The 55,899-nt window shown below is 61.0% G+C and carries 52 protein-coding genes and 8 pseudogenes (1 of these 60 only partly in view); 24 read left to right on the forward strand and 36 right to left on the reverse strand.

Going from position 1 to position 55,899, the window contains the following annotated elements; translation table 11 throughout:
• Window positions 1-208 precede the first annotated feature (208 nt).
• Window positions 209-535, reverse strand: a complete 327-nt coding sequence (locus AUL33_RS20100; RefSeq protein ID WP_244492367.1) for a tautomerase — start codon at window positions 533-535, stop codon at window positions 209-211.
• 53 nt (window positions 536-588) lie between these two features.
• On the opposite strand from AUL33_RS20100, the gene AUL33_RS20105 reads away from it, so the two are divergent.
• Window positions 589-1,038: a hypothetical protein gene (locus AUL33_RS20105; protein ID WP_062212696.1), complete on the forward strand. Its 450-nt coding sequence runs from the start codon at window positions 589-591 to the stop codon at window positions 1,036-1,038.
• A 230-nt stretch (window positions 1,039-1,268) separates the two neighbouring features.
• Here the strand turns inward: AUL33_RS20105 and AUL33_RS22340 are convergent, their stop codons facing one another.
• From AUL33_RS22340 to AUL33_RS20120, 4 genes are all read right to left on the reverse strand, one after another.
• Complete coding sequence (locus tag AUL33_RS22340; RefSeq protein WP_156419514.1) at window positions 1,269-2,228, reverse strand: hypothetical protein; 960 nt, start codon at window positions 2,226-2,228, stop codon at window positions 1,269-1,271.
• 199 nt (window positions 2,229-2,427) lie between these two features.
• Complete coding sequence (locus AUL33_RS20110; protein ID WP_156419515.1) at window positions 2,428-2,778, reverse strand: hypothetical protein; 351 nt, start codon at window positions 2,776-2,778, stop codon at window positions 2,428-2,430.
• A gap of 135 nt (window positions 2,779-2,913) precedes the next feature.
• The gene (locus tag AUL33_RS20115; protein WP_062212701.1) at window positions 2,914-3,159 is read right to left on the reverse strand and encodes a hypothetical protein; all 246 of its coding nucleotides are present in this window, start codon (window positions 3,157-3,159) and stop codon (window positions 2,914-2,916) included.
• A gap of 72 nt (window positions 3,160-3,231) precedes the next feature.
• Window positions 3,232-3,657, reverse strand: coding sequence for a hypothetical protein (locus AUL33_RS20120; RefSeq protein ID WP_156419516.1), 426 nt, complete (start codon window positions 3,655-3,657; stop codon window positions 3,232-3,234).
• Between the two features lie 674 nt (window positions 3,658-4,331).
• Here AUL33_RS20120 and AUL33_RS20125 point away from each other — a divergent pair.
• A pseudogene (locus AUL33_RS20125) lies at window positions 4,332-5,234 on the forward strand (LysR substrate-binding domain-containing protein).
• A gap of 127 nt (window positions 5,235-5,361) precedes the next feature.
• Here AUL33_RS20125 and AUL33_RS20130 read toward each other — a convergent pair.
• From AUL33_RS20130 to AUL33_RS20160, 7 genes and pseudogenes are all read right to left on the reverse strand, one after another.
• Window positions 5,362-5,679 (reverse strand): annotated as a pseudogene (locus AUL33_RS20130) (tyrosine-type recombinase/integrase); the annotation flags it as partial.
• Window positions 5,673-8,807, reverse strand: a complete 3,135-nt coding sequence (locus AUL33_RS20135) for an AAA family ATPase (RefSeq protein WP_062212707.1) — start codon at window positions 8,805-8,807, stop codon at window positions 5,673-5,675. The pseudogene AUL33_RS20130 and the gene AUL33_RS20135, both read right to left, overlap by 7 nt.
• Window positions 8,804-9,499: an ABC-three component system middle component 1 gene (locus AUL33_RS20140; RefSeq protein WP_062212711.1), complete on the reverse strand. Its 696-nt coding sequence runs from the start codon at window positions 9,497-9,499 to the stop codon at window positions 8,804-8,806. The genes AUL33_RS20135 and AUL33_RS20140 overlap by 4 nt, the downstream gene beginning before the upstream one ends.
• Window positions 9,496-11,994, reverse strand: a complete 2,499-nt coding sequence (locus tag AUL33_RS20145; protein ID WP_192843234.1) for an ABC-three component system protein — start codon at window positions 11,992-11,994, stop codon at window positions 9,496-9,498. Before AUL33_RS20145 ends, AUL33_RS20140 begins: the two co-directional genes overlap by 4 nt.
• A gap of 406 nt (window positions 11,995-12,400) precedes the next feature.
• Window positions 12,401-13,390, reverse strand: a complete 990-nt coding sequence (locus AUL33_RS20150; RefSeq protein WP_156419535.1) for a 3'-5' exonuclease — start codon at window positions 13,388-13,390, stop codon at window positions 12,401-12,403.
• Window positions 13,391-13,461: 71 nt separating this feature from the next.
• Window positions 13,462-13,848 carry a type II toxin-antitoxin system VapC family toxin gene (locus tag AUL33_RS20155; protein WP_062212718.1) on the reverse strand — a complete coding sequence of 129 codons (387 nt, stop codon included), beginning with the start codon at window positions 13,846-13,848 and terminating at the stop codon, window positions 13,462-13,464.
• Between the two features lie 3 nt (window positions 13,849-13,851).
• Window positions 13,852-14,100: an AbrB/MazE/SpoVT family DNA-binding domain-containing protein gene (locus tag AUL33_RS20160; RefSeq protein ID WP_062212721.1), complete on the reverse strand. Its 249-nt coding sequence runs from the start codon at window positions 14,098-14,100 to the stop codon at window positions 13,852-13,854.
• A gap of 265 nt (window positions 14,101-14,365) precedes the next feature.
• Between AUL33_RS20160 and AUL33_RS20165 the strand changes: the two genes are divergently transcribed.
• On the forward strand, window positions 14,366-14,980 hold the full coding sequence (locus tag AUL33_RS20165; protein WP_062212724.1) for a recombinase family protein: 615 nt from the start codon (window positions 14,366-14,368) through the stop codon (window positions 14,978-14,980).
• Window positions 14,981-15,047: 67 nt separating this feature from the next.
• On the opposite strand, the gene AUL33_RS20170 is transcribed toward AUL33_RS20165, so the two are convergent.
• The 3 genes from AUL33_RS20170 to AUL33_RS20180 form a co-directional block, all read right to left on the reverse strand.
• On the reverse strand, window positions 15,048-15,425 hold the full coding sequence (locus AUL33_RS20170) for a response regulator (protein ID WP_062212727.1): 378 nt from the start codon (window positions 15,423-15,425) through the stop codon (window positions 15,048-15,050).
• A complete protein-coding gene (locus tag AUL33_RS20175) occupies window positions 15,422-16,606 on the reverse strand; it encodes a sensor histidine kinase (RefSeq protein WP_062212730.1) in 1,185 nt (394 codons plus the stop codon). Before AUL33_RS20175 ends, AUL33_RS20170 begins: the two co-directional genes overlap by 4 nt.
• A 384-nt stretch (window positions 16,607-16,990) precedes the next feature.
• Window positions 16,991-18,022: an IS110 family transposase gene (locus AUL33_RS20180; protein WP_062212733.1), complete on the reverse strand. Its 1,032-nt coding sequence runs from the start codon at window positions 18,020-18,022 to the stop codon at window positions 16,991-16,993.
• Window positions 18,023-18,363: 341 nt separating this feature from the next.
• Here AUL33_RS20180 and AUL33_RS20185 point away from each other — a divergent pair, with 341 nt between their 5' ends.
• The 3 genes from AUL33_RS20185 to AUL33_RS22345 all read left to right on the forward strand — a co-directional run bounded on the left by AUL33_RS20185 (window position 18,364) and on the right by AUL33_RS22345 (window position 19,734).
• A complete protein-coding gene (locus AUL33_RS20185; protein WP_374754455.1) occupies window positions 18,364-18,642 on the forward strand; it encodes a recombinase family protein in 279 nt (92 codons plus the stop codon).
• Between the two features lie 223 nt (window positions 18,643-18,865).
• A complete protein-coding gene (locus AUL33_RS20190; RefSeq protein WP_062212736.1) occupies window positions 18,866-19,072 on the forward strand; it encodes a hypothetical protein in 207 nt (68 codons plus the stop codon).
• A gap of 491 nt (window positions 19,073-19,563) precedes the next feature.
• Window positions 19,564-19,734: a transmembrane anchored protein gene (locus AUL33_RS22345; protein ID WP_156419517.1), complete on the forward strand. Its 171-nt coding sequence runs from the start codon at window positions 19,564-19,566 to the stop codon at window positions 19,732-19,734.
• A gap of 34 nt (window positions 19,735-19,768) precedes the next feature.
• Here the strand turns inward: AUL33_RS22345 and AUL33_RS20195 are convergent, their stop codons facing one another.
• Together AUL33_RS20195 and AUL33_RS20200 are read right to left on the reverse strand one after the other, a co-directional pair.
• Window positions 19,769-20,671 (reverse strand): thermonuclease family protein, encoded by a 903-nt coding sequence (locus tag AUL33_RS20195; RefSeq protein WP_244492369.1) that lies wholly within the window; start codon window positions 20,669-20,671, stop codon window positions 19,769-19,771.
• Between the two features lie 73 nt (window positions 20,672-20,744).
• Entirely contained in the window at window positions 20,745-21,038 is a 294-nt protein-coding gene (locus tag AUL33_RS20200) for an excalibur calcium-binding domain-containing protein (protein WP_082652777.1), read from the reverse strand.
• A 232-nt stretch (window positions 21,039-21,270) separates the two neighbouring features.
• On the opposite strand from AUL33_RS20200, the gene AUL33_RS20205 reads away from it, so the two are divergent.
• Window positions 21,271-21,666 carry a hypothetical protein gene (locus AUL33_RS20205; protein ID WP_062212739.1) on the forward strand — a complete coding sequence of 132 codons (396 nt, stop codon included), beginning with the start codon at window positions 21,271-21,273 and terminating at the stop codon, window positions 21,664-21,666.
• Window positions 21,667-21,792: 126 nt separating this feature from the next.
• On the forward strand, window positions 21,793-22,029 hold the full coding sequence (locus tag AUL33_RS20210; RefSeq protein ID WP_192843235.1) for a hypothetical protein: 237 nt from the start codon (window positions 21,793-21,795) through the stop codon (window positions 22,027-22,029).
• A 36-nt stretch (window positions 22,030-22,065) separates the two neighbouring features.
• Here AUL33_RS20210 and AUL33_RS20215 read toward each other — a convergent pair whose 3' ends face one another.
• The 4 genes from AUL33_RS20215 to AUL33_RS22645 form a co-directional block, all read right to left on the reverse strand.
• Window positions 22,066-22,770 carry an IS6 family transposase gene (locus tag AUL33_RS20215; protein ID WP_374754457.1) on the reverse strand — a complete coding sequence of 235 codons (705 nt, stop codon included), beginning with the start codon at window positions 22,768-22,770 and terminating at the stop codon, window positions 22,066-22,068.
• A gap of 198 nt (window positions 22,771-22,968) precedes the next feature.
• Entirely contained in the window at window positions 22,969-24,129 is a 1,161-nt protein-coding gene (locus tag AUL33_RS20220) for a calcium-binding protein (RefSeq protein WP_156419518.1), read from the reverse strand.
• 170 nt (window positions 24,130-24,299) lie between these two features.
• Window positions 24,300-25,519, reverse strand: a protein-coding gene (locus AUL33_RS21775) for an IS3 family transposase (RefSeq protein WP_374754458.1) whose coding sequence is annotated in 2 segments (ribosomal slippage) — window positions 24,300-25,186 and window positions 25,186-25,519 — 1,221 coding nt in all. Because the reading frame shifts where the segments join, the coding sequence is not laid out codon by codon here.
• Window positions 25,520-25,890: 371 nt separating this feature from the next.
• Complete coding sequence (locus tag AUL33_RS22645) at window positions 25,891-26,265, reverse strand: methyltransferase (protein ID WP_202815319.1); 375 nt, start codon at window positions 26,263-26,265, stop codon at window positions 25,891-25,893.
• Between the two features lie 163 nt (window positions 26,266-26,428).
• Here AUL33_RS22645 and AUL33_RS20240 point away from each other — a divergent pair, with 163 nt between their 5' ends.
• Together AUL33_RS20240 and AUL33_RS20245 are read left to right on the forward strand one after the other, a co-directional pair.
• Window positions 26,429-26,743, forward strand: coding sequence for a hypothetical protein (locus AUL33_RS20240; protein WP_192843245.1), 315 nt, complete (start codon window positions 26,429-26,431; stop codon window positions 26,741-26,743).
• Between the two features lie 22 nt (window positions 26,744-26,765).
• Window positions 26,766-27,086, forward strand: a complete 321-nt coding sequence (locus AUL33_RS20245) for a hypothetical protein (RefSeq protein ID WP_306302800.1) — start codon at window positions 26,766-26,768, stop codon at window positions 27,084-27,086.
• A gap of 157 nt (window positions 27,087-27,243) precedes the next feature.
• On the opposite strand, the gene AUL33_RS20250 is transcribed toward AUL33_RS20245, so the two are convergent.
• Window positions 27,244-27,690 carry a hypothetical protein gene (locus AUL33_RS20250; RefSeq protein ID WP_062212756.1) on the reverse strand — a complete coding sequence of 149 codons (447 nt, stop codon included), beginning with the start codon at window positions 27,688-27,690 and terminating at the stop codon, window positions 27,244-27,246.
• 292 nt (window positions 27,691-27,982) lie between these two features.
• Between AUL33_RS20250 and AUL33_RS20255 the strand changes: the two genes are divergently transcribed.
• Window positions 27,983-28,429: a MucR family transcriptional regulator gene (locus AUL33_RS20255; protein ID WP_062212759.1), complete on the forward strand. Its 447-nt coding sequence runs from the start codon at window positions 27,983-27,985 to the stop codon at window positions 28,427-28,429.
• A gap of 236 nt (window positions 28,430-28,665) precedes the next feature.
• On the opposite strand, the gene AUL33_RS21780 is transcribed toward AUL33_RS20255, so the two are convergent.
• Together AUL33_RS21780 and AUL33_RS22350 are read right to left on the reverse strand one after the other, a co-directional pair.
• Window positions 28,666-29,874 carry a DNA phosphorothioation-associated DGQHR protein 1 gene (locus AUL33_RS21780; protein WP_082652778.1) on the reverse strand — a complete coding sequence of 403 codons (1,209 nt, stop codon included), beginning with the start codon at window positions 29,872-29,874 and terminating at the stop codon, window positions 28,666-28,668.
• Window positions 29,871-30,413, reverse strand: coding sequence for a hypothetical protein (locus AUL33_RS22350; protein WP_156419520.1), 543 nt, complete (start codon window positions 30,411-30,413; stop codon window positions 29,871-29,873). The genes AUL33_RS21780 and AUL33_RS22350 overlap by 4 nt, the downstream gene beginning before the upstream one ends.
• Before the next feature lie 362 nt (window positions 30,414-30,775).
• Between AUL33_RS22350 and dndC the strand changes: the two genes are divergently transcribed.
• Genes dndC through AUL33_RS21785 form a run of 5 tightly spaced genes read left to right on the forward strand, consistent with a single transcriptional unit; the run spans window position 30,776 to window position 35,982 of the window.
• Complete coding sequence (gene dndC / locus AUL33_RS20260; RefSeq protein ID WP_082652779.1) at window positions 30,776-31,915, forward strand: DNA phosphorothioation system sulfurtransferase DndC; 1,140 nt, start codon at window positions 30,776-30,778, stop codon at window positions 31,913-31,915.
• The gene (locus AUL33_RS20265) at window positions 31,908-32,123 is read left to right on the forward strand and encodes a DNA modification system-associated small protein (protein WP_062212761.1); all 216 of its coding nucleotides are present in this window, start codon (window positions 31,908-31,910) and stop codon (window positions 32,121-32,123) included. The genes dndC and AUL33_RS20265 overlap by 8 nt, the downstream gene beginning before the upstream one ends.
• 27 nt (window positions 32,124-32,150) lie before the next feature.
• Complete coding sequence (dndD, locus tag AUL33_RS20270; RefSeq protein WP_062212764.1) at window positions 32,151-34,220, forward strand: DNA sulfur modification protein DndD; 2,070 nt, start codon at window positions 32,151-32,153, stop codon at window positions 34,218-34,220.
• The gene (locus tag AUL33_RS20275; protein WP_062212767.1) at window positions 34,217-35,740 is read left to right on the forward strand and encodes a DNA translocase FtsK; all 1,524 of its coding nucleotides are present in this window, start codon (window positions 34,217-34,219) and stop codon (window positions 35,738-35,740) included. The genes dndD and AUL33_RS20275 overlap by 4 nt, the downstream gene beginning before the upstream one ends.
• The gene (locus AUL33_RS21785) at window positions 35,737-35,982 is read left to right on the forward strand and encodes a sulfurtransferase TusA family protein (protein ID WP_082652780.1); all 246 of its coding nucleotides are present in this window, start codon (window positions 35,737-35,739) and stop codon (window positions 35,980-35,982) included. Before AUL33_RS20275 ends, AUL33_RS21785 begins: the two co-directional genes overlap by 4 nt.
• 23 nt (window positions 35,983-36,005) lie before the next feature.
• Here AUL33_RS21785 and AUL33_RS20280 read toward each other — a convergent pair whose 3' ends face one another.
• The 3 genes from AUL33_RS20280 to AUL33_RS20290 all read right to left on the reverse strand — a co-directional run bounded on the left by AUL33_RS20280 (window position 36,006) and on the right by AUL33_RS20290 (window position 38,495).
• Window positions 36,006-36,338 (reverse strand): helix-turn-helix domain-containing protein, encoded by a 333-nt coding sequence (locus AUL33_RS20280; protein WP_374754456.1) that lies wholly within the window; start codon window positions 36,336-36,338, stop codon window positions 36,006-36,008.
• Complete coding sequence (locus AUL33_RS21790) at window positions 36,301-36,696, reverse strand: type II toxin-antitoxin system RelE/ParE family toxin (RefSeq protein ID WP_192843236.1); 396 nt, start codon at window positions 36,694-36,696, stop codon at window positions 36,301-36,303. The genes AUL33_RS20280 and AUL33_RS21790 overlap by 38 nt, the downstream gene beginning before the upstream one ends.
• A 767-nt stretch (window positions 36,697-37,463) precedes the next feature.
• Window positions 37,464-38,495, reverse strand: a complete 1,032-nt coding sequence (locus AUL33_RS20290; protein ID WP_062212773.1) for an IS110 family transposase — start codon at window positions 38,493-38,495, stop codon at window positions 37,464-37,466.
• 138 nt (window positions 38,496-38,633) lie between these two features.
• On the opposite strand from AUL33_RS20290, the gene AUL33_RS20295 reads away from it, so the two are divergent.
• Together AUL33_RS20295 and AUL33_RS22965 are read left to right on the forward strand one after the other, a co-directional pair.
• Complete coding sequence (locus AUL33_RS20295; RefSeq protein WP_156419521.1) at window positions 38,634-38,792, forward strand: hypothetical protein; 159 nt, start codon at window positions 38,634-38,636, stop codon at window positions 38,790-38,792.
• Window positions 38,789-39,145 (forward strand): annotated as a pseudogene (locus tag AUL33_RS22965) (DDE-type integrase/transposase/recombinase); the annotation flags it as partial. The gene AUL33_RS20295 and the pseudogene AUL33_RS22965, both read left to right, overlap by 4 nt.
• 42 nt (window positions 39,146-39,187) lie before the next feature.
• Here the strand turns inward: AUL33_RS22965 and AUL33_RS20300 are convergent.
• Window positions 39,188-40,389: pseudogene (locus AUL33_RS20300) on the reverse strand (IS110 family transposase).
• A gap of 242 nt (window positions 40,390-40,631) precedes the next feature.
• Between AUL33_RS20300 and AUL33_RS22590 the strand changes: the two are divergent.
• Window positions 40,632-40,853, forward strand: a complete 222-nt coding sequence (locus AUL33_RS22590; RefSeq protein WP_192843237.1) for a DDE-type integrase/transposase/recombinase — start codon at window positions 40,632-40,634, stop codon at window positions 40,851-40,853.
• Window positions 40,854-40,874: 21 nt separating this feature from the next.
• Window positions 40,875-41,771, forward strand: a pseudogene (locus tag AUL33_RS20310) (IS110 family transposase).
• 286 nt (window positions 41,772-42,057) lie between these two features.
• Here AUL33_RS20310 and AUL33_RS20315 read toward each other — a convergent pair.
• The 5 genes from AUL33_RS20315 to AUL33_RS20335 form a co-directional block, all read right to left on the reverse strand.
• Window positions 42,058-44,085: an alpha-amylase family protein gene (locus tag AUL33_RS20315; protein ID WP_062212779.1), complete on the reverse strand. Its 2,028-nt coding sequence runs from the start codon at window positions 44,083-44,085 to the stop codon at window positions 42,058-42,060.
• Between the two features lie 38 nt (window positions 44,086-44,123).
• Window positions 44,124-45,242, reverse strand: a complete 1,119-nt coding sequence (locus AUL33_RS20320) for an ABC transporter ATP-binding protein (RefSeq protein WP_062212780.1) — start codon at window positions 45,240-45,242, stop codon at window positions 44,124-44,126.
• Between the two features lie 10 nt (window positions 45,243-45,252).
• Window positions 45,253-46,068 carry a carbohydrate ABC transporter permease gene (locus tag AUL33_RS20325; protein ID WP_202815320.1) on the reverse strand — a complete coding sequence of 272 codons (816 nt, stop codon included), beginning with the start codon at window positions 46,066-46,068 and terminating at the stop codon, window positions 45,253-45,255.
• Window positions 46,068-46,967 carry a carbohydrate ABC transporter permease gene (locus AUL33_RS20330; protein WP_062212782.1) on the reverse strand — a complete coding sequence of 300 codons (900 nt, stop codon included), beginning with the start codon at window positions 46,965-46,967 and terminating at the stop codon, window positions 46,068-46,070. The genes AUL33_RS20325 and AUL33_RS20330 overlap by 1 nt, the downstream gene beginning before the upstream one ends.
• A 92-nt stretch (window positions 46,968-47,059) precedes the next feature.
• The gene (locus AUL33_RS20335; protein WP_082652783.1) at window positions 47,060-48,367 is read right to left on the reverse strand and encodes an ABC transporter substrate-binding protein; all 1,308 of its coding nucleotides are present in this window, start codon (window positions 48,365-48,367) and stop codon (window positions 47,060-47,062) included.
• A gap of 297 nt (window positions 48,368-48,664) precedes the next feature.
• Here AUL33_RS20335 and AUL33_RS20340 point away from each other — a divergent pair, with 297 nt between their 5' ends.
• Entirely contained in the window at window positions 48,665-49,672 is a 1,008-nt protein-coding gene (locus tag AUL33_RS20340) for a LacI family DNA-binding transcriptional regulator (RefSeq protein WP_062212786.1), read from the forward strand.
• 217 nt (window positions 49,673-49,889) lie between these two features.
• Window positions 49,890-50,165, forward strand: coding sequence for a hypothetical protein (locus AUL33_RS20345; RefSeq protein ID WP_062212788.1), 276 nt, complete (start codon window positions 49,890-49,892; stop codon window positions 50,163-50,165).
• Window positions 50,166-50,239: 74 nt separating this feature from the next.
• Here AUL33_RS20345 and AUL33_RS20350 read toward each other — a convergent pair.
• From AUL33_RS20350 to AUL33_RS20355, 3 genes and pseudogenes are all read right to left on the reverse strand, one after another.
• A pseudogene (locus AUL33_RS20350) lies at window positions 50,240-51,734 on the reverse strand (ISL3 family transposase).
• A gap of 328 nt (window positions 51,735-52,062) precedes the next feature.
• On the reverse strand, window positions 52,063-52,542 hold the full coding sequence (locus AUL33_RS22360; protein ID WP_156419523.1) for a hypothetical protein: 480 nt from the start codon (window positions 52,540-52,542) through the stop codon (window positions 52,063-52,065).
• A gap of 531 nt (window positions 52,543-53,073) precedes the next feature.
• The gene (locus AUL33_RS20355) at window positions 53,074-54,264 is read right to left on the reverse strand and encodes a hypothetical protein (protein ID WP_156419524.1); all 1,191 of its coding nucleotides are present in this window, start codon (window positions 54,262-54,264) and stop codon (window positions 53,074-53,076) included.
• 222 nt (window positions 54,265-54,486) lie between these two features.
• Between AUL33_RS20355 and AUL33_RS21800 the strand changes: the two are divergent.
• Both AUL33_RS21800 and AUL33_RS20370 read left to right on the forward strand, forming a co-directional pair.
• A pseudogene (locus tag AUL33_RS21800) lies at window positions 54,487-55,230 on the forward strand (IS5 family transposase); the annotation flags it as partial.
• A 105-nt stretch (window positions 55,231-55,335) separates the two neighbouring features.
• A pseudogene (locus AUL33_RS20370) lies at window positions 55,336-55,899 on the forward strand (IS1182 family transposase); it runs 867 nt beyond the window's last position.

The raw sequence follows: 55,899 nt of genomic DNA on the forward strand, positions 1-55,899 counted from the left end.
GGGCGGACACCCACCCCCCGGGATAGCGAGTGCCGCTATGCTTTGTTCGTATGGTCCACAACGGTCCGGTTCGGGCCGGAAGCAGACGGACCGCTGCTGGACACAACGATCGGAAAGCTGCCCTTCCGAAAACGATCCCAAACGGACACTGCATCCCGTTTTGGGCGAACCCGAAAGCTGCCGTTTCGACCGGAGATCGGCCCTGCCGTCAGCCTTCCTTCGGCGTCCAGTCCGGACTGTAGCCACCGAGCGCTGGGTGATACATCTCGTCGCCGGAATGCTGGGTGAACTCGACGTTGAGGCGATCCTCGTGCAGGCCCAGCACTTCGACGCAGTGCGCGCAGAGCGCCCCGGCGACCTGCATCCGCAACTCGGCCGAGCGGCCACTGCGGATGTCCAGCATCATCATGGACACCGGCACCGGGTCGTCGCCGACCTCCGCGATCCGCCAGAGGCCGCCCTCGCCGAGGTCGCGGATCGCGACGCTGATCCGCCGGATGTCGACCGACATCATCTCGGCGTAGGTCCGGCTCATCAGCGCCGCGAGGCGCCGCTTGACGACGAGACAGGGGAGGTTACGAAGGCAGCATGAAGCGCTGTCCGAAATGCGAGCGGAGCCTTGCGCTCTACGCCTTCAATAAGGACAAGTCGCTTCCGAGCGGCTTGGCCTGCTGGTGTCGGGAATGCACCAAGGCAAAGAACAAGGCCTTCTACGAGGCCAAGCGTGAGGAGCGGTGCGAGAAGCAGCGCGCCTGGCACCACGCGAACCCCGAGAAGGCCAGGGCGAACATGCGGCGCCAGTATCAGCGCAACCGCACGACCCGGATCGCCGAAGCGGTGCGAGTGAAGCAGCAGATGGACCCGGAGAAGAGGTCCGCAGCGAGCCGTCGGCACTACGAACGGCACCGGCCCCAGATTCTCGAGCGCCAGCGCCGCTACGCCGGGCAGACCCGGCGCTCTTCCGCGCCAAGGCCGCGGCTCATCGTGAACTCGTCAAACGCGCCACGCCACCTTGGGTCGACCTCGAGGAGATCGTAGCGTTCTACGAGGAAGATCGACGCCTCACGCGCGCGACCGGCGTTGCTCGCGAGGTCGACCACTTCCACCCGCTCTCGCATTCGCTACTATGCGGGCTGCACGTCCCCTGGAATCTTGTCGTCACGACGAAGTCGGCGAACGCGTCGAAGGGGAACAAGCTGCTCGACGACAATCGATCCGCCTCCTAGTCGTCGTTGCCCGTCGCAAGCCTGCTGTGAAATGGTAGGCTTTTAGTCGAACAGCATCAGTTCCGGCAATCGAGGTGCATCAATCGGCAAGCCGGCGGTCGCGAAAAACTCACGTTCAATGATGCCCCGACGTTCTGGCGTCCAGCTCTCAACAACGCTTGGCTTCATGAAAAAGTTTTCTGCGCGATTTATAATCAAATATGATAGTTCGTATAATTGATCTCTTCCCGCATTAGCGAAAACTGGAGCAAGGTATTTTCTCGCAATAGTTCGATATTGATCAGGATAACTCGCTATGACAGCGGTTTGAGTTTCAGACAACGGTATTAGGTTAAGCGTCATGAGGTAGAGCGGATCTTTCTTAAGAACCCTATCCTTGACCGAAAACGTCGAGGATGCTGCGATCATCGGTGCACGATTTTCAATTACAAACACCGAATGCTGAATGGTTCTAAATTTTTGCCGTAGGTAGCTAAGATCGTAAAACTTCACTCGAAACTGATACGCCTCATAGCCTCGGACTAGGGCGCTCGTAGCCACCATCATGGCTTCGTTCATTTGATTCGCTGGCACACGGCCTTGCTTTACGCCGTCGTTGTATGCCTTCTGTGTCCTAATCCCGCCTTCCATTAAAGCGTGTAATTCCTTGATGATGGAACGATATGAAATAAGAAATAGCTGCTCACTATCCTTCAAGTCGATTGGACGAGTGTCGATTTGCTTAAATATTTCCGTATCATGCGAGTTGCATAATCCGCAGAAGGTAGACGCCTTATTTCGGCTTAGTCGAGTGAACTGCGCGTTAGGCTCTCTATCAACGAGCTTTCCACTCAAGCCATAAACATGATCCGCTTCCGATATAAGGTCCATAGCGCGCGCGTTTTGAACTGAATGCGCACGGATTGCCGGCTTATCGCAGCGCATCGTCGGCTCGAGGCATTTGTTGAACGACCACTTCTGGGATTTGTAAAAAGCCTGCAATGCCTCGTTACTGATACTCACTGCGTGCGCCCCGATCGGAAAATGCCGACAGGGTAAACATAGGCTCGGGGTCGCCCGGATATAAGCTCTTCACGACCTCTGATAGGCCACAAGACGTTCCGCGACGACAAGGCGGACGAGCAGAGCGTGCCGCTGGCCGCATAGCTTTCCGGAAATTCAGAAATCCAGACGGGCGGGCTCTTAAGGGCTTGCCCGTTTGTCATCCGGTTCCAAGGATCACGATCTCGTAGGTGCGTTTTGCGCCCCAAACGACTGCCATGAAATAGAACAAGAGCACAACGTAGTAGATCCAGGTCTCCGCATAGAAGCCCTTGTTCTCCTCGACGCGCTCCTCGATCCACTTGAAAGCCAGGATCGCGGCAAAGCCCCCTGCCAGGGCGAAGGAGCCCACTTGCTTCAAGTAGGCGCTGGTGATCTCTCCCGGCCAGGCTCCATAAAGGCCGAAGAGGGCAAGCGCAGCCGAGATCGGAATCCAGTAGCGCCTGGCTCGCTTTTCGACCTTCTTGATCTGCAAAAGGCTGACCGGTCGCTTCAGTTTAGCTAGGTTCATCGGGCGATCTCCATCTTTCAGCCCATGGCCTACCACCGAGGCTGGAAAGTCGGATCTCCGGTGCGGATCGCATTTAACGACCTCGTCGATTTCGCATCGTGTGGCAGAGGCGGGCTGAAGCCCGCCCCTTTGCGGTTACGAAAGGCCGAGGCGTCGAAGCTCGGCCGGGTCCGTGTTCTCGATCTCGGCAACTTCCAAGCGACCCAACTGAATGACAGCCTGACCGGCACGGAGTTCCTCGAGCTGCGGCTCGTCAGGTGCGATCGCTCGGCTTCCGACCCGATCCCAACTCGCAGGATCGAAGAGGTTCGAGCCAGTTGGGTCGAGCGTCCGAGCGGTTTTGGCCGCGCGTTTGTGCGCGAAGAGGAAGAGTTGTTCCATCGTGGTCTCCTTGGTTTGGCCCGCCCGAAATTGGGTGGGATGGTCTATTTAGACCTCGGCGGATCTTGACCCTCATCGGCGTTTTCGGAGCCGTTCGACCTCGAGCGGGAGCTTGATGCGACCTTCCGCGATCATGCGGATGTAGGCCCGCAGGTAGCCGCCTGGATTTCGGATGCGCCCGGCGCCCGATCGCTGGTCATCCTCCGCGGCCTGGACGACCAGGAACACCGCGACGAACCGGACGCTTGCCGAGTGACGCGTCAACACCTCGCGAAGCTGGTCAAGAACCGGAAGTCCGGCGGCGGCCTCTAGGCGGCGCATCGCGGCCTCGCCGGCCAGGGCGGACGCGGCGAGTGGGGCTACGTGCCAGCCGCGCCGCTCGGCGACCGCCTGCATCCACCGCCAATCGGCCAGCCACCCGGTCCACGCTTCGTCCGTCATCGCGTTCTCCTCCCGGCAGCCGGTCAGCGTCAGCCCAGCAGCCGAAACAGCGATCATCTGCAGAAACCGACGCCGATGCTGCACGGAACGTCCAGACCGAATGCCTCGATAGACACCGTAGCGGACCTAATAGGAGAAGCCATGCCGATCTCCGTCGACAGTCCGCTTTCTGCGATGATGGCTCCGAAACGGACTGTCGCCTTCCCACCCCGTCCTACTCGTTTCGAGACCGGCGACTTCGGGCCGAAAACGGCCTGTCAGCTCTCGGGGTAATCAAGCGAAAAGCTGCCATTCCGCTCTCGACCCTTCCACGTCGTCGCCAACCGGTCCTTCATCACCCCGGAAGCAGACGTGAGCTTGGTTCGATCCGAGCCGATCGTGTGGCTTCAGATAAAGTAGTAAGGGGGTCTCACAGCCGACGCTCCCACTCAGCTCGTCCCCTTGCGTGTCGGGATGGATGGTAGCCTGACTCGACATCCGCCCTCAGTGTGTCCGGGATGGTGTTCGCATCCCATCCCAGTTGGCTCCACCAAAGCTGGAGACGCATCAACCACCCTATGCGCGTCGGACCAGGTGAGGCAGCGGTCGTTTCATTGTCAGATACCAAAGCGTCGGAGGGTGAGATCGGCATCGAGCATCTCGCGTGCGGGAAAGTCCACCCGTTCTCCCGCCACAGCCCTTGCCGATCCAATCGAACGTGCCGCATGGTGCATAAGGAGATTTAATGCATCATGGTCCGTTCGCTTCCGCCGCTAACTGCGTTGCGCGCCTTCGAGGCGGCTGCCCGCCATCCGAGCTTCACCCGCGCAGCCGACGAACTCGGCATGACCCAGGCGGCTGTCAGCTACCAGATCAAAGTTCTGGAAGAGCGGATTGGAGCCTCCTTGTTCACGCGCACGGGCCGACAGGTCGAACTCACGCCGGCGGCGCACATGTTGGCGGGCGAGACATCGCTCGCCTTTGATCGGATCGCGGCGGCCTACGGAGAGGCGCGGGGTACAACAGCAAGCGTTTTATCCATCAGCTCGATCCCGACCTTCGCGAGCCTCTGGCTAGCGCGCCATCTTGGCGAGTTTCAGGTTGCGCACCCATCCATAGCCGTCCAGCTCGCCTGCTCGCGCGACCTCGTGGACTTCGCCCGCGAGCCTGTGGACGCTGCGTTGCGTGCAGGCGATGGCGATTGGCCCGGTCTGCGCACCCATATGCTGGTTCGCGGCGACTTCTCGCCGATGCTGAGTCCTGCACTCATAGAACGCATCGGACATCCCCTTCGGGAGCCGGCGGATCTCCTACACTACCCGCTTGTCGACCCAGGCTATCCATGGTGGGATTTGTGGTTCGAGAGCGTCGGCGTGCGCCGGGATAAGGCGGGGGTCACGAACCGTTCCAAGTTGCGCAGCCAAGACCTTGAGGCGATCGCTGCGGCCGCCGGCCATGGCGTCGCAATGCTGACGCCCTTCTTCTATCAGGACCAGGTCGCGAGCGGCGCACTAATCTAGCCTTTCGCGCATCTCTATCCGATCAATCGCGCCTACTATCTCGTCTACCCCGAGGCGCGTCACACCGTGCCGAAGATCCGCCGCTTTCGCGACTGGATCGTTTCGTGCTTCCCCGAACCGTCTCATTCAAAATAGGGGCCGCTTCAGTCCCTACACTCTCCGAAGCGGACAGGCAGCTTTCCACCCACATCGCTATCGGAACGGTCGCAAACGAGGCTCGTAAGCGGCCGTCCCGCGTTAACTGATGCGATCCGAGGGGATCTTAAACCTCGGTTCCCTCGGCAAGGGTTAGTGCATCCTCGACATCGACACTGAGGTAACGCACCGTGCTTTCGATCTTGATATGGCCAAGCAGGATCTGGACAGCACGCAGATTGCCGGTCGCACGGTAGATGATCGATGCCTTCGTCCGCCGCAGCGAATGCGTGCCGTAGTCCTCCTTCCGCAGACCGATCGCCGTCACCAACTCATCGACGAGGTGAGCATACTATCGGGTGCTGAGGTGGGTGGCCTGATCGATGCGACTCGGGAAGGCGTAATCATCGACCGTTCCGCCGCGTCGCTCCAGCCATCTCAGCCGCTGCTTACGATAGGCCGCTGTGCGTCCTGCCTCAAAATCCGTGCCGCGGCTTGGTTATGCTCTGGAGCGTTCCAAACCACGCCCTTATCAGACGGTGCCGTCAACAAGACTGTGGTGCAGGGAAGGCCGGCGGCATCGAATTTGCGCGCGATGAACTCGCTTTCGCCGCGGTCATGGCTCGACATAATCAGCTGATAGCCGTTTAGCTCGACCATATTGCGCATCACGTCGACAAAAGCGGCGGTGTGGATGATGTCGTTATGCTGTAGCGGATCGTCGAGCAGCAGCGCACGCCAGCGTGACCATTGATAGGCCGTGCTCGCCGCGCACAGAATGCTGAAACCGTTTGCGGCTAACTGGCCCTCGCTCAGGACGACCTGCGGAGGCAGATCCTTCTTCGTCTCGATAGCATTGTCGACCTTCTCGCGGTAGCGCAGCGCCATCCCGAAGCTGGTCGCATCGACCCTCGTATCGGCCTTGAACTGAATGCTCTCACCCGGCGTGCTAAGCATCGCCTCGTTGAAGTCGTCGATTACCGTATTGAGCGGATCGAGCACTCGCGCCGAAAAATCGTCGGCCTGCTTCTGAAGATCTTCTGAATAGCGCTTCACTGCATTGCGCGCCGCAGTCGTGAGTTTGACCGCCGCCCGCGCTGCCTCGACTTTCGTTTTCAGCGCTGCCAGATACGCCACCGGATCCTTGACGCCATCGTCGCCTCCGGTCGCCCGCATTGACGCGAGGATTTCGTCAATTTCGCCCTGCAGCAGCGCATCCTCATTGTCACGGGCAAGCACGAGCTGGCGTTCCGCGAGGGACCGTAACCCCGTCAGCAGCGCGTCGATGGCGGACAAGCCGCGATCATAGTCCACTTGGCTAGGAGTGTCGTTGAAGCCGGCGCGAGTCCAGCGCTGCTGCATCTGCCGCGCCGTCTGTTCAGAGGTCCCGCGCGTCACCTCGGCCGCAGCAAGCTCGCGCTGCGCATAGTCGAATGCCGCCTGTTCGCGCTGCACATCTGCTGTGGCGCTGCTCGCAGCCTCAGTCAGTCGTCCCAGACGATCCCGCGCGTCTTCGCCGCGCTCGCGCTCCGCTGTCAATCTGGCTTCGATCTCACCGATCGTAGCGTTCGATAGATTTCGCGCGGCGATACGATCGGCGCAGGCCTTGTCCTCCGCCTGATACTGCGCCAATCGTGTTCCGGACTGACTGTCGCGCGCGATGAGATCGTCGAGATCGGCTGCAGCGCTCGACCGCTGTTCGGTCGCTGCAGCCGCGTTCGCCGACAAAGGCTCAAGCGCAACCTCTGCGGCTGCAAGCGCTGTATCTGCATCGCGCGATCGGGCCGCGGCCAGCGCGGTGAGGTTGCTTTCGGGCGTCGCTGCGAGCGTCTGGGCGATGCTGGCGCGCGCATTCGTCACGGCATCAGCCGCTGCTCTCGCGGTCCGATCGAGTCCTTCAACCGCCGCGACGATCCCACGAAGGCGACGGATCTCATCGCTCAGCGCGGGGCGGGTGGCGCGCAAGGATTCCACCGCGTCATCGGCTTGCGCGAGGCGATGGTCGCTCCCCGACGCCGCGGCATCGGCGAGCACCTTCAGGGCGCCAGGTTTGAATTGCGTGCGGCACACCGGACAGTCGGTGTCGTCCTCATGGATGTGGGTGGCAAGCTGTGACAAGGCTGCGCTAATCGCCGACGCGTGACGGTCTGCCTCGGCGCGTTCGCGTTGCGCGTCGGCAATTTTGCCGTCGAGATCGGCCAACTGCATTTCAAGTGGCGTCAGTTCCACCGAAGCACGCGCAGCGGACTCGTGTCCCTGCGCCAACGCGGCCTCGGCGGCGCCGGACTGAGCTTCCAGGTGGAGACAATCCGCCATTGCCTCTTTAAGCGCTCGGGCCGATGCAGCAAGGCTCCGCAGCCGCGCAACATAGGCACTGGCTTCACCATGCTGACTGATCGCCGCGTCGGCTTCCGCCATCGTCGTGCGATGCGCCGCGATCGCGTTGGCAAGCGCCGTTCGATCCTGTTGCTCGTTCAACACCAGCGCGGCCAATTGGCCACGGCGGGCGAGATCGATTCGTGCCGCATCGAGCACTGCAATATTCCGGTCGATCGTGGCGATCGCGGCATTCTGCGCGGTCACTGCGTCATTGGCGGAACCCACGAGCGGCGATGCCCGATCGAGCCGCGCCTGCGCATCGCTGACAACGCCGCGCAGGCGGACGAGCGTTGGATGGTCAAGCCGTCCCTCCGCCTGGCTGACCGCGAACTGCGCGGGCATGTCGGAAAACGCCTCCATAGCCGTCCTGCGCTCACCGGCGGTCCGCAATGCCTCATCGATCCAGTCCCTGAACGCTGCGAGGCGTGCCGCGACACCGTCGCCAGTGACGGCAATTGGCTGACCTGCCGCAAGCCGTTGGAGGTCGCGCTCGAGTTGGCCGATCCGCGCAGCGACTTCATCGGCCGTCAACACGCCCGTGGCGCGCGCGGTGGCGCGGAGGCGCTCGAGCCGTGTCATCCATCCCTGCCAATCGGCGATCTCCCGATCGACCGTAGCAACGACGGCCTGTTCGGCGTCGAGTTTTCGCGTGAAGGCTGCGATGGTCGGTCGCCCGCGCAACCCTGCGCGGATCCGTTCGAGCCGGTCGATGCCGCTTGGTCCCTTGAGCGCCTGCCATTGGTCCTGCGGGTCGCGACTGGTGAACCGCTGCTGTGCCGCCTGGCCAAGGAAATGGGTAAGGGCGAGATAGGTCCCAAGATCGTTGATCGTGCGGCGATCGGGCCGCGCAAGCTGCGCGACAATGTCCGCCATGGAAGTCGCGCCGGCGGTGCTGCGTTCGATGGCGTCGCCGTCCGAGAAGGTCAAAGCGACGCTATGCGACCCGGGCTCGGCGCCCCGGCGCGTGAGATAGTCCTTCTCGACAAGCTTCTTGCGGCCCTTGTTAATATAGGGTTCGAACCGCCGGATCTTGTTAGTCAGTCCCCATTCGATTGCATCGAAGAAACTGCTTTTGCCGAGGCCGTTGGTCCCGGTGAGTAGAACAACGCCGGGTGCTGCCGGAATATCGATCGCGAAGTCGCCGAAGGTCCGGAAGTCTTTAATTGCAATGCGGGAGAGGAACACCTCGCTCATGCCTGTCCCCTCCGCTCCCAGGATTTAACCAACGCCGCCACAATATCATCCGGCGTCTTCTTCTCGTCGAGCGCGATCCGTTCCCATTCGTCCGCCGTCGTCCGCGGCAGCCCCGGTGCGGTCGCACTGGTCCCGCTCAGCGCGTCGAGCGCCACGTCCTCGAACTGACCTTCGGCATGGACCCACGGCCGGGCCAGGAAAGTGCGCTTAAGGAATTCAGCGAAGCTCTCGTCGTCATTCAGCGGATCTTCGGGTCGCAGCCATGCCAGCTTGCGCGCGACCCGGTCGTCGCGCTCGACCATCAACGCCATTGCGCGCCAGGCTTCTTGCCGCTCGCTCGCGCGGGGACCAAGCAGCATGAGCTGAAGATCCAGCGTCTCGTTGGTCCCAAGGAACGAGCGTGCGACGACGCACTGATTGCGGCAGCGCCGCAGCGTCTCAAGAACCGCTTCCATCGTAGCGACCTCGGGGAGGATGCCCAGCACTATGTTGAAGCGGTCGATCCGGATCGCATGACTCTCTGCCGGTAGATCGGTCGGACTGAGCGTCGTCGACTTGCTCGATCCGCCATTGAACGTCGCGCTCGCCAGCTCGAGGCGACCATCGACCTTGAGGTCGAGCGCCAGCGCCGCTCTGCGCAGCCGTTCGGCGAAGTCCGCCAATCCAGGTGATAGCGTCGCACGATCCATCATGCCGCGCCTTTCATGATCGTCTTCTCGAGCGCTTCGAAATGCCGCGCCTCGACTGCTGACAGCAAAGAGCGCAGCTCGGCCAGGCCGGCCGCCGCCGCGTCTATGAAATCGCGACTGATTGACATGATCACCGGACCAGAACCGTCAATATCGCTAAGCCCCGGCTGATCGGTGTCGATCTGCGCGAAAGGCCGCTCGGCGATTCGACTGACCTCAATAGCAGTTTTGACGACGAGGATGACGAATTGGGTGCGCCACATAAACGAGGCCGCGCACAATGACATCTCGTCACCATTAATCATATCGGCGGCGCAGCCATGACCGGCCCATTCGCTGTCTCCGTCACGCAGGCGCACCAGGTTACCCGGCTTGGCGACCTTCGGCGACGTCGCATCCCAGGCTGCGGCAATGGCGAGCGCGACCGCGGTACCGCGCAGGATCACCGGCCATTTGCTGGGACCGACTAGGATCTGTGCCGCGTCGCGATGGTCATCCTCATCGACCGCGCAAATCATCAGGCGCAGGAAGTGATTGAGCAGTGCCGGGTCATCGGTAAAGGACGCGTGCCAGACCGCCCATGTCGCGGCCATTGCGTCGCGAAGATCCTGCGCGATCTTCACGTTGATCGGGCGGCCGGGATCGGCGTTGCTCGCGAAGAACGGTTGGAGGTGCGTGTCCAGGCGCTCGAGCAGCCAAGCATCGAGCGAGCGGTGGATCCGGCGCGCAAGAATGTCGGGCGGCAGCGGGACCGGATCCTGGGCAGCACCACCGGGATTGCCGGCGACGATCGCTGGCATCGCCATCCCTTCGGCGTGCTGAGATTCCAGGCTGAGCTCGCGGACGAGCTGGCTCCACAGTCCGGGCGCGGCATGGAGCCGGCAATTGCCACTATGGCAGGCGACCCGCAGCACCGCGCCCGCGACGGCGCCCATTTGGCCGGGACCATCAGGCAAAATGATCTCGAAGGGCTTTTGCTCGCTCCACGATCGAATGAGCTGGTCGACCGGAACCGCGCCGGACCAGCGAATGTTCGTGCCTTCGCGCAGCAATTGCACCGATATGGGAAGCTGATTGGCTGCCAGCCGTTGCAGCCGCGGCGCGAGGATATCCGCACTGCGTGCCGCTTCCCTGAACAAGGACCGTGCTGGTGCCGACAATTTCGGGACGAGCGTCGCCTCGCCGTGGCGGGCAAGCCATTCCTTATGGGTCACGTCGAAACTCGTCAGGTGCGCGGCAAATGGCGCTCGCACTACATCGCGCTGGGGGCCGCGCCGAACGATCACCGCATCCGCCGCGACCGTCTCCCCGGCGCAATCAAGCCAGAACGGGGCATCGACCGGAGCTGGATTGGGGGCGTCGATCCGCGCAACGACACCGCAATGCAGATGCCGAAACGACCGCTGGGCGTCACCGGCGCACGCCTTGATGGTGAGATAGGCGGCGAGCCGATTGAGCGTTGCTGTAGAGACGTCGAACAGCTCGGCATGCTGGGTCTGGAATGTCAGCTGCACGCCGGGACGCAGTTGCTGGGCGACCGCGGCGATGAGACCGATATCGGTGAGGGGCTGCAGCAGCTCAGCATCATAGGCTGTCATGAAGTCGAAGCGGGCACCGTTGGCATCCTCGGCACGGGCGCGCACATCGATTGCGGCAAGGGCCGGCTTCAGCGCCGCGATGCCGGGATGTTCGGAGATAAGCCGGATCATCCCGGCGTGATCGAAATCGCGGGCTCCGGCGGCCACGAAATCAATGAGTCCGCCATCGCCCGCGCCGCTGACGAAAAACCGCGGCGTCGGCCGGCCTGCGAACTCCGCAACCGGAACGCCAGCATCGGTCCAATAGCTGGCGCTTTGTATCGCCGGTAGCGGCTCGCCGGGCTCAAGACCGAACCCCACAGCAAGAAACACCATGTGAAATTGTTCGTTCAGCTCCGCGCCTGGCGCCGGGGCATTGAGATCGGTGATGTCGAGCCGATAGCCGTCCGCCGTCCGCGCCAGCCCGGTGACCCGATGGCGCAGCCGTCGCTCAAGGCGCGGCGCCAGCCTGACGACAATGTCTTCAAACCCGAGCAGGACATCGTCGCGCACGGCGCGGCAGGTACCGGACTCCCAGTCCAAGATCGGCAAGTCAGCGATGGGATCGGTCGTGTAGTGCGCCGGCCAATCATAGATATGCGGATCGAGCCGCCGGCGATTGGTCGTCGACTGCAGGGGCAGTAGCGCATCAGCGGACTCGAACAGGACGACCTGCGACCCGGTGACTAGCGCGGCGGCAGCTGCAGCGGTTACACCGGCCGCACCGCCGCCAATGACCGCGATCCGCGGATTGGCGTGGAGATAGCCGAGTTCCTTGAGCGCGTGGACCAGCGACAGCGCCCGCACCTGCTGGGAGTAGAAGGTGATGCGCCGGTCGAAACTGCCGATCACGAAAAGGTTCGGCCGGTCGCGCACCCTCGCGCCGTCTACAATGTCTTGAGCAAGCAGAGCGTCAGCCAACGCAGCGCGCTCCCGCAGACATGCGCGCCTGCCGTACCGGCACCAAGACAGTAGCGTGAGTTCCCACACACATGGTCGACAATCCGCTCCCCCCATCCGGCCACGTCGCTGCGACAGCCGGCGCACTTGCTTATGGGGCGGAACCCAGGAGGTCGCAAGATTCTGATGAGTCTCGGAAAGTCATTGTAAGCCCGGTTTGGCTATGCGCGAGTCTGACAGCTATCAGTCCGCTATCGACCAATGCCAGTCGGTCCGACCGCAGTTCGGAGCTTCGTTCACGAACGGCAGGTTTCAGGATCGCGCGGGGTCAATTTGGACGGCGTAAATGGGCGCATAGCTGACTTCCCGCCGATCCACGTCGAGCGGGCTCAAGAGTGGCCCCAATCTACGCTAGGACGAGCTTCGGCTACGCCTTGAATCGCTCGCAAGCTGTCAGGCGCTCGACATGAGCATGCATACCGCCAGCATAGATCTCGTCTTCCAAGAAGCAGACCTCGTCGTCGTAGGCATCCTCCGTGACCTCACGCCACCAGCATTTTGGCTTGCCGCCAGTGCCGTCACTCCATCGGTACCCACGCTCCTTCAGGGCATCCTTGGTGTGGAAGGGCGAGCCGATGGCATGGATGCGCAAACGCGTTTGCTGCGAGGACGCCAGCAACTGCTGAAAGGCCGGCGGCGCCTGCGTCCGTGCCGGGTGCGCAAGAACCTCGAGGAGGGCATGGCAATCATCGACGGCGCGGTGGCCGTTGTGAAAGGCGCCGCACTGACCCACGAGATACCCCAGCTTCGTGCCTTCGAAGCCAAGGCCAACCCAGTCCACCTCCGAAACGGAGCAGGCCCACGGCTTCACATCGAAGCCCGGTGTGAGCTTTTCGCAGAAGGGCCGGTCGAACCGAGCGTTGTGCGCGATTAGGAGATCCGCGTCCTCGATGAAACGCTGGACGGCATCGAGGTCGAACCGCTGTCCGGCGACCATCTCGTCGGTGATGCCGGTGATACGAGTGATCTCGGCACTGATCGCGTGTGAGGGCTCCTGCAGGGCTGAGAAGACACCGACGATATCGCGCACGCCGGTCTGGTCGTAGGTGAAAGCGACCATGCCAAGCTCGATGACGTCGTGCGTGGCGTGGTCGAGACCTGTCGTCTCGGTGTCGAGGATGATGCCGAGCTGCGGCCAGGATCCCGGCTGGCGGTTCGCCTGCGGCCAAAGCTCCGGCATGACGGGGCGAGGCTCGAGCTTGCGTAGGACACGATACCGTCCGGTCGCCTCCAGGCGTTCAACCAGAGCGGCGTCCAGCTCCAAGGCTTTCCTTTGAGCCAGAGCACTCCCTACGATCCCTCGCGAAGGCCTGGGTCGTCGGGTCTCGGCAAGCACGCTTGGGGTGGGCGGGAGCATGCCGAAGAGATCCGCCAGAAAAGGCTGATCACCGGCCATAGGCTTGTCTTCCTCTATCCTCATAACCCGCCTCAGCGAATGACCTCGACCTTCACGCCCGCAGCCTTTGCAATATCCTTCCAGGCGCGATCGCTTGTAAGGGCAGGCGCCCCCAAGTTCTTGGCGAGTGCGAGGCAGAACCGATCACCCAGCGAAAGACCGAGGTCCTTCGACAGGGAGCGCAGACGGGCCGCCTCCTCGGCGACGTCCTGACCGACCGGAACGATCGCGATGTCGAGATCGGACAGATCCTGAACCGCCTCGTCTGCACCTAGGCCCCGATCGATCAGCTTGGATAGAACCTCGGTGTAGTTGACGACGGACATGCTGGCATCGCCGAGCCGGGCTTCGACCTTGTCGGATCCTTTCTCGGAAAAGAGCAGACAGAGAACGGCGGACGCATCGAGGACACAGGCCATCTACTACTCCTTCGTCGCTTCCTGACGCCGCTCGGCGATCAGCTCGTCAGCCACCGATCCCGATTCAGGTGCATAGTCACGCAGCTTCTCCTGTAGACGCCGCAACGCAGAGCGGGCGGGGCGGATGCGAACCTCTTCGCCATGCAGTTCGATCAGAACGGTATCGCCCTTCTGCAACCCCATCAATTTGCGAAACGCTGCCGGCAGAATGACCCGCCCGCCTTCGACGATCTTGCCCTTGGCTGCCGCCATGGTTCAAATTCTCCAATACGCCCTGCGCCTGCAAAGCGGAATGAGATACCTATGCCAAAAACCCGCGATGGTACATAGAGAACCAGTAAAGCAATCTGCCACCAAGTTCAGTAACGATGGTGGCCATGGCATTCTGTAGCCGGATGTCCTGCGCTCAAACGATCGGTTTCGCGCAGGGTCGGCTAAGCTTGCCCGTAAACTAGCTACCGCTGCTTTCGCGCATGCGCTATAAATTCGAGACGTTTCCGAGCAGGTTTGAGCCAGAATGTCCCGACTTTTTGCTTACGTACGCGTCTCCACGAACGGCCAAACCACCGACAACCAGATCGGCGAGATCCGGGCCGCCGGTTTCGAGGTCCAGGTCCGTCGCGTCGTTTCCGAAACCGTCTCGGGTTCGCTCGCAGCCAAAGAGCGCGAAGGCTTCCGCAAACTCCTCGATCGAATGGAAGAGGAGGACATCCTCGTGGTCACCAAGATGGACCGTCTCGGGCGCAACGCCATGGACGTTCGAGCCACCGTCGAGCTGCTCGCCGAGATGGGCGTCAAGGTTCACTGTCTGGCGCTGGGCGGCGTCGACCTGACGAGCTCGACGGGACGCATGACAATGAGCGTCATCAACGCGGTCGCCGAGTTCGAACGTGATCTCCTAATCGAGCGCACCCATGCCGGGCTCGTGCGGGCCAGAGAACAGGGCAAGGTGCTGGGTCGTCCAGCGAAGCTGTCCGCGGAGCAGAAGCGCGTCGTTCGCGAGCGCCTGGGGGAGGGGGCTTCGATCTCGGCGCTGGCGCGAGAGTTCGTGGTCAGCCGTCTGACGATCCAACGAGCACGCGACGGAGCAGAAGCCGCGGCGCCGCCTGGGGATCGCTTCGCTCGCAGCTAGAATGAGCAATTTTAGGTAGGCATCGACCCCGTTAAGACGCCCGGAGCTTTAAGAGCCCCCGTTGACGTCAGGCGGCCGAAGTCGACACGGCGGCCAGCGCCTTAAGGACCTCGCGCTGCGAGAACGGCTTCCCGACAAACCCGGCAGGCTGCCATTTCAGTGCGAGTGCTTGCATCTTCTCGTCGATGTTACCGCTGACGAAGAGCGATGGGATGTCCCACCGCTGACGCAAAACCTTCGCCGTCTCGACGCCGCTCGTGCCGCGGGCGAGATGGACGTCCATAATGGCGATGTCGATCTGGTCGGCCTGCCTCTCGCACATCGCGATCGCCTGATGCATGTCGACGGCGTTCCCAACGACACCGTAGCCGGCTTCGACCAGAATGTCCTCGAGATCCATAGCCAGCAGCATCTCGTCTTCAACGATGAGGACGGATAAGGTCATGCGGGCTCCTCGCAGGAGAACACGAGCGAGACCTTGAAGCCCTCCTCTGTCGCAGACCTATCGACGGCGGCTCCGAGCTGGCTCGCCATGGTGGCGACAAGCCTCGTCCCCAGGCCTCCGCCGGACTCCTCCTTGTTCAGCATGCCGACTCCTTCGTCGGCGACCATCAGTTCGAGCATGCCGTCGGTCCTCTTCAAGAGAGAAAGCACAATCGGGCCGGGACGATCCATTGGATACGCGTATTTTAGACAGTTGGTTACGAGTTCGTTGACGATGATCGCCAACGGGATCGCTCGCTCCGTCCTCATTGTTAGGTCGTCGACCTCGACCCGCATCCGATGACGCGTCTCCGGCGTCACCGCGAGGTCCTCCGCGAGCCCTTCAAGATAAGTCTTCATCTCGACCACAAGGGGGTTGTCCGACTTATACAGCCGCTCGTGCACCGAGGTGATCGCGCGGACACGGCTGATCGCCTGCTCGAAGGCAGCCTTCGTCACGGGGTCCTTGATCCGTCGACTTTGGAGGCTCAAGGCACTGACGACGAGCTGGAGGCTGTTCTTGACGCGGTGGTTGACCTCTGCGAGCAGCACGTCCTTTTCGTCCAGCAAAGACTCCTGAATGGAGAGGGCCACTGAAAGCTCCCGTTCGCGCTCCACCAACCGCCTTTGCGACATCACGAATCCGGTTGTCTCGACGCAAGGGCAGAAGATGCCGATGATGCGTCCGTCGGAATCACGCACGGGTGTGTAGGAGAACGAGAAGTGCGTCTCCTCCAGAAAACCTTTGCGGTCCAGCAGGAGTGCGATGTCGTCCATGAAAATGGACTCGCCCGACATGGCCTGGGCGACGATCGGCTCCAAATCCGCGCGGATCTCGTGCCAGACGTCAAAGAAGGGCATGCCGAGCGCTTCGGGGTGTTTCGAGGCAAGGATTTCGGCATAGCTATCGTTGTAAATGATGCGGTGATCGACGCCCCAGACGACAAACATGGGCTGGTGCGAGCCCATCATGATGCTGAGCAGCAGCTTCAGCGCCTCGGGCCATGTCTCCGTCGGCCCGAGAGAGGTCGAGGACCAGTCATGTCCACGAACGAGGGCGGCCATCTGCTGGCCGCTGACATCCACGCGCTTCATCCGCAACTCCATGGTCGCGGTCGACCGCGTGTGGATGTCGGATGCCATGCCGAGAGAGCCTTTGGCAAACTCGAAAACAGTTGGCGACCACTCCTTGGGTCCACTTCGTCCACGAAATAAGGGACGGACTGTTTGATGCCGACCAAGCTGGAACGGCTCCGTTGCATATGTGGAACGGCCCGGTTTGCAAGGTGATCGCCGCGTCAATCGCCGTCGGACGGTGCAGTCATATGTCCGGCCTGTGAGCGCGGTCCTGGACCGCTGGCCACGATGAGATCCGCAATGTTGATCGCCTGAATCAAACTGTCGCGCTCGTAGGCGCATTGCAACGGACGGTCTGATCAACATCGAGGTGTCGCCCCTCGGGCTCATCACGCTTTGGCACCTTGCCTGGCTCCTCCCGGCGCCGAAGTGCCGGGAAGCTCGTTGTTCCTACGCAGCGGCCATCACCATCGGTGCCCGGTAGGTCCCACCCTTGACCAGAAGGGTCCAGATCGTACGGACCATCTTGTTGGCCAGGGCCACAGCTGCGACCTTGTAGGGCTTGCGGGCGATCAGGGAGACGACCCAGACCGGCAGCTTCACGCCGCGTTTGGCTTGTTTCAGGATCGATGTCGCGCCGACCACCAGAAGCGAACGCAGCTGCGCGTTGCCGCGTTTCGTGATGCCGCCGAGGCGCTCCTTGCCGCCGCTCGAGTGGGCGCTCGGCGTGATCCCGATCCAGGCCGCCAGGTCACGCCCGGTTCGGAACGCCCCGGGATCCTGGATCGCGGCCCGGACGCTCGCCGCGATGATCGGGCCGACTCCGGGAATGCTCGTCAAGCGTCGAGCCGTCTCGTCCTCCTTCATGGCCTTGACGATCTTCGTATCCAACGCCGCGATGTGGGACGACAATCGTTCGATCTGCTCGGCCATCTCCAGAAGGGACGCACGCGCTGCGGATGGAAGGCGGGCGTCCGTCTCGTCGCGCAGGATGGCGATCAGCTTGTCGATGCTGGCCATGCCCGTTGCGGAAATGATGCCGAGCTCGGCCATGTGGGCCCGCATCGCGTTCGACGTCTGGGTTCGCTGACGCACGAACAGCTCTCGGGTCTTCAGGACCATGCAGGCGGCCTGCTCGTCCTGCGTCTTGATTGGCACGAAGCGCATGGTGGGTCGCGTCACCGCCTCGCAAATCGCCTCTGCATCGGCCGCATCGGTCTTGTTGCGCTTCACATGGGCTTTGACGTAGACCGCTGGCATCATCCGCACCGTATGGCCGAACTCGCCGATCGCGTTGGCCCAATGATGTGCGCTGGCACAGGCCTCGAGCCCGACGAGACAGGGCTGGAGACCGCGAAAGAAGTCCAGCACTTGAGACCGCCGCAGCGTCTTCCGAACGATGACGCGGCCATCCTGCGTGATGGCGTGGACCTGGAAGACCGACTTGGCCAAGTCCAGACCGATGGTGGTGATCGTCTCCATGGAGCGGGTCCTTCTGTCTCGTGGCGAGGGATCGCCACGATAGGCACCTTCGATGCCGCTTCGAAGGGCCGTTCCACACCATCAAATTGCCGAACAGGCCACAATGATCCCGTTCTGTTCCAATTTCAGGCGACGAACACCTGAAACAGCCGCCCGATGAAGGGCTCTGTTGCGAAGATTTTCCGGCTGCCGGAAAGTTAGAAAATCCGTCCACGCTGAGACCTGTCCGCATCCGATATGGTTAGTTGTCGTAACTTCAAACGGTCCACGAAGCCAAGTTTCGGTCGCGATTGGCTGTCGATAATGGGAGGCAGTAGGACAAATTTCTACACGTCAAAACTTTGCAACAGAGCCAGGTTCATTGCCTAGCGCTGGGCGGTGTTGTTCTTACAAGCTCGACGGGTCGAATGACGATGAGCGTCATCAACGCCGTGGCCGAGTTCGAGCGCGATCTCCTAATCAAGCGCACCCATGCCGGACTCTTGCGGGCTAATGAGCAAGGCAAGGTGCTGGGCCGCCCAGCTAAGCTGTCGGCAGAGCAGAAGCGCATCGTTCGCGAGAGGCTTGGGAGGGGGTCTCGATCTCGGCGCTGGCTCGCGAGTTCGCAGTCAGTCGATTGACGATCCAGCGGGCACGCGATGGAGCCCCAACCGCGATAGAACCCGACGGATAGAGCACTTATTGAGCATAAGTTGGAAAATACGAGCCGCCGTTCGAGCTAAACGATTTTGAAGCCCTAGACGGTGCATATGTCCAGCGCTTTTTGGTTGGCCGAAATGGAGGGTGTTCGGCCCTGGAACCGGAGCACGTTTTACCGCTTCGTCCCTCATCGAACGAAGGGAGATGACCCTGTCGAACATCACGGGACAGGACCCGGGGCAGGATCTGCCGGACCCCATTCTGCCGGGAAGCGGCGACAACGACGCGATCGGGCGCCCGGATGGCGGCCCAGGGATCGGCAACGATCTGCCGACCAAGCCCGCCGGCACTAATGCCGCCAACGAGCCCGACCCGACGACACCCATGCCCACCATTCCCGGCGTCGTTTAGGGGCGAACGTGATGTCGAACCCGACGAATGTCGGTGACAATCCGGATGACAAGATGCCAGCAGGGAACCCTGCATCCCGATCAGGTCGTGCCTGAGGGGGATGGGGAGGGCGCCGATGAACATCCGCCCCAGAACGAGCACGATGAGCTAATCGTTGAGGACGATTAGTCCCTTCCGATAGCGCTTCCCGCGCCGGCATGGCGGGCGGTTTATCGATGACGGGCAATCGTTGAACGGCAGGAAGCCAGTGCAGAAGTGGGGCGCCCGTGCGCACCGGGTCTTCAACGTGCTCGACGAGCTCAAGGACGATCATGCCGATGAGGATCCGACGGTACTGGCGGTGATGGGGCGCTGAGCGGAGGCCGCCATTTGCGATCTACTGCGGGTTACGTTCTACGAGTGTGGCCCATTCGCACTACGCACAACTGACGTTTGTGATGCCTATGGCATCGGCCGCGTGTCGCTGCCGCAACCACTCTAAAGGATCGGCCATGAAGTTCCTGACCACCGCCCTCTTCGTATCCGCTATCGCCTTGTCTCCGTTCGCTGTCGTGACGTCGGCGAAGGCCTGCACGAACTCTTCTGATCGCGCTTCCGATGGTTCGCGCTGCGGAGACCGCGCATCGGGCTGTCGTCCTGGCGGACGTGGCGGCATCTGCTGATTTTGCGATGATGGGTTGAGCGGGCAGCGGGAGATTACCTCTTCGCCGCCCGCCAGCCTGCGGCTTCGGCCTCTTTCGGCGAGCAGAACCAGCGCTCGCCGGCCTTCTTGTCGATCTTCGTCTTCGAATAGGCCTGCTGACCTGGCACATGGTAGATCCGGCCTGAGCCCGAAATGTTGCCTTTGATCGCGCACCCAGCTGGCTGGCCGTCGGCGACGCGCTCGGTCTGGAGCCGATCCCCGCGGCGCCACTTCGACGGCTCGACGAACGTGCCTTGCCACATGCCGCGCTTGGCTGACCGCGCGGCGGCCTCTTCCTGGTCGTAGCGGCCATCGGAATATTGGTCGTACTCGACCGCCCAACCGGCGCGGACCATCTCCGCGTTGATCACGACGTTACCGGGTGTCGAGCATTCGGCGACGATCCGACCGTAACGGTCGCGATCCTCTTCGAAGCACGTGACACGCCCGGATCTGCCAATGAGCTCGGCCAGGTGGTCGGCTGCTTGCGTCCCGCATAGGTAGCGCTTGCCCGCGGCGTCATCGCAAGTCTGCCCGCTCTCGGGCGCGTCGATGCCGTACAGCCTGATGCGCGCCTTCGTTCCCTCGACAGCGATGGTGTCGCCGTCCGTTACCGTGGTACGGCCTTCGATGCGCTCGGCCGCCGGTGCCGGCATGGCCGACCCCACAGAGACGATCACTAGCCCGACCAGCGAAAGGGTAATGATGAGGCCGAGGCGGCCTTTACGGCGCTCCTTGCGCCCCGGTCGGTTCAGGATCTCGAGCACTGCATGCTCCATCGCCTCTCGGTCGCTTTGAATTCGAGGGTGCGAGAGATCTACGGGGCGGCTCTCCACGATGTCGGCAAGCTCGGCGAGGAAGCGATCCTGTTTTATGGACGCACTTTGCTCGGGCGCGGGCGCAGAACGTTGCATCATGGCTCAAACTTCGAAGTGTCCAGGATCAAAGCGGTCACGGCCGCCCGCGGCAGTACCGGAATGCGAAGCGTGATCAGCATCCGATCTTGGCCTTGATCGCCTCGACCTGCGACACCGATGAGCAGACGTTCTCGCAGGGGATCCCGTCATTGTCGCCATCAGCCCGGCGGTAGCCGCCGCACCAGAGCTTCACAGCCTCCTCACAGCTCGACACCGCCTTGCACGTGCGGGCCTGCGCGACGCGGAAGCTCTCGAGCCGCTCCGTCACAGACTGAGGCGCAGCCTTCAGCAACGTGAACTCGGCCGCACCCGCATGGGTAGCTAGAACAACCAAGGCGACAACACCGCACCAGCGAACTGACTTCATCGACCCCACCTCCCCAGGTTGAATTCGCAGAATGATCACAGGCGCGAGGCGTGTCCATAGGACTCAAAGACGTTTCACAGATTGCGGTCAGCCGATGGGCCGTTATGAAATTGAAGCGACGGTTGGCTGATACAAACTTCAACCTGTGTCCCTCAACCTACGCACCTTGACACTCGACCCGAGCGTGTGGCCTGCTGCCACAGTCTTGCCTCATTTCACATCGGGATCTATCATGCGCAAAATCGCGATCGGCCTCGCGGCTGTACTCGCCCTTTCAGGCTGCGCCAAGCGCGCCGATAGCATTGCGGCTGCCTACGTTTCGCCGACGCCATACATGGGCCTGTCGTGCGCGCAACTCAGCGAGGAGGCTAAGGTCATCTCGTCTCGAGCCCAAGCTGCGTCTGGAGCACAAGACAGCAAGGCCGGAAAGGATGCAGCCGTGACGGCGGTCGGCCTCGTCGTGTTCTGGCCGGCGCTGTTCTTCGTGGGCGGCGACAGCGCGACCGCGGCCGAGGTCTCGCGTCTCAAGGGAGAGATGCAGGCGATCGAGGACGCGTCACGCCGCAAGGGGTGCAAGATCCAGTTCGCTCCGAAACCCGCACCGGCAAAGCCAGGCGCAAAGGCCTGACTTCGCGAGGGCCTGCGCGATCACGCAGGCCTTCCATTCACAGCGACGTCGTGCTCCTGCTTCCCAATATGCAACCTCTACTCGATTACCAAAGGCCAGACGGCGATCCGCAAGTTCACGCGGTCGATGCGCGACACGACCGACAATCTGCCGTCGATGCCCGGCGTCTTTCCCGACACGACGGCGGCGATCGTCCGCATGGTCGAGAGCGAACGCACGCTAACGATGGCGTGCTGGGGCATGCCGTCGCCTCAGTTCGCGTTGAAGGACCGCAAGACCGATCCTGGCGTGACGAACATCCGCGACGTGAAGTCGCCGCACTGGCGCCGCTGGCTGGGGCCGGAGCGGCTCTGTTGCGAATAGCCCATCGGGCCGCAATGATCCCGTTCTGTTCCAATTTCACGCGACGAACACCTGAAACAGCCGTCCGATGAAGCGGGCCTCAGATCCGCCGGCGAGGCTGTCGACCATTGAGCGGAATTGCCCCTTCCGGAACATCCGCATCGTCTCGAACTTTGGAATAGCGTTGTGAGCCGTCTTCTGGGAGTGAAAGCCCCGTACCGGGCGGACCCGCTGCCTCAGCTTGCCGTGGTCGGATTCGAGGCGGTTGTTCAGGTGTTTCACCTGCCGGTGCTGGCAGGTCGCGACGAGCCGCCCTTCTCGCCGCAGCGAGGCGATCGCCTCGTTGTAGGCCGGGTTCTTGTCCGTCGAAATCACCGATGGCCGGTTGTGCGGCGACCGGTTCAAAGCCTTGATGAGGAAGCGTTTGGCAGCCTTCGTCGTTCTCTTCGGCGACAGCTGGAAGTCGAGCGTTTCGCCTCGGTCACCGATCGCGCGGTAGAGGTACATCCACTCACCCCGGACCTTCACATAGGTCTCGTCGACGTACCAGCTGCCGCTGTTGCGATCCCTGCACCACTGGACGCGTCGGTCGAGCTCGGGGGCGTAGTGCTGAACCCAGCGGTAGATCGTGGTGTGATCCACCGATAGGCCGCGCTCGGCCATCATCTCCTCAAGGTCACGGTAGCTCAGGGCGTAGCGGCAGTACCAGCGCATGCACAGGAGGATGATGTCGGGAGCGAAGTGCCGGCCCTTGAACGCCAAACTCACGCTCAAGCCCACGCTGTCCGCCGCTTTGAGAGCGACGAGCTCTCACTGCGATCTGGATTTTGCAACGGAGCCCTCTTGGGTGTGTCGGTATCGCAGATCGACGGAAGCGACTTCGTGTTCGCCTGAACCCATTGCTCGATCTGACGGTATCGGGAGAGGGGGCGGCCCACCTCTCCCATTTGCATAACGACATCAGGCGATGGACATGCGCTTCATGTCGGCCACCTGGCGCTCGGTGTAGCCGCTCCACTGATGCGTCTGATAGGTCGCGGTGGAGATGTAGTCCTCGACTTGCAGCACTTCACCTGCGCTGCGATAGTGCTGATGCAGCTTGGCGGACTGGTTGCCGGTCACACTGAGCGACGTTCCATCCGCGAACATTAAGCGACCTTCAACGCCCTTCGCAATATCGAGCGTCAGTTTGTCCCCCGATCCCTTGAACGCGACCACGGCGTTGCCCTGCTCGTAGATGACCGTAGCGTCCGTGGCGCTGTAGCCTGCGACCTTCACCTCGAACTTAAAGTCGGCCTGGATCCGATCGTGGCCGTCGTCCTTGGCGAAGATCACCGTCGAGTCGGTTCCCGTTAGAACGATGCGATCGTCGCCCATTCCACCGGTCACGGTCGAGTAGGATCCGGTCTGGACCACGTCGTCGCCCTCGCCGGTGACGACGACACTGTACCCGGTCGTGCCACCGTTGCTGGAACGATCGCCGACCAGGATCGTGTCGTTACCCCGTCCGCCATCGATCGTCGAATTTCCCATCGTCACCACGAGATCGTCGCCGTCGCCGGCCATGACCGTGGCATAGTCGTCGACCCGGATGTCGTCGTTGCCGGTGCCGCCATCCACGTTCATGTAGGCGTTGCCGCGGATGCGATCGTTGCCGGCGCCTCCGCTAGCGGTGGAATTGCTGTATGTAGAGATCGCCTCATCACCGTCGCCGCCCTCAACCTCGGCATAGGCGTAGGTTCGGATTTGATCGTCGCCCGTTCCCCCCTTCACCTTGGCGTAGTCGTAAGTCTCGATCGTGTCGTCGCCTTCGTCACCGGTGACGGTGCCGTAGTAGTGGACAGAGACATGATCATTGCCGCGCCCCGCATGCACGTTGGCATAGTTCAGCGCGAACACGACGTCATCGCCGTCCCCGCCATCGATGTTGGCGTAATGACCGGCGACGATCACATCCCGACCTCGACCACCGCTAACGTTCGTATAATCGCCAGCCACAACCACATCATCACCATCACCGACATCGATCGTTGCGTGGTCCGCGGCGAACACAAGGTCCCGGCCTGAGCTACCGTTGATCGCGGCCCTGTTCAGAAGCCCAACGATAATGTTGGATGCCAAGTTCTTATGAGCAGCACCAAGGACTTCCAATACACCTGTAGGCGAAGATGGGGACAAGGGCGTGGGCGCACGGCTTGCGGGCGACAGCGACATGGCCTGCAGAAGCGTAAGCGCTAAGTTGTTGGCGGATGAGATCAAGTTCTGTTGTTGCCCCCGAATGATCGGACAGATCAGAGGGATTGTCGGGACGTGATGAACTCACGCGGTGAGAGATAGCCGAGCGCCTTGTGCGGGTGAACCGTATTGTAGTGCTCGAACCAGATCGGCAGCGTATCGATGACGGTTCGAGCGTCCGGAAGGGATGAGACGCGGACGTAGTCGCGCTTCATCGTGCGGACGAAGGCCTCGGCCATGCCGTTGGATTGCGGGCTCCGGACAGCCGTCGTTCTGGGCTCCAGCCCGATCTCCCGTGCCAAGCGCTTGGTTTTGCCGGCGATATAGCCCGAGCCGTTGTCGCTGAGCCATTCGATCGTCTGCGGCAAGCGGTTCACACGACCGAAGCGGGCCTCGACGGCGAGGAGCATGAGATCCTGGACATCATCGCCCTTGATGCCTTCGGTGGTGGCGACGAAGCCGATGCTCTCGCGGTCGCAGCAGTCCAGCGCGAAGGCCACGCGAACCTTCTCACCGTTGTCGCAACCGATCTCGAAGCCGTCCGAGCACCAGCGCAGGTTCGAGCGCTCGACGGCCACGCGCCCATCGTGACGTCGCCCATCGGGATTGCCGGCATGACGCTGAAGAAGAAGACCGTTCGCCTTCATCACGCGGTAGACGCGCTTATGATTGGGCGCCGGCTCTCCCGTTGTCCGTGCCTTGCGGCAGAGGATGGCGTGTATGCGCCTGTAGCCATAAGTCGGCATGTCGGCGATTACCGCCTTGATCGCGGCGACAAGCTCAGCGTCGGGCTGCGGCGGTCGGCCGAGCCGCCGATGCGAACGTCCCGCCATACGCTCGGCGATGTTGGATCGGGCGACGCCGAGCGCCGTGCATATGGCGCTCACCGCGAACCGTCCTTCGGCCACGACAGCGAGCGCAACAGCGCTTTTTTTGGGCCCGCCGCGACCTCGAGGGCCTCTTTCAGGATCTCGGTCTCCAGCGTCTTCTTGCCGAGAAGGCGATGCAGCTCGCGGATCTGCGCCTGGAGAGCACGATACTCCGAGGCCGCAACGACCTCCTCCTGCGCCCGCGTGGCGACCAGCGCGCCTTGCGAAGCCAGCTTGCGCCAGCGAAAAAGCTGGTTCGGCGCAACGCCATGACGACGCGCCACCAGGCTCACCGTCACGTCGGCCTCATAGGTCTCTTGGACGATCGACAGCTTCTCGGCCGTCGACCACGATCGACGACGCTCGGGACCCGGCAGAACCTCTGCCTTCGAATAGGAACCAGTCATAGACACAACACTACTCCTAACCCTTGCGGGAGTGGGAGATCGTGTCCGCGTCATTCGGGGGCTATTTCAAGTTCAACGGAGACTTCCCGAATTCAAGGATTGCAGAGAGGAGCCGCCGGTGAATGCCATTGGCAAAATGTTTTCATCATTACGTATCAATGCCACTCTCCCTAATCGTTCACTTATCACCTTCAAGGCGACCGTGCTTCTGGGCGGAAGAAGGGATCACGTTTCCTCTGGTAAATCTGTTTGAAATTTCTAAGGACAGTATTAAAATTTTGAGCGGGGCGCGCTGCTACGTTGAATTTTGTCAAAATTTTACACGCAAAAATTCGTGGAACGAGCTGTTCGCATGATACTGATAGTAAGACTTACTGACGAGAACATACGCGGCAGATGCGCTGCATGTCTTCGAACGCCTCCCGCCAATCGCTCGTCGACGAGAAGCTCTCGCCGGTGATAGTGACGAAGCGACCTCCGGGCGCGAGGCGCTGCAGGGCGCTGCGGATGTGATTGATGGTCGCGGCCTTGTAGCGGCCCTCAACCTTGGGCGAGGCCGAGAAGGGCGGGTTCATCACCGCGACCGAGGGCACGATCGAAGCGGGGAGCCGGTCGTGGATCGTCGCGGCGTTGAATTGCGTCACGGCGCGGGTCTCGAACACTTGGCGCAGGATCTGCACACGCAGCTCGGCATACTCGTTGAGCGCCAGCGAGGCGCCGGCAAGGCCGGCGAAGACCGCGAGCATCCCGGTGCCGGCAGAGGGCTCGAGAGACAGATCGCCGTCGTGAATGCCGGCGGCCTCAGCCGCCACAAAGGTAAGCGGCAGGGGCGTCGAGAACTGCTAAAGGGCTTGCCCGTCCTCGGAACGGCGTGTCTGTGTTCCGACGAGGCCGGCGAGGCGATAGAGCATGGCAAGGAAAGCCGAAGCCGATCCAGCCTGGCAGCGCATGCGCTTCTCGGCGTTCGACCAAGGAACGACGCCGGAGGTGACGGGCACCATCGAGCGCATCGGCGCCGATCTCACCCACGAGCCGCAGACCGGCCTGTCCTACTACACGGTGCGGGCCGCGATCGGCGCCGACGAGGCGGCGAGGCTCGGCGCCGTGAAGCTCGTTCCTGGCATGCCGGTCGGGGCCTTCGTCAAGACCGGCGATCGCACGGCCCTGTCCTACGTCATCAAACCGCTTTGCGATCAGTTCGAACGGGCGTTCCGCGAGGGGTAGATCTTCGGCATGGGACGGCGACGTGGTACCTCACGACGCCAGCGTGCTGCAGGCGTGCGAACCGGAGGGCTTGGCCATGGAGCAACGCGATCCCGAGATCGAGGTGTCCCCGCTGTCGGGCAACGTGACACGGGATGGGGTGACGGTGGAGCTCGCCATTTACCGGATGGCGGGTTCGAGCGAGGGCTGGACGCTCGAGGTCGTCGACGCCGCGAACACATCCACTGTCTGGGACGACCGCTTCGAGACGGACGACGAGGCCTATGCCGAGTTCCAGCGCTGCCTCGACGAGGAGGGGATCGAACTGCTGCTGGCCGGCGATGTCGCGCATTCCTTGCACTGATCGGTCCGCAAACGGTCTGACGATAGCGCCGGGCCGACCCGCGAGGCAGGAAGCTCGCTCCGGTCTCGTCGCCTTCGTGACGGCGTCATGATCTGCAGGGGACGGTCGCCGAAGGCGGCAACCGCTCGGCGAGGCACGTTCCCCACGCGACGGCGGTTCAGAACGGCAAGTCCCACTTCCAGCGGTCCTGGAGGGGAAGCTTTCGGCGAAGCGCGAGCCGACGTTCCCGCCAACCCGGAGCCGTCGGGGTCGAACGCGTCGTCGGCGCCTTCGCGATGGCGGTGACGGGCGAAGACAAAGGCATTACCATCTCATCCCGACGATCGCGAGGAGCGACCGTCGCAGCCTTTGAGACCTTCGGCGAGCCGGGTGCGTCGACATCCGACGCTGTGTCCAATTCCGATGCGGCCGACACGACGGAGCGATCGATCGCCTCGCCAGGTTCGACATCCAGGGAGGGCGCTCTCGGCTCGACGCGTGCCTCGAGGATCCGTCCCCGTAAGCCGCTCTGGGAAACGGTCTCGATCTCGCTGGCATGGGACGGCTCGGCGGTGGGGTTCGCCGACGCCTCCGCCCGTTCACCGGCCAGGGCGAGCTCGCGCATCTGTCGGCCTGCGGTGCCCGTCCAGATCGAGGGCGGGGTCGCGGTGGATGGCCGCGAGCGGCGCTTGTGCTCGACGACAAAGGCTTTCGGAGGGCGTTTCATGGAGGTCCGTCAGGAAGGGAATGGCATCGCAGGCTGCGGCACCGGAGCAATCTCGGGCCAACGCTGCCGTCACTGTGCCACCGCGCCCTTGCCCTCGCAACCGCGGTTGCAGTGCCTGACGCAATTGCCGGTTGGTTTCCCCGCATTCCTATGCGAACCCCTGGTCCGGTTTGGAATGGAGAGCCTTTGAATGACATCGCAGACAGCCGGAGCGGCAGAGATCCTGGAGCAGACGGCCGAGATCACGGCTGCCTATGTCAGCAACAATCACCTGCCGCGCGAGGAGATCGCCGGTTTCATAGCCGGCATCCATGCAACGCTTGCCACGCTCGGAACGCAGCCCGAGGCAGCACCCGCACCCGACGAGCCGCTCGTCCCGGCCGTGCCGATCCGCAAGTCGGTGACCCCGGACTACCTGATCTGCCTGGAGGACGGAAAGCCGTTCAAGTCGCTGAAGCGCCATCTGATGACGCATTACGAGCTGACGCCGGACGCCTATCGCCGGAAATGGGGTCTTCCGGCCGACTATCCGATGGTGGCCGCCAACTATGCCGCCCAGCGCTCGGAACTCGCGCGATCCTTCGGCCTCGGACGCACGAGGTCGCCCGTCGAGACCGACGCGATGGACGAAGGCTAGGCAGACGTTACGCAGTTCCAAGTTGGCCAGCACCATCCGGTTCCGTTCGGATGGTGCGCAACGGTTCGGTCTGGTTTGGTTCGTACGAAACCCGTTATTGCACCGTTGGGAGGGTAGTTTCGCACGGCATACTCAATTTGAACCTAGTCGTAGCGAAAAGGCGTAGCGATCGTAAGCTAGCGGTTCTGCAGTGAATTTGCAGGAAACTTGTCGCTATTCAATGCGATCATCCACCTTTAAAATATAGACTCTTCTATCGAGCGCCGAATCAAAGACCTACCTGATCCAGATGCATTCTTAAACTCAACACTGGAGAAGTTTATGGTGGAGGCAGGAGCTAGCCTGTCGGAAAAATATTCGACACTTACATTTTTTGCTACGAGAGCCTCCGGTATGATTTTGCGTAAAATATCAAAAAGTGCTTGAACACCAACAGTTTTTGTAATGAATGACGAGCCGCCCGCTCTTTCCCAAAATACGCTATCGCAAGCTTTTGTAAAGTTTAGAACTACCGCATAGAGCAGTGCATCATTGCCGGCTAGATACGTACCACGCATTGGCGTGCGGTCTTTGGGACCCTGGCGTAAAACTGAACGCGTGCCAGGCTCTGTTGTAAGCATCGAATTAGTATCCCGCTTGGGATTAGCAGAAATTAACCTGAGTATTCCCTCAACTATCGTTGCGGTTGAAATATGCCAGTCTCGGCTTGCGTTCAATTCGGTAAGAGCCTGATCTCGGCGAGGTGAAATTGATATGCGTCCTTTAAGCGGCGATTCCTCCTGAGTGTTAAGACGTCGAGTAAGAAAAACAGCTAGCTTATCTGGCGACCATTTCTCTTCAGGCTCCTCATCAATATTGTATCCAAACAGTTCGTATGTAAGACTCTTATCAACCTGTTTTTGTGTTGAATTGATTGTAGCAAAAAGCTGAGCTTGATACGGCTTACTAAGTTCCATAAATATTGAGCATATGAGTTGCATTTTCTTGCGGCTTGGATTTTGGATATTTCGAAAACCATCAAGACGATGCTGACCATCAATTATACCAGCAAGCTTCTCGGCCGTAGGGATGGTAAGCTCAAAGCATCCGTCTTCCAAGTGTTCAACTATCCATAAGGAATTTTGCTCTCCTTCATCTTCCTCAGGCAACTCTTCAGTCCGAATATGTCCGGTTTCAGCGTCGTAATTTGCAGCCAGGATGATAGAGTTGGGGAAGGCCGAGTCGGTTCGGCCAATATAATCCTCAATTTGTGGCTGCCGAGAACTAGAACGTGCCCTCTGGGTACCTTCAACCCTGTAGCCCGCTTTCTCATCTTCTCTTGCTCGGAGTCGGTCGCTGAACGCCACGTCCAACAAAACGTTCGCAGGGATGATAGCGACATAATATGTGCCTAGCGGCTGAACGACCTGCAAAGCTTTTGTTTTAAAAGGATACACAGTGGTCATAGTTGGAACCCGCTCGTATCGCCTTGTAAATCAGCGCCGGGGTCAACGCCTCCAGTTGGTGCATCTATAGATGGCTCGTCATAGAGGCCTGCGTTATCGGCGTTCGATATCCACCACACCCAAAGAGAAAAAATGCAGAATACAACAACAGAAAACCACGACAATTTTGACGAATGCGCTGCAAATCCATTCAGATAAACTGCAAATCCAAAAGTTACCATGAGAAATATGAACGATATTGCTTGAAGTCTGCGATTCACTGTTTGCTCGAACATCATCTGCATGACAGACGCACCGATTAGCGCAGGAAAAAATGTTGCCAATGAAGCATAAATCCCTGAAGCGTTTGATGAAGACCCAGTATAATAGTACTTTAGAAGCTCACTAATAATACCAATTCCACCGAGAATACAAACCGCGCCGGCGAAATAGCACCAATAAACAACCTCTAGCCTGGGTTTTTTTGTCCTACGTTTGATCTCGCCCCATACCAGTTTGAACCCATTCACAGGGCCAGCGCCCCCTCCGACCACGCTCAAGCCCCACCTCGCCTGTATGGATCCCACCGTATAAGTTGTGCACAGTCGCTAGCAAACGACCCTATTCGTCAAGGGTCACGGCGTGCGACATAGCACAAAGGTGTTTTGTGGTGCATTTTGGTGCTGCGGATCAACGATTGGAGGCTGTCATGGCGCGGCCCAAGGGAAAGAAGGGGTTAGTGCGGATGTCCGTCAGTTTGGACGTGCAGGCCCACTCCGAACTTTGTCGCATGGCGTCCGATTTAAATTTATCGGCGGCTTGGCTTGTCCGTCGTGCGGTTTCTGAATTCGTAAGTCGTCAGGAGAAGCTGGAACAAGCTGAGCTTCCACTCGGATTTCACTCTGAAAAAAGCCCGCATTGAATGCCCCACTCGCTAGCCATTTTCGATGAGGTTCCATCTATCGAGGAAACGTGGGCATCCATCGTTTCCTCGATCCGCGCCGAGTATCTATCAGAGACGCAGGCATACCCGTGGATCATCGGTTTCTCCGGGGGCAAAGACAGCACCGTCGTCACGCACGCGGTGTTCGAGGCTCTTCTCCAGATCTCGCCATCCCGGCGGACGCGTCCGGTTCATCTCGTCTCGAATGATACGATGGTCGAGTCTCCTCTCGTCATCGCGCATCTGGATGTCGTCACCCAACGGATCGCAGAAGCGGCTGATGGGCTGGGACTTCCCATCACTGTCGCGCGGACGAAGCCAGATCCCGATAAGACGTTCTGGGTGCTGCTCATCGGCAAAGGCTACCCAAGCCCCAACATGACCATGCGCTGGTGCACGGATCGGCTGAAGATTCAGCCGACCAGCGGCTACATCAAAGGCCAAGTCTCAGAGTCCGGCGCGGCGATCGTTCTCCTCGGCGTGCGTCGCGACGAAAGCCAGTCGCGTCAGAAATCAATCGATCGCTGGCGGAATGCTCGCGGTAGCAATCTGTCTCCGCATGAGCGCCTGCCGGGCGCTCTCATCTACCGGCCGATCGTCGATCTCGCGGTCGAGGACGTTTGGGAGATCCTTGGGACCTGCCACGCTCCTTGGGGCGGTGATCACACGGCCCTCATCAAGCTGTATCGCGACGCCGAAGGCGGCGAATGCCCTGTCGTGTTAAGCGTTGACGAGGCGCCTGGCTGTGGGACCGCGAACAGCCGTTTTGGCTGTTGGACCTGCACGGTGGTCGAAAAGGACAAGAGTCTGCAAGGGTTCGTGGATGCGGGCCAACACCATTACGTGCCTCTCCTTGGCTTCCGTGACTGGCTGCGTTCGATCCGAAACAAGCCGGAGATGCGTCAGATCGTTCGCCGGAACGGCAAGGTGTCGTTCAGTCCGGACGGAAAACACATTCCAGGCCCGTTCACAGTCCAGGCCCGGCGCGAAATCCTGGCACGCCTTCTCGACGTGCAAAGCCAATTTGGCGCTCCCCTCATCACCGACGATGAGGTTCATCGCATCCATCAGCATTGGTCGGAAGAACTTCAAACCCAAGGTGCGCTAGCGAATGTCTGACGCCACGCTCGAAGAGATCAATCTCAGTGACCTGCCGCTATGGGCGGATAAAGAGGCCACCGCGATCCTGGAAGGGATTGCAGCCGAGCACGGGGTGCCCGTGGACGTTCTGACTGAGCTGGTTGGATTGCAGCGCGCAAGACAGCACCAAGAGCGTGCTGCCGGCATCAATCAACGGATCGAGGAGATCCTGGGGCGAATGGACTGATGAGATCGCATCAAACGGGAGGCGTCGATGTGGATCTCTAAAATCGAGTTGGTCTGCTTCAAATCATATCAGCGCCAGGAGTTCGAGTTCCCACAACCCGAGGGTGGTCGGAACATCGTTCTTGTGGGGGGTCTGAACGGTTACGGAAAGACCTCCATTCTGGAGGCCATCTACCTGTGCCTGTATGGCAAGGATGCGATGGCCCACCTAGCGCGCGCCGGTTTAAAGACGGACGAGAAGAAGGGCTATCCGACCTTCCTCGAAAAGGCTTTCAACGGAGAGGCGCTAAGGGCGGGGCAGGACACCATGACGGTGCGCGTCGTTGTCCAGCGCACCAAAACCAAAGGCGCCGAAATCACGCGCAAATGGTACTTTCGGTCGAACGGCACGTGGACCGACGAGGAAACCACGTATCGGGAGATCGTTCGCGGCGTACCGGAAATGCCGCGATCGGACGGGCGAAATGGCTTCCACCTTTCCGAGGTGCTCGACGAATTTTTCGTACCGGCTCACATCGCTCCTTTCTTCTTCTTCGATGGTGAAGAGGTCAAAAAACTCGCCGATCAGAACCGGATCGAACAGGTTAAGCAGGGTTTGGAAGGCCTTCTCGGTGTTGTGCTCCTGCGCTCGCTCACAGAGCGCCTCCGCAGTTTTGAGCGCTCCAAGCGTGATGGCGTTGCCAACGTCGACGAGGACCGCCTTCAGAGCCTCTATACGCAGCTGACCGAGAATGAGCGTCAGGCTTCAGAACTGGCGCGTAAGGGCGTCGAGACGAAAGCGGACCGTGAGGCTCTAGAGGGCGAATTCCAATCGCTCTTGGAGCGTGTCACATCGCTTGGTGGTGGAGGTGGCGATACCGCGACCTACAAGGACCTGATCGAAGAGCGAGAGCAGGTGCGTAACCGCCTTCGGGAAACTCACCGCCGGATGGAAGAGGTTCTGGCTGGACGGCTACCGCTTCATCTCGTGTCCAAGGACGTGTTCACGACCTTCAAAACCCAGCTCGAGGAAGAGGTTCGCTACTTCCAGTGGGAAGGGGAGAAGCGTGCCTTGGAACCGCGTCAGCGCGAGTTTGAAAGCGCCTACGACAAACAGACCGAGCGCCCCATCAACCCACCGCTGACAGCGGAGCAGGAGGGGGTCGTAAAGTCGCGAATCCAGGCCGCGTGGGAAAGCCTATTTTCGCCGATACCGGACGACTGCGCGGATGAGATCATCTACGACTTCCTCTCGATCGAGCAGCGCACGCAAACGCTGGCAGCTCTCGCCGGCTCCTCGCTTGGAATGCAGGAAATCCAGGAAGTTCTACGGCAGCAAAGCGAGGCGGACGAGCGCATCAACGATCTCGGACGCAAAATCTCCCGCCTTGAAGGCATCGATCGCGACGGCACTCTCACCGCTCTACGGGCAGAGCTTAAGACGGTTCAGGACCGGCGAACCGAACTCGACGAAACCTGGCGAACCGATGAGCGGCGAACCGTCGCCTTAGAGGCCCAAATCAGTTCGCAGCGCGCCGAGTATGAGCGCGAGAGGAAGAAGCTCGACGACTCCTCGCCGTCGCGCGAGATCATCGATCGTTCCGAGCGCGTGCGCCGCGTCATTGATGCCGTGATCCCCGCCCTTTTCCCGCTGAAGGTGAAGGAACTGGCGAGCAGCATGACGCAGGTCTACAAACAGCTCGCGCACAAAGGTCAGGTCGCCAAGATCGAGATTGGTGATGATGGATCGACGACGATCCTCAGCAAATCCGGCAAGGCTCTGACGTTCGATCGGTCCGCTGGCGAAAATCAGATCTTTGCCACAGCCCTTATCGCAGGGTTGGCGAAGGTCTCAGGCGTTCGCGCGCCATTGGTGGTCGATACGCCGCTTGGCCGGTTGGACAGCCGGCATCGTCAGAACATTCTTGGCTACTGGACGAGCGATAAGAACCGTCAGGTCATCCTCCTCAGTCAGGACGAGGAGATCGATGCGGATTTTGAGAAGCGGCTGCGCAAGTCCGTCTCCAAGACGTACCTGCTGAACCACATCGATGTCGGCGATGGAGTTGGACGTACGACCGCCATCCCGGATGCCTACTTCGCGGAGCGCGGCGAATGAGCGCCCTCAGCCTCCAGCAGATCATGTCGTCGCGGTTTCGCACGTCGGCCGTAGCGGATGGGCACACCCGAGAGCTGATGGATCTCCTAGGCCTTTCCACGAAGGCCAACGTCGCACGCTTGTCGATCGGCCGCTCCTTGTCGCTTGGAGCCTTCGATAACGACAGCGTCGATGCAAAAGGTTTGGAGATCCCAGCTGCGTCCCTGTTCACGCAGGAGGACGTAACAATCTGGGTCGGACTGATCCTGACCCATGCCAGGGCGAACGGCATCACCATGGATGGAATGGATGCATTCCGTTCGGCACTTCGCCAGCACTGGCACCGGGGCGCTGGCCTCCTCATGGAGGATTGGCGAAGCAGCGGCGAGAATTTCGATAACTTCGTCAGCACCCTTGTGAAGCGTCGTGCGGACTTGCCGGACATCGGTACGCTGGCACAAGCGCAGAAGGCGACAGTCGGCAAAGCTGTCTCGGCCGAGGATCAATCTACGCAACTTGGTAAGGCGCTCGGCGAGATCGGCGTGGGTGCCGAGGTCAAAGGCGTGGTCCACGGTCCTCGCCTATCCCGGTACAAGGTCGCGCTTCGCGACGTGAATCAGCTCGATAAGCTCCGCAAGGGACTAGAGCGTTTGGCGTTGGCCATGAGCCTTCAGGACATGATGCCAGCGCTTGGTCACAGCGACGAGCCGAAGACTGTCACGATCGATATTCCCCGGCTCAGCAAATCCTGGACCACGGCTTCGAAAATCGAGTTCCTGGAAGCCCTGAATGCGGTTGGCGGTTCAGGGACGGAACTTATCGTCTGCCCTGGTATGACGGTCGTTGGTGAGCCCGTTCTGTTCGATCTGCGCTCGGCGCCTCACCTTCTGGTTGGCGGGGCTACCGGACAAGGCAAGAGCGTGTGTGTCCACGCGATCCTTAGCTCACTCATTGTGAAGCACACCCCGACGACCCTTCAGCTCGCACTGATGGATCCTAAACGGGTCGAGTTCTCCATCTACGCGAAGAGCCGCTTTCTCTGGCGCAATGAGATTGCCGTGGGCGCTGATGCGGCACGCGAAACCCTGCGAGCGCTCGTCGCGGAGATGGATGAACGATACGAGCGGATGAGCGAGTTGGGGGTCAACAGCATCGCGGATCTCGCGCTGAAGGGCGTGAAGCTTCCCTATATCGTCGCCTGCGTGGACGAGTTAGCCGACCTCATTATGCAGGATCGCGGCGTCGAAGCTGAAATTATCCGGCTGGCACAGATGGCCCGTGCGGCTGGCATTCACCTCATTTTGGCGACACAACGCCCCGACGCTAAGACGTTCAGTGGTTTGATCCGCAGCAATATCCCGGCTCGAATTGCTCTGACGGTTCAGAAGGCGTCGGAGTCGCAGATCATCCTGGACGAAAGCGGCGCAGAGGACCTGCTGGGGCGAGGAGACATGATCGTCAAGCTGGCGGGCTCACCGCTGGTCAGGGCGCATGGATATTACCTGACGTCGACCGACGTCGAGAACATCGTCGCTCGATGACCGGTAAAGCGTTCGACCATCTGCTCGACACCTCCGGCCTGAAATGTCCTTTGCCGGTCATCCGGGCTCGTAAACTCATTCGAACAATGCCGTCAGGAACCCGGCTGAAAATCATCTGCACCGATCCGCTTGCGGAGATCGATATTCCTCATCTCGCAGCGAGCGATGGGCATCAGCTCGCAGCGAAGGGACGTGACGGTGATCAGTTTTGGTATGTCCTTGAATTAGCTCATAACTCATAAGGCCGACATACGTTAGAGAGGGGTCAGAGGATAGCCTCGACCCCTCTCTTGTTTGCCAAGGTCAGGAGCTTCAAAGAGGGGCCGCTAGGCTTCTTCTCGCCTCGCTCCCATTTGCTGACGACCGACGCCGTGACATTGAGGACCTTCGCGAACAGCGCTTGGCTCATCGCCGCGCGTTCACGAATTTCCCGAATGCTGTCGGCATCGAGTGCGTCCACCGATGTGAGGCAGCTCACATCGAACCCTCGCATAGTTGCCTTATCGATGGCGCCTACCTTGTGCAGACCCTCCATCGCGGAGTGCAGAGAGCGTAGGGCATCACTCTGATACTCCCTCCGGCTCGTGCGGTTCTTCAATCTGTATCCATTCCTTCGTTTTTAAGAGGGCTTTGACCATTGATTGAGGGACAACAGCAAGGATTTTTGCGGCCTCGCGATACCCATCGAGCTCGGTCTTTGTCAGGTTCTCTTGGTCTCGTTTAGCGAAGAGATGAAGGAAGACAATTCGGTCTCCGTCCTTCGTCGCGATGATGGCTCGATGGGCGTTTGCACGACCGCCTTGCCCTTGAGAAACACGCTGTTTGATCAAAAAGGCGCCAAGATCGGCGTCGATCCGTCCCTCTCTGATCTCCCTAGCAGCTTCCCGCAATTCTAAATCTGTGACCTTCGCCTTGCGGGCGAGCCGGTCAAATGCCTTGGTCTTGTACACTTCCATCCTGGTTTCCTGGGCGAATTCGGAGTGCGGCTGCCATCGTTGGTCTCCTATGGTCGGCTGATGCATTGCACTGGCTAGATCAGCACCACGCTGATCCCAAACTCAAAATATGGTACTTAGTGCTATAGTTCAAGCCTGGAGCCGATGAATTTTCGCGGATTAAAGCTCTGCCTGTGGAGCGCCGCGAAAAGATCGAAGCCGGCGCGGCGAAGGTGCTGGAAGACATGCACCTAGCCGATATTCGCAAGGCTTCGCATCTGACACAGGCGCAGGCAGCCGAACGCAGCGGCTGAAACAGAGCGAGATTTCCAGGATCGAGCGGTCGTCAGAGACCGTACAGCTTCGAACACTCTGGCATTACGCGAGCATCTTAGGAGGCAGCGCGCGGGTCGTTCTGGATTTCCCAGATGGTATGAGCGCGTCTGTCGGACTTCACCGGGGCAAACTGGCGAAATCCAAGATCGCCGCGAAAGCTTGAGGCGTCGAAATGGCTCTGTTGCATATGTGGAACGGCCCGGTTTGCAAGGTACGCGTCGCGTCAATCGCCGTCGGACGGTGCAGTCATATGTCCGGCCTGTGAGCGCGGTCCTGGACCGCTGGCCACGATGAGATCCGCAACGTCGATCGCCTGAATCAAACTGTCGCGCTCGAAGGCGCATTGCAACAGACGGTCTGATCGACATCGAGGTGTCGCCCCTCGGGGTCATCACGCTTGGGCACCTTGCCTGGCTCCTCTCGGCGCCGAAGTGCCGAGAAGCTCTTTGTTCCTACGCAGCGGCCATCACCATCGGTGCCCGGTAGGTCCCGCCCTTGACCAGAAGGGCCCAGATCGTGCGAGCCATCTTGTTGGCCAGGGCCACAGCTGCGACCTTGTAAGGCTTGCGGGCCATCAGGGAGACGACCCAGGCCGGCAGCTTCACGCCGCGTTTGGCTTGTTTCAGGATCGATGTCGCGCCGACCACCAGAAGCGAGCGCAGCTGCGCGTTACCGCGCTTCGTGATGCCACCGAGGCGCTCCTTGCCGCCGCTCGAGTGAGCGCTCGGCGTGATCCCGATCCAAGCTGCCAAGTCACGCCCGGTTCGGAAAGCCGCCGGATCCTGGATCGCGGCTCGGACGGTCGCCGCGATGATCGGGCCGACACCGGGAATGCTCGTCAGGCGACGAGCCGTTTCGTCCTCCTTCACGGCCTTGACGATCTTCGTGTCCAACGCCGCGATGCGGGACGACAGTCGTTCGATCTGCTCGGCCATTTCCAGAAGCGCCGCTCTCGCCGCGACTGGAAGACGGGTGTCCGCCTCGTCGCGCAGGATGGCGATCAGCTTATCGATGCTGGCCATGCCCGTCGCGGCGATGATGCCAAGCTCAGCCATGTGGGCCCGCATCGCGTTCGATGTCTGGGTTCGCTGACGCACGAACAGCTCTCGGGTCTTCAGGACCATGCAGGCGGCCTGCTCGTCCGGCGTCTTGATCGGTACGAAGCGCATCGTGGGTCGCGTCACCGCCTCGCAGATCGCCTCTGCATCCGCTGCATCGGTCTTGTTGCGCTTCACATAGGCTTTGACGTAGGCCGCCGGCATCATCCGCACCGTATGGCCGAACTGGCCGATCGCGTTGGCCCAGTGATGTGCGCTGGCACAGGCCTCGAGTCCGACGAGACAGGGCGCGAGACCGCGAAAGAAGTCCAGCACCTGAGACCGCCGCAGCGCCCTGCGGATGATGACGCGGCCATCCTGCGTGATGGCATGAACCTGGAGGACCGACTTGGCCAAGTCCAGACCGATGGTGGTGATCGTTTCCATGGAGCAGGTCCTTCTGTCTCGTGGCGAGGGATCACCACGATAGGCACCTTCGATGCCGCCTCGAAGGGCCGTTCCACACCATCAAAGATGCGAAGGCAGTGAGAGCCAGTGGCTCTGAAGACGGCGGACAGCGAGGGCTTGAGCATGAGTTTGGCGTTCAAGAGCCGACACTTCGCCTCCGACATCATCCTGCTTTGCATGCGCTGGTACTGCCGCTATGCGCTGAGTTATCGCGACCTCGAGGAGATGATGGCCGAGCTCGGCCTCTCGGTCGATCACACCACGATCTACCGCTGAGTCCAGCACTATCCCCCGAGCTCGACCGACGCGTCCAGTGGTGCCGAGATCGCAACAGCGGCAGCTGGTACGTCGACGAAACCTACGTGAAGGTGCGTGGCGAATGGATGTATCTCTATCGCGCGATCGGTGACCGCGGTGAGACGCTCGACTTCCAGCTATCGCAGAAACGGACGACAAATGCGGCCAAACGCTTCCTCGTCAGGCCTTTGAGCCGGTCGCCTCCCAACCGGCCCTTGGTGATCCCGACGGACAAGAACCCGCCATACGACGAGGCGATCGCCTCGTTGCGGCGAGAGGGGTGGCTCGCGGCGACCTGCCAGCACCGGCAGGTCAAATACCTGACGGATGTGTTTGAACAGTCCCTTTCTTCAGGCTGGCCTCCTTCTCGACTCTTAGGATGGTTTCGGTTTGGGTCGCGCACGCCAGTTGGCGACAAAGCGGCGGTACGCCTCCTCGACCTGCCCCATCATCTGTCGTTCAGCCTCTCTCACAGCCTTGAGGCTGTAGACGGCAGCCGATCCCTTGGGTTGGCCTCGGCGTGACGCCTGTCCCGCCGCGAGCTCAAGAGATCGCATCTTCCACGCCAGAAGCGCGGGACGGACCCAGGTGTAGTCCTGTCCTTTTGTCAGCATGTGCCAGATTACGACTGCCAGCTTGCGTGCTGTCGCAACCGCTGCGACGGGCTTGCTCTTCTTGGCAGCGATCCGGTGGAAGAACGCACGCAGCGGGCCTGGAATGCGCATCAGGCACCATGCAGCCTCGACCAGCATCGATCGGGCATGGCCCCGGCCTGCTTGCTGATCCGCCCATGATAGGCGGAATGGTCGCCTGACTGGCGAACCTTGGGGTTCAACCCAAAGGTGCTCACAAGCTTCTGGGGCGAGGAGAAGCGCGTGATGTCGCCGATCGCCGCCATCACGCTCATAGCGACCATAACATCGATACCGGTGATCGTCATCAGCCGTCGCGCCTGAGGCTCCATCAAGGCCTGCTGAGCAAGAACCTTGTCCATGTCCGCAAGCTCGACGCCGAGGCGGTCGAGTTCTGCAGCGTGGCGCGTCACGCTCCGACGCTGATCCTCTTCGAGCGGCAAGGCTTCCAGCCAGGCGCGGCCACGCCGGGAGAACAGTTCGCCCTTGTAGGGGGCGATCAGCTGGGCGTGGAGGATCGACTGGATGCGGTTCTTCGCGCGCGTCATCTGCGCCACGATCTGACCGCGCTCCGCGGTCTCTCGCCGGCGCCGCTCCGTCGCATCGTCCGGCATCCAGACCTCCGGAAGGAAACCACTGGCGTGAAGCCTGGCCAGGACCCGGGCGTCGATCTTGTCGGTCTTCACCTTGGCGTAGGCGATGGCCCGGACCTGGCGAGGGTTGGCGATGACGACGCGCGCGACATACGGCCTGACAAGACGCACGATGGCACTGGTGTTGCCGGTCGCCTCCAGCACCACTTCGTCATCGGCTCGAAGCGTCTGTGCGAACTCAAGGAAGCGACTTCGTTCCAGATCCACCCGTCCGCCGTCCTCTAGGACGTCGGCTTCCAGAATGGCCATTTGCGCGAAGGACCGATGAACGTCGAGAGCGATGATCCTCATCTCCAGCTCCTCATCCACGTTGAACATGCATGAGAGCTGGCGGGCCACACGACACTTACGGATCCGCGCTCACGGCGCACCTAGGCCAGTCGAAGGAGCAGCCAGATAACAACACGAGCTCGCAGCTCAGAGGTACTTTCGGCCTGCCCACCTTCATGCTCCCGGCCTCCCCTTTCCCGGTTGCGATCAGCTTACGCCGGAGGCGACGCTGCGCAAGCGATGTCGGTGATGCCGCCGCCAGCATGCCCGATAACAACCGCCTCGAATATGACCACGGCAGGCTCAAGCAGCGGATCCGCCCCGTGCGTGGCTTCCAGTCGCAAAAGACAGCGCACAACGCCATTCGCGGCTTTGAGACGATGCGGTTGTTCTGGAAGGGCCAGTTCCGCTCGATGGTCGACAGCCTGGCCGGTGAATCGGAAGCTCGCTTCATCCGGCGGCTGTTTCAGGTGTTCGTCGTCTGAAAATGGAACTGATCGGGATCATTGTGGCCTGATCGGCCATTTGCAACGGAGCCTGCCAGCGCACATCATTGGGCCAACGCGATCGGCCAGTTCGGCCATACGGTGCGGATGATGCCGGCGGCCTACGTCAAAGCCTATGTGAAGCGCAACAAGACCGATGCGGCGGATGCAGAGGCGATCTGCGAGGCGGCGACGCGACCCACGATGCGCTTCGTCCCGATCAAGACGCCAGACGAGCAAGCCGCCTGCATGGTCCTGAAGACCCGAGAGCTGTTCGTGCATCAGCGAACCCAGGCATCGAACGCGATTCGGGCCCACATGGCCGAGCTCGGGATCATCACCGCAACGGGCATGGCCAGCATCGATAAGCTGACCGCCATCCTGCGCGACGAGGCGGACACCCGTCTTCCAGTCGCTGCGAGAGCAGCGCTTCTGGAAATGGCCGGAGATCGAAGGACAGTTGGCCCGCATCGAGGCGTTGGACACGAAGATCGTCAAGGCCGTGAAGGAAGACGAGACGGCTCGACGCCTGACGAGCATTCCCGGCGTAGGCCCGATCATCGCGGCGACCGTCCGAGCCGCGATCCAGGATCCGGCGGCCTTCCGAACCGAGCGTGATCTGGCGGCTTGGATCGGAATCACGCGAGCGCCCACTTGAGCGGCGGCAAGGAGCGCCTCGGTGGCATCACGAAGGGAGGCAAGACCCAGCTGCGCTCGCTTCTGGTGGTCGGTGCGACCTCGATCCTGAAACAGGCCAAACGCGGCGTGAGGCTGCCGGCCTGGGTTGTCTCCCTGATGGCCCGCAAGCCCTACAAGGTCGCAGCCGTGGCCTTGGCCAATAAGATGGCTCGCACGATCTGGGCTCTTCTGGTTAAGGGCGGAAGCTGCCGGGTACCGATGGTGACGGCCGCTGCGTAGGAACAAAGAGCTTCTCGGCACATCGGCGCCGGGAGGAGCCAGGCAAGGTGCCCAAGCGTGATGACCCCGAGGGACGACAACTCGATGTCGATCAGACCGTCCGTTGCAATGCGCCTTCGAGCGCGACAGTTTGATTCACGCGATCGACATTGCGGATCTCATCGTGACCAGCGGTGCAGGACCGCGCTCACAGGCCGGACATATGACTGCACCGTCCGACGGCGATTGACGCGGCAATTCCCTTGCAAACCAGCCCATTTCACGTACGCAACGAAGCCATCGATAGTCAAGGGTGCTTGTCGGGTCTGTAGCCAATCTCGACCATCGTCTGCCCGCAGAGTTCAGGCACGGTAAAGCGCACCTTGTCGCCCTCGACGGAAAATTCGAGCACCGACATCTCGGGAACGGACCGCACCGACACAACTGGGTAATCCATACGGACCTCCACCTCGATATTCTGGAGCGTCACGATATCTTGGATTGGTTGTATGTTGGCACCTCCAATGTTGCCGCGGAGAGCCGGTGCTGCGTGGAGGAGATGGACGATGTCGCGGTTCTGCGCCGGTTGCCGGCGGATCGTGACGCGGCCTGCCCGCGGAAGAGTGGTGCGTACGAGGCGCTCGCCCCCCAAGGCGAAGTCTATCGCATTCTCCGCGATCTCCAGCATCGCGACCGCCCCGGTCTCGTGGTAGGCGCTGAAGACAGGGTGGGCGAGATGGATGAAGTTGCCCTTTCGCGCTCCCGCGGCGTAGCCGTTGGGCTCCGGCTTACTCGGCGCGTTGACATGGCCGCTGAAATGACGCGCGGTGCGATCGAAATATGGGTCGAAGACCTCGCCGAGGCTTTCCCCGTCGCGTATGCGCATTCGCTCGGACGGCTTGTACATGAAGAGGGGGTCGTGGACGAACCCGGCGCGCAGGGGCGCCACTGGCAGGAGATAGTCCCCTCCCGCCATGCCGGACGTTCCCTGCCACTCGGCGCCGACGTCGAACAGAAAGCCGCGCGCGGGATCGATGCCGCTGTTGCCGGTAGACAGCACCTTGCCGCCTGCCGCCGCAAAGGCCTCTATTTTCGCCCGAAGATTTTCGTCGACGACGATGACATCGGGAAGGATAAGGAGGCGGTAACCGAACAGATCGCTCTCGCCGTCGACGACATCAAAGGCGAACTGGCCTTCGAGAAGAACGCGCACGCCGCCTTGCTCGGGGGAATCGAAGCGGCGGTCGAATTGCCCGGGAAGCCCGACGAGATCGGGGGTCGAACAGGCTTCCACCGACAGGAACGCGATGTCGGCCCGGTTGGTCGTGTCGATCGCCCAGGCTTCGCGCCCGGCCACCCAGCGATAGGCAGCGCCGATGATCGCCATGGTGGAGGTATCGATCGCGGCGGTCGGGTGCAGATGGTCGCCGACCGAACAGCGGGCGCCCTGCGCCAGCATCGCGGCGCATTCGTACACTAGCGCTTCGGGCTTCTTGTAGCCCCCTACCTCCCCCCAATGGTAGTGGAACTTGCCGGTCATTCCTAGAAACGGAATCCCCAGCGCATCGAAGTAGCGGGCGCTCAAGGGAAAATGCTCGTAGCCCCAGCCGGCCGTCGGCAGGGACTCCAACTCCATGTGACTGTAGACCTGGTAATGCCTGCGCATGCCCTTGCGCATGTGGCCAGAGTTGAAGAACACGGGCATGGACGGGTTGTGCCGGTACACCGCATCGCGGACGCGCTCGTAGAAGCGCTCGGCGGAGAGTTGCGTGAAACGGCGGACATCACCGGAATCGGTCCAGTCGAGGCCCATCTCGTCCATCGCGTCGCGGGCCGACACCGACACGGTCGGCAACTGGAACGCGATATCCATGAAGATGCCGTCGCCGTCGGGATAGTTGACCATCACCTCCTCGGTCTGGTCGCAAAGGTAGTCGAGATAGGGTGTCGAGAAGTCCAGAAAGGCCCAGCCCGCACCGTTGGGCGAGCTGTGTTGGCGCGGCTGCTCGCCCTCCGGCGTCACGGTGCGCCATTCGGGATGCCGGTGCGCTGCAAGCTCGTCCCAGGTGGCGGTCAGATAGATCGGCGCCTTGATCCCGACGCCATGCAGGGCGTCGATCTGGCTGCGCAGAAGGTCGAATTCTAGGCCGGGATGCATCTCCCCGACCTTCGTCGGGTGATAGGAATAGCCATGGTGACATTTCGAGAAGACGGTAACGGAATCGACGAAGGCGTCCTTGAAGGCGCTCGCAAAGCGGAGGGCGTCGAACCGCGAGCCGATACCCGGAATGAGGCCCGACGTGTGGAAGTCGAGATGAACTTGTCGGAAGCGCATGGCAGCTCCTTCTCGAAGAAATGAGATGGTGACGGGCGTCAGCGTTCGGGGAAACGGACGGTGGTGCCATCCGGCGCGAAGACGAAAAGCGTCTCCGGATCGAGGGTCAGCGTGACGGGGTCTCCCTGCTTCACGTCGATCTGTCGGGACCGATGGACCGCCAGATACCCGTCTTGCGACTCGGAATCGAATGAGCGCAGAACCCCAGCATCCACGTAGACCAGCGTCTCGCGGCCCAGGCTCTCGATCACAGCCACCGTTCCCCGGATCCGAGATCCCGTCGCGGCCGCCTCGCCCAGACCCTCGGGTCTTATACCCAGCGTCACCTCGTCGCCGACCGATACACCGGGCGCGGTCAGGCGGAGCGACTCCTCCATTCCGGCGATCGTCAGCGTCGCATATTCGCCGTCCAGTGCGAGGACGCGTGCGCGGATGAAGTTCATGCGCGGCGAGCCGATGAAGCCAGCGACGAAACGGTTCGCTGGGCGGTTGTAGAGTTCCAGCGGTGCGCCGACCTGCTCAATCCTCCCGGCGTTGAAGACAACAATCCGACTGGCCATGGTCATCGCCTCGGTCTGGTCGTGAGTCACGTAGACCATCGTGGCGGAGAGTTCCGCGTGGAGACGGCCGAGTTCTACCCGCATCTGCGAGCGCAGAGCCGCGTCCAGGTTCGACAGGGGCTCGTCGAAGAGAAACACCTCCGGCGAGCGGGTGATCGCCCGCCCGATCGCCACGCGTTGCTTTTGGCCGCCGGACAGCTGCTTGGGTTTCTTGTCGAGATGGTCTTCGATGCGCAGGATGCGGGCAGCCCGTTCCACCGCAGCCTTGACCTCAGCGCGCGTGGCGCCGGCGATCTTCAGTGCGAAGCCCATGTTCTCGCGTACGCTCATATGCGGGTAGAGCGCGTAGTTCTGGAAGACCATCGCCACGCCGCGCTCGGAAGGCTGCTCGCGCGTCACGTCGCGGCCGTTGATAAGGATGCGGCCGCCGGAAATCTCCTCCAATCCGGCGATCGAGCGCAGCAAGGTAGACTTGCCGCAGCCCGAGGGGCCGACCATGACGATGAACTCACCCGGATCCACCTCGAAGCTTACGCCCTTGATGGCACGGAACTCGCCGTAGTTCTTCGTGACGTCCACGATTTCGAGGCTGCGCATCCGGGACTTCCTATTTGCCGAGGCCGGCGAGCGAGCGAACGAAATAGCGCTGCGCCAGAATGAAGATCAGGAGGATCGGCGCGACGGCGATGGAAAGGCCGGCCATGATCGCCGGCCAGTCGGCCGTGAACGAGCCCTGCAGTTGCAGGATGCCGACGGGCAGCGTCTTCACGCCGGGGCTGGTCAGCATGAGCAGCGCCAAGAGGAACTCGTTCCAGATGAACACCGCCTGGAAGATGCACGCACTGGCCACGCTGGGTCCCGACAAGGGCAGGATGATGCGCACGAAGATCTGCAGCCGACTGCAACCGTCGAGCCGGGCCGCCTCTTCCAGTTCGCGGGGGAAATCGAGGAAAAAAGCGTAGAAGAGGATCGTTGTGAACGGGATGCCATAGGCTGCGTATGGCAGAACGATCGCGAGGCGTTGATTCAGGAGGCCGGCAGCCGAGATCATCTGAAAAAGGGGCACGAGCACAGCTTGAACCGGGACTGCGAAGGCCGCCACGATGAGGAGATAGACAAGGCGCGTCCAACGGCTGTCGGAACGTGCCAGGACATAGGCGGCGGCAGCGGAAGCGACCACGATCAACGCGACAGTGACGGAGGTGATGAGGAGCGAGTTCAAGAGGAAGTCGCCGACGCCCACCCGCCAGGCACGGCGGAAAGCCGACAGATCGAACTGGCCCGGTAAGCCGAGCGGGCTCGCGAAGATCTCGCGCCGCGTCTTGAGCGCCGCAAAGACCATCCAAGCCAGCGGCATGGTCACGAAGAGCGACCAGAAGACGACGAAGCCATATGCGGTCAAACGGGGAAGACGAGACATCATCAGGTTCTCCTCGACGCCTTGAGTTGAAGAACGCCAAGAAGTACAGCCAGGACGAGAAGCACGACAGAGAGGGCGTTGGCGTACCCCATATTGTTGAGCGTGAAGGCCTGTCGGTAAATGTAGGTGCCCATGACCTGCGTTGCGTCGGCAGGCCCGCCCTGCGTTGTCGCGTAGATCAGGTCGAACACCTTGATGCCGCCGATGGTGGTGATGAGAACAGACACCAGAAGGACGTTGCGGATCGCCGGGAGGGTGATGTGGCGGAAGGCCCTGACCCCGCGCGCGCCGTCGAGCGCGGCCGCCTCGTAAAGGTCCTTGGGAACCGCCTGGAGCCCAGCTAGGATCAGCACCATCATGAAGCCGGTATACTGCCACGCTGCGACGATCAGGAGCATCCAGATCGCAAGATCGGGATCGCCGAGCCAGCCGAGCGTGGGCGGCGACAGCCCCGTCGCCTTCACCAAAGCGTTCAAAGCACCAATATTGGGGTCGAGGATGATGAGCCAGATCACTGCGACGGCCACCGAGGACACGACCATCGGCGCGAAGATGACTGTTCGGAAGAACGTCGAGCCTTTAGGAAGGCCGCGGTCGAGGATCGCGGCCAGAACTGTGCCGAAGCCGACCTGCAGGACGATCGAGCCGACGACGATGATCAGGTTGTTGCGCAATGCCAGCCAGAAGATCGGGTCGGCGGCCGCTCGGGTATAGTTGGCAAAGGCGACGAACCGCCGTTCGGGCGAGGTGAGCGAGAACTCGTAGAACGAGCCGACTATGGCCAGAACGGCTGGAATGAATATGAAGATCGAGCATAGGACGAATGCCGGCCCCAAAAGGAACGCCGTACCCGCCGCGGAAGACATAGCCGGCCGCTTCGCCATCGTGATTTTCTTGGACATGGGTTTTCACCGATCAGCGTCGACAGTCTTTGGGGCGCGATCTTTGTAAGCGCCCCAAGGTCCCTGCCGGACACGGCGAGGATGGGGAGGAGCTACCTCGCCGCCTCGGCTTTGGTCTGAATGGCCGCGGCACGGATCTTGTCCATCGCCTGACTCGGCGTGATCGAGCCGGTGAGTATCTCAACGCCCGCGTTGAGATAGGCTTCGGCAACCGGCTGTTCTAGGATGACGTCGAGCGAATTCACCCCTTTGGAAACCTTGGAAACGTCGCCGATCATCCAGTTGAACTGCTCGGTGGCGCCAGGCACGGTGCCGATATTGTCCGGGTTCGAGGGGATCGCCTTGCGGAACTCGGCGAACTTGGCGGCGACCGGCCCGGAAACGAGAAAGCTCAGCCATTCCACGGCCGCGTCGGCATGCGGGGTCTTCACAGACACTTGGTAGCCTTGCGGCACGAGGAAGTTGGTGTTCGGATCGCCTCGGCCGCCGGCCACGGGAGGCATGCGGAAAAGTCCATAGCCGTTATAGCCTTCGGCATCGATGATCGGCATGCACCATGTTCCGCAGTAGATCATCGGCGAGATTTCGGATGAGAACATCGTGCGCGTGACCTCGGGGGACGTGGCGTTCGGCGCGTCCTGAAAACAACCGGCGCTCTTGAGGTCCAGAAGCTTCTGCCATGCCTCGACATAGCCGGGATCGGTGAACAGGGCGTCGTCGGCATGGGTGAGGGCATAGTCGCCCGCCGTCGTTTGCGAGCCGACGACCCGGTCGTTCAGCATGGAGATGTAGTGGATCACCTTCCAGCGCTCCGAATTGCCGAGCGGCAGGGGCACTACCTCGGGATCGGCCGCGCGCACGGCCCGGCACACTCCCGCCAACTCGTCGAAGGTCGCCGGAACCTTCAGCTGGTGCTTTTCGAAATAATTTATGTTGTAAAAAAAGTATTTCGAAACGGCTTCGATCGGAACCCCATAGCTACGCCCGTTCTTCTCGAAAGAGCTTCGCCAAGCATCAGAGATTTCCGACATGAAGCCGTTCGGCCGCGCGCCAAGATCGGTGATGTCGAGGACGAGCTTGTCAGCGATCAGGCGACTGGAGGCCTCGCCAGCCCAATTGAAGAAGATGTCCGGCGGCTCGGAGCCAACCAAGGCAATCTGGAGATTGGTCTTATAGGCTTCGTTCGGATAAAATTCGTTGACGATGGTGACGTGCGGGTGCGTCTTGGCGAATTCGCCCTTGGCATATTCGAAGAATTCCGGAGCGCCTTCTTCGGACAGGCTCCACATCCGGAGCGTCACAGCTTCTTGCGAGTCCGCCATGGAAGCCGTTGTCAAAAGCGCCGTCGTCCCGACTAATGTTGCAATGCTCACCGCCAGGGCTGCACGAAACCGAGCCATCAAAATCTCCTCCCAGAGACAGCGATCAGGTTAATCCAAACTCACCGGCTCCAACCAGAAGCCAAACTTTTTATCGAACCGTTTCGATCCATACTAATAAGAATCTGTATGCGTAAAATACGCACATCAATCGCAACGGTTCGATGGCATTGAGACCATGGACGTGGCTGTCGTCAAGAGCCTTGATGCCCGGTAGACGCTGCTGGAGGGGAGGCCCGCTTGGAAGCGACTAGGATTTGCGTCCCGCCTGGAAAAGCGGCAAGCCTTGAAGCTGCAGGCACGAGAAGCAATTTGAGCATGGCAACCATCCGAGACGTCGCGCGACTAGCTGGAGTGTCCATCTCCACCGTTTCGCTTGCTTTGCGCGACGCCTCTCGCGTCAGTCTGCAGACCCAAGAGCGGATTGCCGAGGCGATCCGAGACATCGGCTATGTTGCCAACCCGATCGCTCAAACGCTGAAGAGCGGGCGCAGTCGCCTTATCGGCATCATATTCGGCAACGTGACGAATCCGTTCTTCGGTGAGATCCTGCAGAAGGTGGAGCGTGCAGCTTTGGAGCGGGACCATCTGGTTATTGTCTCGGAGTCGCGGTTCGATCCCGAACGCGAACTCGCCATCCTGTCCCATCTTGTTGGTCAAAGGGTTTCCGGGTTGATCCTCGTGCCCCATGGACGGGGGGAGCGGTATCTTAACTATCTGCGCCGTCTCGACCGGCCGCTCGTCACCCTCGACCACCGGGTGGAGGGACTGCCCGCCGACTTCGTCGGTTCCGACAACCATCTCGCCAGCGCCATGTTGACAGAGCACATGATACGATACGGCCATCGGCGCATTGCCCATATCGCCGGACCCTCTGGTCTATGGACCGCCGACGAGCGCAAGAGAGGTTTTCTCGACACCATGGCAACGGCCGGGCTTGGCGTCGACGACGCAATGGTCGTTCACGGAGATTACGAGGCCGAGATGGGGTATGGTCTGGCGATGCGCCTTTTGACGAGCGCCAGCCGTCCCACTGCCATCCTAGCGGCCAACAATACAACGGCGCTCGGCGTTCTTCAGGCCATCGACGATTTAGGCTTGAGATGTCCGCAACACATCTCACTGACCTGCATTGACGATGTGCCTTGGTCGAAGATTATTAAGCCTCGCTTGACTATGGCCGTCCAATCAACAAGCGATATCGCTGATATCGCAAGCAGTTGGTTGTTCGATCGCATCGACCAGTCAGTCGCCACTGCCCCACCCCCGCGCGAACGGCTGCTCATGCCGAAGCTAGTGGTAGGCCAGTCATGCGCACCACCCTGACCGTCTTCTGCCGGATCCGCATGGTTTGAGGATCGGCACCGAGCCGGCGCTGAACCATCTCCAGGACATCTTTTTGCTCGCAGCGCGCGACCCGCAACTCTTTGCCTGTCGTGCAGTCTGCCTTCCGCGTGCGAGCCTCGCAGGCGTGCGTCCAGTTGCAGCTGAGCGTCATCCCCTTCCACCGTGGTAGAGCGATGACGAGAAGCTTTAGATCGTGATGGAAAGCCAGGCGGCCTCGCGCATGGTCTCAATGACGTCGCGCCGTCATGGGATCTCGCGCTCGCAGTTGGGGACACGGCTTCCCAGCTTTCGCGCCGAGCATCCGTCATTTCATCCGGAGCCAGCCTTCGTGCTGGCCCTGATCGACCCTGAGCCTATGTCCGAACCGGTCGCCGTCATTGACGATACGGCGATCGTGGTGGAGTTGCCGACGGGCGGACGGCTACGGTTTCTGGCCTCGACGCTGTCATTCGGCGGGCAAAATTGGGTCTGACGCACTTTCGATGCCCATCAAGGCGCTCCGATGAGTCGCGCTTCGAGCAAATCGAGCTTGGCGCGCCCGTACATCTAACGTTTGACGAGCTTCAGGCGGTTGACGTGGCCTTCGGTCTGGCCATTCGACCAGGGCTCAGTGACGGCGGCACGAACAGCCGCGAGATCCTTGCCGATACTGCGGGCGAACGAGGCGATCAGGCTGGAGCCAGCGTCCTGGAGCCAGGGGTCGAGATCGGCTTCGGCCATGCGCCGGATGATCGACTGGAAACGGTCGATCAGGGTCCTCGCTTCGGCAAGGGCTGGCGCGCCTGCCTCGATCGCGGCGACGGTAAGAGTCTCGGTCTTTGCCAGGAGGTCACGCTTCAACGTCATCAAGCGGGCGATGGTGAGAGCTGATGGCGGTCTGCGAAGCTGGGCGGTCGTCATGCGTTCGGAGCGGCGTCGGCGCGTCGCCCACTCCGAGACGACACGAGTCGATCCGCCAAAGCCAAGCGCCCGCAGGCGGCGCCAGAGTTCGGGCTTGTTGCGGCACCCCGCCTCCCACTGCGCGTCGAGGAACGGCAGATGCCGATCGAGCGAGCCTTGCCGGACCCGGAAGACGTCTGTGCGCTCGCCACGCACAATCAAGCGTACCAGCTTGCGGCTGCGACCCGTTCGGCGGACGATCTCCTTGATCGAGGTGCCACTGGCCGCCACTTCGACGACGATGGCATTCGTCTCTTCGCGGCGGAGGTAGCCTTCGTATTGCAGCCGCTCTGCCGATGTCAGGAGCATGGAGTCCACAATCGTTGCGCCGAGGGCGGCTCGTATCGGCTTCATCGCCTTCGACACAGCTTCGAGGAAGCTGCTGCTGGCGTTCTCCATGAGATGCCAGCGGTCGGCGATCTGGACCGCAGCGGGCAAGTCCGTGCAGCCGCTTCCTTGTAGCCGCCACCTCGGTCCCGGGAGACAACACGAATGCCGGAATGGGCGGCGAGCCACGCGGCGACGGTCGTAATCTCGCGGTCAGGCAGCAACTTGACGATCCGACGCCGCTCCAGGTCGCAGACGATCGTGCCGTAGCGGTGGTTGCGGCGGAACGCCCAATCATCGACGTCGACCACTGTCAGGGGCTCAGTACGGGAACGAGCGCGGCGCCGCACGACGCGCAGCAGGGTGTCGTTTCTCACCGGCAGCATGAGCCGGGCAGCGAAGATGGCACCGGGTCTTCCGCCGAGAGCAAGGCCAAGATGGTGGACGATCCCCTCCATCCGCCCGGTGCGACGGGCTCGCTCCGGCACGGTCGAACCGAAGCGCTCGGCAAAGATCCTCTGGCGGCAGTCCAGCCCGTCACAGCGGAAGCGACGCGCCATAAGATGAAGCTGGACGGCTCCACCGCCTAGGGCAGGTCTGCCACGCGCCGATGGTACCGGCTGTGCACGCGTTGCGAAAGACGATTGCAGGATGGGCACGCCGCCGATGTTCCTCGCAGCGATGCGTTGATGATCAGGACGCCGTCCACGAACTCCTGATGATCGATAGCGAGCCCCGCGGGAGCGACGGCTGAGAGCGGAAGGCGGCATGGCATCTCGACGATCTTCATCGGAAATCGCCAATCCCACAGCAAAATTGCACCGAAGATGAGTCAGACCCAGTTTTAAATGCCGTTTGACAGACAATCAAATCACCGTGAAACGGAAGCGGACCGACCCTATGCCGCCTATTGTTCGCATCTGGCTTCGGCTGCATTCACGCAGCAATCGCTCGTTCATGCTGAACCAGAAGGACATTGACCATATTACCGTTGATAGACTGATGACGAACTATGTCTTACTAGGCGGACGACGCCCGCTGCATTATTGTCCTCAACGGTATGATGATACCTCTTGGAAAGCTATCTTAATGCATTCACACATTCACTGACTACGCTTGTCCATCAAAAGACATGATTGAATATGATCATTGTTTGATGTACACTCGGCAAAAAATTGATCCTGCAGGTCACCCTCAATAATGCCTTTTGCCTCATCGTATAGAATTTCGGTGCGGCGTGAGATCTTTACCCCCCGAAGCGAAGGTAGAGGGCTTATGAAAGTGCCAATACATGACGCTACCTGTTTTATGCGAAGCTCAGGCTGGCAGCAAGTAGCTCGGTTAGCGTTGCCTGAAACCAACGGACCATCTATAAAATTCTTAAAATGATCCGACCTATTGCACATTTCGTTGTATTCTACCAAGTCGTTGAGTTGCCTAGCAATGGATCCCGCGACATTTGCAACCTTCGCAGTCTGTTCGGCAGACTGCTTAAGTTTCAAAAAGTCTTCGAACTGGGCTTGTGCTGAAACGGAGGATGATGCAAGGCAGGCTCCAATAAGGCCGGCAACAAAATATTTCATCGTTTTTCCGTGTATATGTGGCGAGAGTTTTTAGGGGGTAAAATCGAAACGCTGCAGCTGTTTGGCTTTGCATACAAAGCGATCCGATCTATTGCGAATGGAATCCGTCCAGCGCGAATAATTCTCCATAGGCGATGCCGTCGACGGCCGCCCGAAGCTCACCTGCGTCTAGACCAGTCAGCCCATGTCGCTCGGAAAGAAGACGCGTCAATGAGCCGAACATATGGTCTCGTAGGTCGCTGCGGAAAACGACCTCAATTAGGTCGGCAGGCGACTCGATTTCGATAAGAGAGATCTGACCGGGCTTGCGGAGCAATTCTTGAGATGGTCGCATAGCCGTACCAAAGCCGAAAAGTGCTGTGTTACCAAACTACCTCCGGCGTCGCGGGATCCCGTTGTTTCCATCGCCATAAGCGGCTCCGCCACCTCCAGCCGTAGTCGATGCCCATGTGCGCGATGCATTCCGTATCACCAGCAAGCGATCCTAGGACGATCATGCCACAAGTCTTCAGGGTCAGGTTATGGGACCAGTCATTCCCCGGCACTGCCATACCGGGTAAGTGGGCGGCAACGTGCGAGGATCTCCTCGATGGCCGTGTTGCGCAACGTCATGGAAGCCGCGACCTTGCGATCTATCTCAATGTAGGTCGTCATAGACTTCGAACGTTCAAGGCCCCAGCCCTCCCAATTCGAGATGGCGTCTTGTCGAACCTCCAGACCTCTTCGAGCCGTTGTAAGATAAGCCTGGAGCGCATCGAGATCGATGTCAGGTTTGGAGCTGAACGATTCTTGCATGTTCTTCATCAGAGAGGGATCATCGATCGCTTCGATGTCGGCGAGCACTGTTTCCAGCTCACCTTTGCCGATCAACGCAGCGAGTTCCTGATCGATTGTCATCAGCCTTTGCAGGAACGCATCACGACCGCCCGGACGCACTCGGCGGACGTGATCGATCGAGTCGGTGATAAAACGCAGCATACCATATAGCGTCGCTCCGGGTTCTAGACCCAGTTCGGGATAATCCTTTACCAATGCTTCGGCTTTCGGCCAAATCGAGCGAGCATACTCCGCCGAAAGACTCGTCTGCCGAGAGGAGGGTGTCGGGACCCGATCCCCATCGAGCGAAGACATCTGTTCGATGTTGCGCGGCGCCAAAGCTCTGTGGAAGGCGCTCGCAGTGATGTCCGTCAGACCTGCCATACGTTCGATCGTTGCAGGTGTCGTCTGGTCGGGCGAGACAGGACGGAACAGATCGCCACCAGCGACCGTGAAAGCCTGGGCGACCAACGCGGAACAGAATATCCCATGGTCGTCGATGCGATCGAGCATCTGCGTCGGGAAGACCGAGCGCACGGCTCGCGCGACGGAGTAGTCACGTCCTACCTCGTCCATCGCGATGCGCGCCGCTGTCTCGGCGATCAGGGCATCGGGATAGCGAAGAAGACGAATGTTCCCTATGTCGTAGGCAAAGCAGCGCGCCAGCGACAACGTGCTCACTCCAGAGCCTATGGCTTCCACGAACGTCGGTGGATGCGAGCATATCAGGGCATGGCTGAAGTTGCCCTTGGTAGCTGCCCTGATCATGCTCGAACTGATCAATCCCTTGCGGTCGTCGCTCTCGACGTTGGACGTCAGGAGTATGTCGCCGGGATGCAACGCGTCCACGCGAGGCAGAAAGACCATTCTTCCATCGAACTTCGGTCGCCCGGCGACTTCATTCACGATTGCCCCACTCCATACTCCGACCTTGCGCATCAATATGGTGGGCATCGAACCGAACGCCAACATGATGGGAACGCTCGTATGAGCGACGCTTCCTTTTTGGTCCAGTTGGCTTGGTCGATTACGGATTTTGCCCTTGATATAGGAAGAAGGCCGATTAGTGGCTATCCGCGCTTGAAGCCGGCTTTAAGTCGATGGCTTTTCCAAGCTGGAGGAGCGGGGATGCTGAGCGACCGGCAATGGTCTGATCTGGAACCTCTGATTGAGGCGTTCCGCCCGCATACCAAGGTGCCGAGCCCCCATCTGCGGCGGATAATTGAGGCAATCCTCTGGCGTCATCGGAACGGGCCCAAGCGGAGGTCCGTGCCGGGCGAGTTCGGCCCATGGTGGATGGCAGCGCAAACCCTCATCCACTGGGCGCGGCTTGGCGTCTGGGAGAAGCTGCTGGCGTTGGTTCAGGAGCGAGCCATCCGGCTTGGCATTGTGTTCATGGACGGGGCCAACATTCGTGCCCATCAGAAGGCGGCAGGCGCCAGCCGAAAGGGGATCTGCAAAAGAGGGACGGCCGTGAAACGCTTGGCCGATCTCGTGGCGGCTATGGCACCAAGGCCTGCGTGATGGCTGACGGCGCGGGGCGCGTCATCGCCTCCCGCCTCGCACCTGGGCAAGGCCCACGATCTGCCGCACGCCGTCCCCTTCCTCGATCGCCTACCGGACGTGCCGAAGTGGGCGGTGGCCGACCGCGGCTATACCAGCTCGGCGTTCCGCCGACATATCAGAGACAGGGGGTGCCCGGCCTGGCTTCGCCGCGAGGCCCCCTTCGCCTGTCCGGACTGGATCTACAACAACCGCAATTGGCTCGTGCGCCTATGGGCTCGGCTGAAGGAATGGCGGGCCGTCGCCACCCGCTACGAGAAGACCGCAACCAGTTTCCTCGGCGTCCTCAGCCTCGGCGCAGCCATCGAGCAGGCCCCAGAGCCGGGAGAAGTCACTGCAGACCGTCAGGAAACCATTGAGGCTGTGGGGAAACGCCGTTTCGTGTTACCTTTTCGGTAGTGCTTGAGGTGTGGGATAGTTCGTTTCATCAAGGGCTGCGATCGGCGCCAGACGCTTCTTCTGGCCGATTGCGTCGACGACTATGTCGGCGCGGAGAACCCGGTCCGGGTGATCGACGTCTTTGTCGACGAACTGGATCTTGGAGCGCTCGGCTTCGAAGGCGCGGCCGCGACGGGTCGGCCCGGCTACCATCCGGCGACGCTTCTGAAGCTCTACCTCTGCGGCTACATGAACCAGGTGCAGTCGAGCCGGCGCCTAGAGCGCGAGGCGGGCCGCAGCGTCGAGGTCATGTGGCTGACGGGCAAGCTTGCCCCCGACTTCAAGACGATCGCGGACTTTCGCCGCGACAACGGCGAAGCGGTCCGCGCCACGTGCAAGCAGTTCGTCGTCCTGTGCCGTCAGGTCGGGCTGATCGCTTGCGGCACGGTGGCGGTGGACGGCAGCCGGTTCATGGCCGTGAACACACGCGACAAAAACTATGCTCCGGGTGCGATCCGCCTCCGACTGGCGCAGGTCGAGGCGAGCATCGAGCGCTATCTCGACAAGCTCGACACCGCCGACCGGCAGGAGGCGGACGTC

It is taken from the genome of Aureimonas sp. AU12, from assembly GCF_001463705.1.
Taxonomy (GTDB): domain Bacteria; phylum Pseudomonadota; class Alphaproteobacteria; order Rhizobiales; family Rhizobiaceae; genus Aureimonas.

What these genes read in the sequence shown, in the direction of transcription:
- AUL33_RS20100 (WP_244492367.1), bottom strand. Translation starts at nt 535, where the DNA reads ATGAGCCGGACCTACGCCGAGATGATGTCGGTCGACATCCGGCGGATC.
- AUL33_RS20105 (WP_062212696.1), top strand. Translation starts at nt 589, where the DNA reads ATGAAGCGCTGTCCGAAATGCGAGCGGAGCCTTGCGCTCTACGCCTTC.
- AUL33_RS20110 (WP_156419515.1), bottom strand. Translation starts at nt 2,778, where the DNA reads ATGAACCTAGCTAAACTGAAGCGACCGGTCAGCCTTTTGCAGATCAAG.
- AUL33_RS20115 (WP_062212701.1), bottom strand. Translation starts at nt 3,159, where the DNA reads ATGGAACAACTCTTCCTCTTCGCGCACAAACGCGCGGCCAAAACCGCT.
- AUL33_RS20120 (WP_156419516.1), bottom strand. Translation starts at nt 3,657, where the DNA reads ATGATCGCTGTTTCGGCTGCTGGGCTGACGCTGACCGGCTGCCGGGAG.
- AUL33_RS20135 (WP_062212707.1), bottom strand. Translation starts at nt 8,807, where the DNA reads ATGAGCGAGGTGTTCCTCTCCCGCATTGCAATTAAAGACTTCCGGACC.
- AUL33_RS20140 (WP_062212711.1), bottom strand. Translation starts at nt 9,499, where the DNA reads ATGATGGATCGTGCGACGCTATCACCTGGATTGGCGGACTTCGCCGAA.
- AUL33_RS20150 (WP_156419535.1), bottom strand. Translation starts at nt 13,390, where the DNA reads ATGCTCCCGCCCACCCCAAGCGTGCTTGCCGAGACCCGACGACCCAGG.
- AUL33_RS20155 (WP_062212718.1), bottom strand. Translation starts at nt 13,848, where the DNA reads ATGGCCTGTGTCCTCGATGCGTCCGCCGTTCTCTGTCTGCTCTTTTCC.
- AUL33_RS20160 (WP_062212721.1), bottom strand. Translation starts at nt 14,100, where the DNA reads ATGGCGGCAGCCAAGGGCAAGATCGTCGAAGGCGGGCGGGTCATTCTG.
- AUL33_RS20165 (WP_062212724.1), top strand. Translation starts at nt 14,366, where the DNA reads ATGTCCCGACTTTTTGCTTACGTACGCGTCTCCACGAACGGCCAAACC.
- AUL33_RS20170 (WP_062212727.1), bottom strand. Translation starts at nt 15,425, where the DNA reads ATGACCTTATCCGTCCTCATCGTTGAAGACGAGATGCTGCTGGCTATG.
- AUL33_RS20175 (WP_062212730.1), bottom strand. Translation starts at nt 16,606, where the DNA reads ATGGCATCCGACATCCACACGCGGTCGACCGCGACCATGGAGTTGCGG.
- AUL33_RS20180 (WP_062212733.1), bottom strand. Translation starts at nt 18,022, where the DNA reads ATGGAGACGATCACCACCATCGGTCTGGACTTGGCCAAGTCGGTCTTC.
- AUL33_RS20190 (WP_062212736.1), top strand. Translation starts at nt 18,866, where the DNA reads ATGACCCTGTCGAACATCACGGGACAGGACCCGGGGCAGGATCTGCCG.
- AUL33_RS22345 (WP_156419517.1), top strand. Translation starts at nt 19,564, where the DNA reads ATGAAGTTCCTGACCACCGCCCTCTTCGTATCCGCTATCGCCTTGTCT.
- AUL33_RS20195 (WP_244492369.1), bottom strand. Translation starts at nt 20,671, where the DNA reads ATGATGCAACGTTCTGCGCCCGCGCCCGAGCAAAGTGCGTCCATAAAA.
- AUL33_RS20200 (WP_082652777.1), bottom strand. Translation starts at nt 21,038, where the DNA reads ATGAAGTCAGTTCGCTGGTGCGGTGTTGTCGCCTTGGTTGTTCTAGCT.
- AUL33_RS20205 (WP_062212739.1), top strand. Translation starts at nt 21,271, where the DNA reads ATGCGCAAAATCGCGATCGGCCTCGCGGCTGTACTCGCCCTTTCAGGC.
- AUL33_RS20210 (WP_192843235.1), top strand. Translation starts at nt 21,793, where the DNA reads ATGCGCGACACGACCGACAATCTGCCGTCGATGCCCGGCGTCTTTCCC.
- AUL33_RS22645 (WP_202815319.1), bottom strand. Translation starts at nt 26,265, where the DNA reads ATGCTCGCGGTCTTCGCCGGCCTTGCCGGCGCCTCGCTGGCGCTCAAC.
- AUL33_RS20240 (WP_192843245.1), top strand. Translation starts at nt 26,429, where the DNA reads ATGGCAAGGAAAGCCGAAGCCGATCCAGCCTGGCAGCGCATGCGCTTC.
- AUL33_RS20250 (WP_062212756.1), bottom strand. Translation starts at nt 27,690, where the DNA reads ATGCGCGAGCTCGCCCTGGCCGGTGAACGGGCGGAGGCGTCGGCGAAC.
- AUL33_RS20255 (WP_062212759.1), top strand. Translation starts at nt 27,983, where the DNA reads ATGACATCGCAGACAGCCGGAGCGGCAGAGATCCTGGAGCAGACGGCC.
- AUL33_RS21780 (WP_082652778.1), bottom strand. Translation starts at nt 29,874, where the DNA reads ATGACCACTGTGTATCCTTTTAAAACAAAAGCTTTGCAGGTCGTTCAG.
- dndC (WP_082652779.1), top strand. Translation starts at nt 30,776, where the DNA reads ATGCCCCACTCGCTAGCCATTTTCGATGAGGTTCCATCTATCGAGGAA.
- AUL33_RS20265 (WP_062212761.1), top strand. Translation starts at nt 31,908, where the DNA reads ATGTCTGACGCCACGCTCGAAGAGATCAATCTCAGTGACCTGCCGCTA.
- dndD (WP_062212764.1), top strand. Translation starts at nt 32,151, where the DNA reads ATGTGGATCTCTAAAATCGAGTTGGTCTGCTTCAAATCATATCAGCGC.
- AUL33_RS20275 (WP_062212767.1), top strand. Translation starts at nt 34,217, where the DNA reads ATGAGCGCCCTCAGCCTCCAGCAGATCATGTCGTCGCGGTTTCGCACG.
- AUL33_RS21785 (WP_082652780.1), top strand. Translation starts at nt 35,737, where the DNA reads ATGACCGGTAAAGCGTTCGACCATCTGCTCGACACCTCCGGCCTGAAA.
- AUL33_RS21790 (WP_192843236.1), bottom strand. Translation starts at nt 36,696, where the DNA reads ATGGAAGTGTACAAGACCAAGGCATTTGACCGGCTCGCCCGCAAGGCG.
- AUL33_RS20290 (WP_062212773.1), bottom strand. Translation starts at nt 38,495, where the DNA reads ATGGAAACGATCACCACCATCGGTCTGGACTTGGCCAAGTCGGTCCTC.
- AUL33_RS22590 (WP_192843237.1), top strand. Translation starts at nt 40,632, where the DNA reads ATGCCCGATAACAACCGCCTCGAATATGACCACGGCAGGCTCAAGCAG.
- AUL33_RS20315 (WP_062212779.1), bottom strand. Translation starts at nt 44,085, where the DNA reads ATGCGCTTCCGACAAGTTCATCTCGACTTCCACACGTCGGGCCTCATT.
- AUL33_RS20320 (WP_062212780.1), bottom strand. Translation starts at nt 45,242, where the DNA reads ATGCGCAGCCTCGAAATCGTGGACGTCACGAAGAACTACGGCGAGTTC.
- AUL33_RS20325 (WP_202815320.1), bottom strand. Translation starts at nt 46,068, where the DNA reads ATGATGTCTCGTCTTCCCCGTTTGACCGCATATGGCTTCGTCGTCTTC.
- AUL33_RS20330 (WP_062212782.1), bottom strand. Translation starts at nt 46,967, where the DNA reads ATGTCCAAGAAAATCACGATGGCGAAGCGGCCGGCTATGTCTTCCGCG.
- AUL33_RS20335 (WP_082652783.1), bottom strand. Translation starts at nt 48,367, where the DNA reads ATGGCTCGGTTTCGTGCAGCCCTGGCGGTGAGCATTGCAACATTAGTC.
- AUL33_RS20340 (WP_062212786.1), top strand. Translation starts at nt 48,665, where the DNA reads ATGGCAACCATCCGAGACGTCGCGCGACTAGCTGGAGTGTCCATCTCC.
- AUL33_RS20345 (WP_062212788.1), top strand. Translation starts at nt 49,890, where the DNA reads ATGGAAAGCCAGGCGGCCTCGCGCATGGTCTCAATGACGTCGCGCCGT.
- AUL33_RS22360 (WP_156419523.1), bottom strand. Translation starts at nt 52,542, where the DNA reads ATGAAATATTTTGTTGCCGGCCTTATTGGAGCCTGCCTTGCATCATCC.